The 56619-nt window shown below is 49.2% G+C and carries 61 protein-coding genes, 2 pseudogenes and 1 riboswitch (1 of these 64 only partly in view); of the genes and pseudogenes, 30 read left to right on the plus strand and 33 right to left on the minus strand.

The window, feature by feature from the left end; all coding sequences use genetic code 11:
• The 7 genes from EDM52_RS11660 to EDM52_RS11690 all read left to right on the plus strand — a co-directional run.
• Nucleotides 1-325: the 3' end of a glucose-6-phosphate isomerase gene (locus EDM52_RS11660; protein ID WP_122909149.1), read on the plus strand. Its footprint begins 1025 nt before the window's first position; the window shows 325 of its 1350 coding nt (coding positions 1026-1350); the start codon falls outside the window, past its left edge; the stop codon is at nt 323-325.
• A 58-nt stretch (nt 326-383) separates the two neighbouring features.
• Nucleotides 384-557 carry a DNA-binding protein gene (locus EDM52_RS11665; RefSeq protein ID WP_245996836.1) on the plus strand — a complete coding sequence of 58 codons (174 nt, stop codon included), beginning with the start codon at nt 384-386 and terminating at the stop codon, nt 555-557.
• Between the two features lie 63 nt (nt 558-620).
• Nucleotides 621-735: riboswitch (TPP riboswitch) on the plus strand.
• A gap of 180 nt (nt 736-915) precedes the next feature.
• Nucleotides 916-2049: a glycine oxidase ThiO gene (thiO, locus tag EDM52_RS11670; protein WP_122909151.1), complete on the plus strand. Its 1134-nt coding sequence runs from the start codon at nt 916-918 to the stop codon at nt 2047-2049.
• 90 nt (nt 2050-2139) lie between these two features.
• Entirely contained in the window at nt 2140-2967 is an 828-nt protein-coding gene (locus tag EDM52_RS11675; RefSeq protein ID WP_122909152.1) for a hypothetical protein, read from the plus strand.
• Nucleotides 2968-3067: 100 nt separating this feature from the next.
• Complete coding sequence (locus tag EDM52_RS11680; RefSeq protein WP_245996808.1) at nt 3068-3520, plus strand: YugN family protein; 453 nt, start codon at nt 3068-3070, stop codon at nt 3518-3520.
• A gap of 156 nt (nt 3521-3676) precedes the next feature.
• Nucleotides 3677-4477, plus strand: coding sequence for an NAD kinase (locus tag EDM52_RS11685; protein WP_122909153.1), 801 nt, complete (start codon nt 3677-3679; stop codon nt 4475-4477).
• A 23-nt stretch (nt 4478-4500) separates the two neighbouring features.
• Nucleotides 4501-5220 carry an MOSC domain-containing protein gene (locus EDM52_RS11690; protein WP_122909154.1) on the plus strand — a complete coding sequence of 240 codons (720 nt, stop codon included), beginning with the start codon at nt 4501-4503 and terminating at the stop codon, nt 5218-5220.
• Nucleotides 5221-5271: 51 nt separating this feature from the next.
• On the opposite strand, the gene EDM52_RS11695 is transcribed toward EDM52_RS11690, so the two are convergent.
• Entirely contained in the window at nt 5272-6231 is a 960-nt protein-coding gene (locus EDM52_RS11695; protein WP_183185004.1) for a GNAT family N-acetyltransferase, read from the minus strand.
• A gap of 185 nt (nt 6232-6416) precedes the next feature.
• Between EDM52_RS11695 and EDM52_RS11700 the strand changes: the two are divergent.
• A pseudogene (locus EDM52_RS11700) lies at nt 6417-6893 on the plus strand (YbaK/EbsC family protein).
• 77 nt (nt 6894-6970) lie between these two features.
• On the opposite strand, the gene EDM52_RS11705 reads toward EDM52_RS11700, so the two are convergent.
• The 5 genes from EDM52_RS11705 to EDM52_RS24650 form a co-directional block, all read right to left on the minus strand.
• On the minus strand, nt 6971-7702 hold the full coding sequence (locus EDM52_RS11705) for an exonuclease domain-containing protein (RefSeq protein WP_122909156.1): 732 nt from the start codon (nt 7700-7702) through the stop codon (nt 6971-6973).
• Nucleotides 7703-7727: 25 nt separating this feature from the next.
• Nucleotides 7728-8891, minus strand: coding sequence for a DUF294 nucleotidyltransferase-like domain-containing protein (locus EDM52_RS11710; protein WP_245996811.1), 1164 nt, complete (start codon nt 8889-8891; stop codon nt 7728-7730).
• Nucleotides 8785-10128 carry an ammonium transporter gene (locus EDM52_RS11715; protein ID WP_122909158.1) on the minus strand — a complete coding sequence of 448 codons (1344 nt, stop codon included), beginning with the start codon at nt 10126-10128 and terminating at the stop codon, nt 8785-8787. The genes EDM52_RS11710 and EDM52_RS11715 overlap by 107 nt, the downstream gene beginning before the upstream one ends.
• Before the next feature lie 120 nt (nt 10129-10248).
• Nucleotides 10249-11505, minus strand: coding sequence for an MFS transporter (locus EDM52_RS11720; RefSeq protein WP_245996812.1), 1257 nt, complete (start codon nt 11503-11505; stop codon nt 10249-10251).
• A 144-nt stretch (nt 11506-11649) separates the two neighbouring features.
• Entirely contained in the window at nt 11650-11802 is a 153-nt protein-coding gene (locus EDM52_RS24650; RefSeq protein WP_183185006.1) for a hypothetical protein, read from the minus strand.
• A 153-nt stretch (nt 11803-11955) separates the two neighbouring features.
• Here EDM52_RS24650 and EDM52_RS11725 point away from each other — a divergent pair, with 153 nt between their 5' ends.
• Together EDM52_RS11725 and EDM52_RS11730 are read left to right on the plus strand one after the other, a co-directional pair.
• Nucleotides 11956-12294, plus strand: a complete 339-nt coding sequence (locus EDM52_RS11725) for a toprim domain-containing protein (protein WP_122909159.1) — start codon at nt 11956-11958, stop codon at nt 12292-12294.
• Nucleotides 12295-12400: 106 nt separating this feature from the next.
• Nucleotides 12401-12577, plus strand: coding sequence for a hypothetical protein (locus EDM52_RS11730; RefSeq protein ID WP_245996813.1), 177 nt, complete (start codon nt 12401-12403; stop codon nt 12575-12577).
• Nucleotides 12578-12748: 171 nt separating this feature from the next.
• On the opposite strand, the gene EDM52_RS11735 is transcribed toward EDM52_RS11730, so the two are convergent.
• Nucleotides 12749-13528, minus strand: a complete 780-nt coding sequence (locus EDM52_RS11735) for an undecaprenyl-diphosphate phosphatase (RefSeq protein WP_122909161.1) — start codon at nt 13526-13528, stop codon at nt 12749-12751.
• A 181-nt stretch (nt 13529-13709) separates the two neighbouring features.
• Between EDM52_RS11735 and EDM52_RS11740 the strand changes: the two genes are divergently transcribed.
• Nucleotides 13710-14618: a CvfB family protein gene (locus tag EDM52_RS11740; RefSeq protein ID WP_122909162.1), complete on the plus strand. Its 909-nt coding sequence runs from the start codon at nt 13710-13712 to the stop codon at nt 14616-14618.
• A gap of 71 nt (nt 14619-14689) precedes the next feature.
• On the opposite strand, the gene EDM52_RS11745 is transcribed toward EDM52_RS11740, so the two are convergent.
• The 3 genes from EDM52_RS11745 to EDM52_RS11755 all read right to left on the minus strand — a co-directional run bounded on the left by EDM52_RS11745 (nt 14690) and on the right by EDM52_RS11755 (nt 18176).
• A complete protein-coding gene (locus EDM52_RS11745; protein ID WP_122909163.1) occupies nt 14690-16636 on the minus strand; it encodes a TRAP transporter permease in 1947 nt (648 codons plus the stop codon).
• Nucleotides 16637-17104 carry a DUF1850 domain-containing protein gene (locus tag EDM52_RS11750; RefSeq protein ID WP_338068307.1) on the minus strand — a complete coding sequence of 156 codons (468 nt, stop codon included), beginning with the start codon at nt 17102-17104 and terminating at the stop codon, nt 16637-16639.
• A 70-nt stretch (nt 17105-17174) separates the two neighbouring features.
• Nucleotides 17175-18176, minus strand: a complete 1002-nt coding sequence (locus EDM52_RS11755) for a TAXI family TRAP transporter solute-binding subunit (RefSeq protein WP_122909165.1) — start codon at nt 18174-18176, stop codon at nt 17175-17177.
• Nucleotides 18177-18316: 140 nt separating this feature from the next.
• Between EDM52_RS11755 and EDM52_RS11760 the strand changes: the two genes are divergently transcribed.
• The 3 genes from EDM52_RS11760 to EDM52_RS11770 all read left to right on the plus strand — a co-directional run bounded on the left by EDM52_RS11760 (nt 18317) and on the right by EDM52_RS11770 (nt 21763).
• Nucleotides 18317-19603, plus strand: coding sequence for a sensor histidine kinase (locus tag EDM52_RS11760; protein ID WP_122909166.1), 1287 nt, complete (start codon nt 18317-18319; stop codon nt 19601-19603).
• A 111-nt stretch (nt 19604-19714) separates the two neighbouring features.
• Nucleotides 19715-20638, plus strand: a complete 924-nt coding sequence (locus tag EDM52_RS11765) for a response regulator (protein WP_122909276.1) — start codon at nt 19715-19717, stop codon at nt 20636-20638.
• 69 nt (nt 20639-20707) lie between these two features.
• Complete coding sequence (locus tag EDM52_RS11770; protein ID WP_122909167.1) at nt 20708-21763, plus strand: tetraprenyl-beta-curcumene synthase family protein; 1056 nt, start codon at nt 20708-20710, stop codon at nt 21761-21763.
• Nucleotides 21764-21773: 10 nt separating this feature from the next.
• On the opposite strand, the gene EDM52_RS24655 is transcribed toward EDM52_RS11770, so the two are convergent.
• Nucleotides 21774-21947 carry a DUF5325 family protein gene (locus tag EDM52_RS24655; RefSeq protein ID WP_183185008.1) on the minus strand — a complete coding sequence of 58 codons (174 nt, stop codon included), beginning with the start codon at nt 21945-21947 and terminating at the stop codon, nt 21774-21776.
• Nucleotides 21948-22065: 118 nt separating this feature from the next.
• Between EDM52_RS24655 and EDM52_RS11775 the strand changes: the two genes are divergently transcribed.
• Nucleotides 22066-22686, plus strand: coding sequence for a PilZ domain-containing protein (locus EDM52_RS11775; RefSeq protein ID WP_122909168.1), 621 nt, complete (start codon nt 22066-22068; stop codon nt 22684-22686).
• Between the two features lie 130 nt (nt 22687-22816).
• A complete protein-coding gene (locus tag EDM52_RS11780) occupies nt 22817-23104 on the plus strand; it encodes a PQQ-dependent sugar dehydrogenase (protein ID WP_245996814.1) in 288 nt (95 codons plus the stop codon).
• Between the two features lie 17 nt (nt 23105-23121).
• Here the strand turns inward: EDM52_RS11780 and EDM52_RS11785 are convergent, their stop codons facing one another.
• Nucleotides 23122-24261: a winged helix-turn-helix domain-containing protein gene (locus tag EDM52_RS11785; protein ID WP_122909170.1), complete on the minus strand. Its 1140-nt coding sequence runs from the start codon at nt 24259-24261 to the stop codon at nt 23122-23124.
• A 3-nt stretch (nt 24262-24264) separates the two neighbouring features.
• Nucleotides 24265-25989, minus strand: a complete 1725-nt coding sequence (locus tag EDM52_RS11790; RefSeq protein ID WP_122909171.1) for a sigma 54-interacting transcriptional regulator — start codon at nt 25987-25989, stop codon at nt 24265-24267.
• Between the two features lie 217 nt (nt 25990-26206).
• On the opposite strand from EDM52_RS11790, the gene EDM52_RS11795 reads away from it, so the two are divergent.
• From EDM52_RS11795 to EDM52_RS24660, 5 genes are all read left to right on the plus strand, one after another.
• Nucleotides 26207-27127, plus strand: coding sequence for a proline dehydrogenase family protein (locus tag EDM52_RS11795; RefSeq protein ID WP_122909172.1), 921 nt, complete (start codon nt 26207-26209; stop codon nt 27125-27127).
• Nucleotides 27128-27302: 175 nt separating this feature from the next.
• A complete protein-coding gene (gene brnQ / locus EDM52_RS11800) occupies nt 27303-28634 on the plus strand; it encodes a branched-chain amino acid transport system II carrier protein (RefSeq protein ID WP_122909173.1) in 1332 nt (443 codons plus the stop codon).
• A gap of 276 nt (nt 28635-28910) precedes the next feature.
• Nucleotides 28911-29606 carry a response regulator transcription factor gene (locus EDM52_RS11805; RefSeq protein ID WP_122909174.1) on the plus strand — a complete coding sequence of 232 codons (696 nt, stop codon included), beginning with the start codon at nt 28911-28913 and terminating at the stop codon, nt 29604-29606.
• Nucleotides 29606-31051 carry a sensor histidine kinase gene (locus tag EDM52_RS11810; protein WP_122909175.1) on the plus strand — a complete coding sequence of 482 codons (1446 nt, stop codon included), beginning with the start codon at nt 29606-29608 and terminating at the stop codon, nt 31049-31051. Before EDM52_RS11805 ends, EDM52_RS11810 begins: the two co-directional genes overlap by 1 nt.
• Nucleotides 31052-31200: 149 nt before the next feature.
• Entirely contained in the window at nt 31201-31521 is a 321-nt protein-coding gene (locus EDM52_RS24660; RefSeq protein ID WP_183185012.1) for a hypothetical protein, read from the plus strand.
• 154 nt (nt 31522-31675) lie between these two features.
• Here EDM52_RS24660 and EDM52_RS11820 read toward each other — a convergent pair whose 3' ends face one another.
• The 3 genes from EDM52_RS11820 to EDM52_RS11830 form a co-directional block, all read right to left on the minus strand.
• Nucleotides 31676-32587 carry a DMT family transporter gene (locus EDM52_RS11820; RefSeq protein WP_122909177.1) on the minus strand — a complete coding sequence of 304 codons (912 nt, stop codon included), beginning with the start codon at nt 32585-32587 and terminating at the stop codon, nt 31676-31678.
• 127 nt (nt 32588-32714) lie between these two features.
• Nucleotides 32715-33245 (minus strand): GNAT family N-acetyltransferase, encoded by a 531-nt coding sequence (locus EDM52_RS11825; RefSeq protein ID WP_122909178.1) that lies wholly within the window; start codon nt 33243-33245, stop codon nt 32715-32717.
• Nucleotides 33242-33433, minus strand: a complete 192-nt coding sequence (locus EDM52_RS11830) for a DinB family protein (protein WP_245996815.1) — start codon at nt 33431-33433, stop codon at nt 33242-33244. The genes EDM52_RS11825 and EDM52_RS11830 overlap by 4 nt, the downstream gene beginning before the upstream one ends.
• 170 nt (nt 33434-33603) lie before the next feature.
• Between EDM52_RS11830 and EDM52_RS11835 the strand changes: the two genes are divergently transcribed.
• Together EDM52_RS11835 and EDM52_RS11840 are read left to right on the plus strand one after the other, a co-directional pair.
• A complete protein-coding gene (locus tag EDM52_RS11835) occupies nt 33604-34011 on the plus strand; it encodes an acyl-CoA thioesterase (RefSeq protein ID WP_122909180.1) in 408 nt (135 codons plus the stop codon).
• Nucleotides 34012-34079: 68 nt separating this feature from the next.
• Complete coding sequence (locus EDM52_RS11840) at nt 34080-34790, plus strand: HAD family hydrolase (RefSeq protein ID WP_122909181.1); 711 nt, start codon at nt 34080-34082, stop codon at nt 34788-34790.
• 134 nt (nt 34791-34924) lie between these two features.
• Here the strand turns inward: EDM52_RS11840 and EDM52_RS11845 are convergent, their stop codons facing one another.
• Entirely contained in the window at nt 34925-35806 is an 882-nt protein-coding gene (locus tag EDM52_RS11845) for a YitT family protein (protein ID WP_122909182.1), read from the minus strand.
• Between the two features lie 217 nt (nt 35807-36023).
• Between EDM52_RS11845 and EDM52_RS11850 the strand changes: the two genes are divergently transcribed.
• Nucleotides 36024-36491 carry an SRPBCC family protein gene (locus EDM52_RS11850; protein WP_122909183.1) on the plus strand — a complete coding sequence of 156 codons (468 nt, stop codon included), beginning with the start codon at nt 36024-36026 and terminating at the stop codon, nt 36489-36491.
• Between the two features lie 291 nt (nt 36492-36782).
• Here EDM52_RS11850 and eutH read toward each other — a convergent pair whose 3' ends face one another.
• The 3 genes from eutH to EDM52_RS11865 form a co-directional block, all read right to left on the minus strand.
• Complete coding sequence (gene eutH, locus EDM52_RS11855) at nt 36783-38060, minus strand: ethanolamine utilization protein EutH (RefSeq protein WP_122909184.1); 1278 nt, start codon at nt 38058-38060, stop codon at nt 36783-36785.
• Nucleotides 38061-38438: 378 nt separating this feature from the next.
• Nucleotides 38439-38639 carry a cold-shock protein gene (locus EDM52_RS11860; protein ID WP_048031362.1) on the minus strand — a complete coding sequence of 67 codons (201 nt, stop codon included), beginning with the start codon at nt 38637-38639 and terminating at the stop codon, nt 38439-38441.
• Nucleotides 38640-38950: 311 nt separating this feature from the next.
• Nucleotides 38951-39550: a nitroreductase family protein gene (locus tag EDM52_RS11865; RefSeq protein ID WP_122909185.1), complete on the minus strand. Its 600-nt coding sequence runs from the start codon at nt 39548-39550 to the stop codon at nt 38951-38953.
• A 214-nt stretch (nt 39551-39764) separates the two neighbouring features.
• On the opposite strand from EDM52_RS11865, the gene EDM52_RS11870 reads away from it, so the two are divergent.
• A complete protein-coding gene (locus EDM52_RS11870) occupies nt 39765-40427 on the plus strand; it encodes a futalosine hydrolase (RefSeq protein ID WP_122909186.1) in 663 nt (220 codons plus the stop codon).
• A complete protein-coding gene (locus tag EDM52_RS11875; protein WP_122909187.1) occupies nt 40424-41257 on the plus strand; it encodes a 1,4-dihydroxy-6-naphtoate synthase in 834 nt (277 codons plus the stop codon). Before EDM52_RS11870 ends, EDM52_RS11875 begins: the two co-directional genes overlap by 4 nt.
• Before the next feature lie 46 nt (nt 41258-41303).
• Here the strand turns inward: EDM52_RS11875 and EDM52_RS11880 are convergent, their stop codons facing one another.
• Together EDM52_RS11880 and EDM52_RS11885 are read right to left on the minus strand one after the other, a co-directional pair.
• Nucleotides 41304-42764 carry a copper amine oxidase N-terminal domain-containing protein gene (locus tag EDM52_RS11880; RefSeq protein ID WP_122909188.1) on the minus strand — a complete coding sequence of 487 codons (1461 nt, stop codon included), beginning with the start codon at nt 42762-42764 and terminating at the stop codon, nt 41304-41306.
• Nucleotides 42765-42901: 137 nt separating this feature from the next.
• Nucleotides 42902-43066, minus strand: a pseudogene (locus EDM52_RS11885) (superoxide dismutase family protein); the annotation flags it as partial.
• Between the two features lie 190 nt (nt 43067-43256).
• Between EDM52_RS11885 and EDM52_RS11890 the strand changes: the two are divergent.
• Together EDM52_RS11890 and EDM52_RS11895 are read left to right on the plus strand one after the other, a co-directional pair.
• Nucleotides 43257-43703: a GNAT family N-acetyltransferase gene (locus EDM52_RS11890; protein WP_122909277.1), complete on the plus strand. Its 447-nt coding sequence runs from the start codon at nt 43257-43259 to the stop codon at nt 43701-43703.
• Nucleotide 43704: 1 nt separating this feature from the next.
• Nucleotides 43705-44430, plus strand: coding sequence for a class I SAM-dependent methyltransferase (locus tag EDM52_RS11895; RefSeq protein ID WP_122909189.1), 726 nt, complete (start codon nt 43705-43707; stop codon nt 44428-44430).
• Between the two features lie 17 nt (nt 44431-44447).
• On the opposite strand, the gene EDM52_RS11900 is transcribed toward EDM52_RS11895, so the two are convergent.
• The 4 genes from EDM52_RS11900 to EDM52_RS11915 are packed head-to-tail and all read right to left on the minus strand — an operon-like array spanning nt 44448 to nt 48248.
• Complete coding sequence (locus EDM52_RS11900) at nt 44448-44987, minus strand: histidine phosphatase family protein (RefSeq protein WP_122909190.1); 540 nt, start codon at nt 44985-44987, stop codon at nt 44448-44450.
• A 29-nt stretch (nt 44988-45016) separates the two neighbouring features.
• Nucleotides 45017-45454 carry an NUDIX hydrolase gene (locus EDM52_RS11905; RefSeq protein ID WP_122909191.1) on the minus strand — a complete coding sequence of 146 codons (438 nt, stop codon included), beginning with the start codon at nt 45452-45454 and terminating at the stop codon, nt 45017-45019.
• A gap of 32 nt (nt 45455-45486) precedes the next feature.
• Nucleotides 45487-46566 carry a hypothetical protein gene (locus tag EDM52_RS11910; RefSeq protein WP_122909192.1) on the minus strand — a complete coding sequence of 360 codons (1080 nt, stop codon included), beginning with the start codon at nt 46564-46566 and terminating at the stop codon, nt 45487-45489.
• Between the two features lie 26 nt (nt 46567-46592).
• Nucleotides 46593-48248 (minus strand): peptide ABC transporter substrate-binding protein, encoded by a 1656-nt coding sequence (locus EDM52_RS11915; protein WP_245996816.1) that lies wholly within the window; start codon nt 48246-48248, stop codon nt 46593-46595.
• Between the two features lie 236 nt (nt 48249-48484).
• Here EDM52_RS11915 and EDM52_RS11920 point away from each other — a divergent pair, with 236 nt between their 5' ends.
• Nucleotides 48485-48937, plus strand: coding sequence for a GNAT family N-acetyltransferase (locus EDM52_RS11920; RefSeq protein WP_122909193.1), 453 nt, complete (start codon nt 48485-48487; stop codon nt 48935-48937).
• A 52-nt stretch (nt 48938-48989) separates the two neighbouring features.
• Here the strand turns inward: EDM52_RS11920 and EDM52_RS11925 are convergent, their stop codons facing one another.
• The 7 genes from EDM52_RS11925 to EDM52_RS11955 all read right to left on the minus strand — a co-directional run bounded on the left by EDM52_RS11925 (nt 48990) and on the right by EDM52_RS11955 (nt 55800).
• Complete coding sequence (locus tag EDM52_RS11925; protein WP_122909194.1) at nt 48990-50465, minus strand: GGDEF domain-containing protein; 1476 nt, start codon at nt 50463-50465, stop codon at nt 48990-48992.
• Nucleotides 50466-50666: 201 nt separating this feature from the next.
• Nucleotides 50667-51983, minus strand: a complete 1317-nt coding sequence (locus tag EDM52_RS11930) for a TRAP transporter large permease (RefSeq protein ID WP_122909195.1) — start codon at nt 51981-51983, stop codon at nt 50667-50669.
• Between the two features lie 2 nt (nt 51984-51985).
• A complete protein-coding gene (locus EDM52_RS11935; RefSeq protein ID WP_122909196.1) occupies nt 51986-52537 on the minus strand; it encodes a TRAP transporter small permease in 552 nt (183 codons plus the stop codon).
• A 70-nt stretch (nt 52538-52607) separates the two neighbouring features.
• Nucleotides 52608-53582 carry a TRAP transporter substrate-binding protein DctP gene (gene dctP, locus EDM52_RS11940; protein ID WP_183185014.1) on the minus strand — a complete coding sequence of 325 codons (975 nt, stop codon included), beginning with the start codon at nt 53580-53582 and terminating at the stop codon, nt 52608-52610.
• A 262-nt stretch (nt 53583-53844) separates the two neighbouring features.
• Nucleotides 53845-54819: a copper amine oxidase N-terminal domain-containing protein gene (locus EDM52_RS24665; RefSeq protein ID WP_183185016.1), complete on the minus strand. Its 975-nt coding sequence runs from the start codon at nt 54817-54819 to the stop codon at nt 53845-53847.
• A 494-nt stretch (nt 54820-55313) separates the two neighbouring features.
• The gene (locus EDM52_RS25670; RefSeq protein ID WP_415783032.1) at nt 55314-55487 is read right to left on the minus strand and encodes a hypothetical protein; all 174 of its coding nucleotides are present in this window, start codon (nt 55485-55487) and stop codon (nt 55314-55316) included.
• Nucleotides 55420-55800 carry a putative RNA methyltransferase gene (locus tag EDM52_RS11955; RefSeq protein WP_221175545.1) on the minus strand — a complete coding sequence of 127 codons (381 nt, stop codon included), beginning with the start codon at nt 55798-55800 and terminating at the stop codon, nt 55420-55422. The genes EDM52_RS25670 and EDM52_RS11955 overlap by 68 nt, the downstream gene beginning before the upstream one ends.
• Nucleotides 55801-56097: 297 nt before the next feature.
• On the opposite strand from EDM52_RS11955, the gene EDM52_RS11960 reads away from it, so the two are divergent.
• Nucleotides 56098-56613 (plus strand): hypothetical protein, encoded by a 516-nt coding sequence (locus tag EDM52_RS11960; RefSeq protein ID WP_122909201.1) that lies wholly within the window; start codon nt 56098-56100, stop codon nt 56611-56613.
• The last annotated feature ends 6 nt before the right edge of the window (nt 56614-56619 follow it).

Raw genomic sequence — 56619 nt, forward strand, 5'->3', positions numbered from 1 at the left:
GGCTGATTCCGACGGCCTTAACTTCCTGGCGGGAAAAAGCATGGATTACGTCAATAAAAAAGCGTACGAGGGCACCATGCTCGCACACGTAGATGGAGGAGTCCCCAACCTGATCGTCGAGATTCCAGAGGCCACGGCTTATCATCTGGGCAGTCTTTTCTACTTTTTCGAGAAGGCATGCGGCATCAGCGGTTATTTGCTCGGTGTGAATCCGTTTGACCAGCCGGGAGTGGAGGCGTATAAAGCAAACATGCTGGCCTTGCTCGGCAAACCGGGATACGAGCTTCAAAAAGCAGAACTGGAAGTGAGACTACGTGCAAAATAAGACGTACCTGTCGATTGCGGAGACAGCTGTTTATTTAGAACTGCCCGAGTCTTTCATCATGGAAAAGATCAGGGAAGGGCGAATTCGCGCCGTTCACAATGGACAGGAGTATCTGATCAACAAGGATCAATTTCAGCATCATCTGGATGAGATGAAGAAGCTGCGGGAGTGGGAAGAAATCCAGCGTCACGAGCCTATCCCGGAAAGCTACGATGTGAAGGATGAAGATTAACTCGCTGCATGTACTTGTCAGGCAGCCTTCTAGAGGACTATACTGTTGAAAACGACATAAGAAACAGGCAACTTGGGGAGTCCTACACGCTGGGCTGAGAGGACGGTAGCTAGACCGTCGACCCATAGCACCTGATCCGGATCATGCCGGCGAAGGGATATGGTTGCGAGCGAACAACGTGTAAGATTTCATATGTATGCGGTTGAGCCCACCTTTTCCTGTCCGGAAAGGGTGGGTTTTTATTTGTTACGAAAGAGCTGTAGCCCACTCTATAGCGCGTAAGGTCGAGGTTTTCTTAGGTCAGAACCGCCGGGAAACAAGATGGATAGGAACCGGGTGGGTAAAGGAGAGAAATAGGATGAGCAATTGTCTGGTAGTTGGTGGTGGAATCATCGGTCTAAGTCTGGCCTATGAATTGGCGCGGCGGGGATTGTCCGTCACGGTCGTGGAGCAGGGAGAATGGGGAGGGCAGGCGTCATCTGCCGCGGCAGGGATGCTGGCTCCCTTAAAGGAATTCAGCTCTACAGGACCGCTGCTTGATCTGGGGATGGACTCCTTGGCGCTGTATCCACAATGGGCCAAGGAGCTGGAGGCATACACGGCTGGAGACGTTCAGTTGAGCCTGGATGGTCTGCTCACGGTTGCACTGAATGAACGGGAAGAAGAAACACTGAAGGCCAAATACAAGTGGCAGCGCGAAGCCGGGTATGACGTCCAGTGGTTAATGGGAAAAGAATTGCAGGAAGTCGAACCGCTCCTGACAAACCTGGCGACTGCAGCCATCTATTCATCGAAAGAGGGACATATCAACAATCGCATGCTGCTGCGAGCACTGGTCACAGCGTGTCAACAGATGGGGGTAGTGCTGCACGCGGGGTGTGTCGTCAGCAGGCTTGCGCATACAGCTGGACGTGTTGTAGGAGTCGATACGACTTCAGGTCCGATTCGTGCAGATCATACGATTGTTTGCTCCGGAGCATGGGCAGGCATCATGCTGGAGATGGTGGGCGTGTCCATTCCGGTTCGGCCCGTGCGCGGACAGATCGCCGCGGTTTCCTCAGTCGGAATTCCACTGCGAACCGTTATTTTCGGTACATCCGGCTACCTGACTCCGAAGAAGGATGGAAGAATCGTGATCGGGGCGACAGAGGATGAGAGCGGCTTTCAGCGTGAAGTGACGCTCGCGGGATTGGCCAGCATCTTGCAAGGTGTGATGCCATACGTACCCGCCTTGCACGCAGCAACCTTCCTGGAAGCATGGGGTGGACTTCGTCCTGCAACGGCTGACGGCAAACCGCTCCTGGGAGAGGTTCCGGGCTGGGATGGCCTCTCGCTCGCAGGGGGACATTTCCGCAACGGTATTCTGCTTTCGCCTATTACGGCCAAACGGATGGCAGATTGGATTGAAAAAGGACAAAAAGAGCCGCTCTCGCCTTTCTTGCCAGAGCGATTCTTGAACGCAGACGAACCTAGCCGCTTGATCAATCGATAAAATGGGCTAGTATCACGGCCACAAAAAGTACACCTCCCCTTGGGCTCCTGTATATGGTAATAAAGAAACACCAGAAGGGGAGGAGTTTCCATGCAGTCTGATAAAAGCCTGTACCAGGCAGATGTGCAAATGGTCAGCCTGATAAAGGATATGCGTCAATCGGTGCACGATATTTGTCAGGAACATGCTGAGAAAAAAGTGCGCATCGAAGCGCTTGATGGTCAAGTATTCGAAGGCGTGATCGTCGATTACGACGAGAACAACGTATACATTGAAGTAGAAGACGAGGAAGTCGTGTATGAGTATGAGGACGATTATGAGGAGCAATTGCCTTACCAGCCGGTAGCGACTCATGTCTCCTATGGCGGGGATTGGGGCAGTCCTTTCCAGCCCTATGGAGGAGGATATAACCCTTATCAAGGCTTTGGACCTTATGGCGGATATTCTCCGTATTCAGGCTTTGGGCCTTACGGTGACGAGAATCCCTATGGCTACACGCCCAATCCGTATATGGGAGGCTATCCTCAGGGAAGCGCCAACAGGCCGAGCAAACTGAGTCCCTTCGGCGGAAAGAATGCTCCTTCCAGTCAGGTGAGTCCGTTCGCGGGCAAGAATGCTCCTTCTGGGCAGGTAAGTCCTTTCGCTGGAAAAGGTGCAGTCAGTCCAAGCTCGGAATCTCCTTATCAGGGGCTCAGTCCTTATTCCTTTCCACCCCCATTCCCAGGGCCATTCCCACCACCACCACCGCCTGGCTGCTTCTTCTGCCCGCCGCCACCACCACCGTTTCCGCCACCACCACCGCCGCCACCCATAGGGCCGGTTGTCATCCCTCCAAGGAAACGGCGCAGACGCCGCCGCTGTGGCCGCAAGATTATACCTCTCGCTTTATTTACTTTGCTCTCGATCGTGCTCATTTAACGAGCACGGCTCCAAAACAGCCTAAGCCCAATTTCGCATTGGTCTGGTGGCTGTTTTTTTGCGTAGGAGGAGAATTGTTCGAAACGAAGGAGTACTCCCTTTGCTTTTGGCACACACTACCACGAAGAATGGAGAAAGGCAGGGATGGCTGATGAAAGAGATCCAGAACAGCAGCTTGCCAGGGACTCGGGGAACGTTTGGCTACATTCGGGAAACGCTAGAACCCGATTTTACCTTGGCAAACTGGGATTATGAGCACGGTTATTTCGACTGCATGCTGGATGAGCAGGGAATGGTGTATCTGCGCTTGCCGGTCAAGGTTTTGCAAGGTGAGCTGGACAGCCCTGATGCATGGCTAGAGATGGGCACACCGTTCGTCCTCAAGCACGTATATCAAACAGGGGTGGAAGAAGATATCGGCTATTACGAGCCTGTCGTCTCAGCGGTGATGAACCAGTTTCAAGAGCCGGTAGATAAGGACGGCGAGGTCGAGGACAGATGGATCAGGCAGGCCGAGCAGAGGGTAAGGCAATTGGAAGCCATATTTGAATAGCATGACGAGCCTGGGAACGGCTCGTTTTTTCGTTTTTGGAGAAAAGGAAGGATTGGACACGGGAGTCTACCATGCATCCGTGATTTTCCTGTGGTATAGTGGTTAAAACGACAGAACGATTTCCAGCCTGATGGACAAAAGTGGGGGCAGATCAGCATGAAAATTGCAACTGTACTGCGAAATGATGACTATACGCGGGAAGTTGAACTCCAATTAAAAGATAAACTTAGAGTAGCAGGCGGTCCGTATACCTTCATCGACGGATCGGAGGATAAGCCGGATATGGTGCTTTCGATCGGTGGCGATGGAACGCTTCTGGAGGCAGTTCACCAGTACGGAATGGAGCCGACCTATGTAGGGATCCACACAGGCCACCTCGGATTTTATGCTGATTGGCGCCCCGATGAGCTGGATGATTTTGTGGACTTACTTTTGCAACAAAAAGAGCCGTATATCGCCATGTATCCTACCGTTCAATGCAGAATCCTGACACACGATGGACAAATGTACCACAAGTGGGCGCTGAATGAGATGGTCCTGCGAAATGCTTCGCTCTCCACACTGGTGACCTGCGTCTACATCAATGGCGATGAGCTGGAGACCTTCCGCGGGGACGGGTTGATCGTTTCTTCCCCTTCTGGAAGCACGGCTTACAACAAGGCAGTCAATGGGGCGATCGTCCATCCCTCGATTGAAGCGATTCAACTATCGGAGATCGCATCGATCAACAATCAGGCGTATCGGACGATCAACAGTTCGCTGGTTTTGCCCAAGCACCATGAAGTAGAGCTGATCGTGATGAATCCGGAAATTATGATCGGCCTGGATCGAGAGCATGGCGTTTGGAAAAATGTGCGTTCCATCACGTGCAGTGTGGGTACTGGCAAGGTGAAGTTTGCCCGTTACAAGCGATTGACGTTTTGGGGCCGGGTTCGCAATTCTTTCATTACGGGTTAGAGGAAAAAAGGGGAGAAGGAATCGTGAAGAGAGTAGGGAGTCTGGAAAGCATTTTTCGTCATCCGGTAAAAGCAATGCGAGGTGAACAGCTGATTGCGAGTCAGGTCGACAGCTTTGGATTGTACGGTGATCGCAGTTACTATTTTCTTGATGAGTCACGGAATGGCAAGTATTTGAGTGCAGATGTCGTTCCTGCTTTGCTCGGCTATGAAGCCACGATGTCTGAAGAAGGTAATGAGTCGGATTACCCGGAGGTTCATGTGCTGGCGCGTGATGGCAGCGCATTTACATGGGGAGAGGACTTGTTCTCTCATGTGGCGCAGACAGCAAAACGGCCAGTGTTGCCGATGAAAAGCACACCGCAGGAAGGCGGAAAGAACTGGGAGGATCACATCCTGCTCGTAACAGACGCTTCCTTGCGGGAAATTGCCCGATTGGCTGAAGTAGAAGAACTGGACCCTAGACGATTTCGCGGCAATCTCGTCATCGTCTTGGACGACGACGAGCCATTTGCAGAAGACAAGTGGCTGGGCAAGCAGATTCAGGTCAATGATGTGCTGCTGCAGGTCAACAAGCACTGTGAACGCTGCATGTATGTCAATATCGATCCGGATACCCTGCAAATGAACAAGGCCATCCTGAAAACCTGTGCAAAGCGCCATGATAACCACTTTGGCGTGTATGCGTCTGTCATCCGTACAGGAAGTGTGACCGTGGGTGATGAGGTATTCGTATCTGAGTAGGCGAGTAAGGAAAAGGCTGACCCGCCGTGATGGATCGGGCAGCCTTTTTCTTTAGTGGTGTCTTTCAGCGCTTTCACGCTGCAGCTTTTTGATGATGCGGTAATGTCCTTTTCCGGGTAGGTAGCCTAGCCTTTGATTCACCGCCTGCATCGGTCCGTTTTTGGCTTCCGTCTCCGTGGCCATCGTGTGGGCTCCCCGTTTTTTCGCTTCACGAAAAGAGAGCAGCTTGAGTACCCGAGCGATTCCTATTCCCCGATATCCTTGCAGTACACCCGTGTAATCCGTATAAAGGACACCGGGCTCGTCAGTCAGAAAAAGAGTGGTGACTCCGACGAAATGATCTCCGTCTGCCGCGATGAAAACGAGCTCAGGCGAAGTACGATCGTCAGGATAGGCTTCCTGCTGCCATTCAGAAAAGTCGGGTAGACCTCCAACATGGCCCGGATTGTCACGCAGTGTTTCCAGATATAGCTCATACAGTTTTTTCAAGGCTTCTTCCTGAGACAGCGATGCTTCAGCCAGTGTAAAAAAGGAAAAACCACGGTCACAAAGCGAGCTCAAAAAATCGTTGCTGTCAGCATGGATAGCGACCTCCAGATTCAGACGAAGCTCATAAACATGGGCATCGACCTGGAACCCGCGTTTGCTGGCAAAGGGAAGGGATTCGGTGATCCAGTCTTTGATTTCTGCCATCAAGAGATCTGCTTGATGCTCGGTTGCCCAGTCTATCACCCGGGTGAGAAGACCTGCTCCGATTCCCTTCTGACGATGTTCGGCATCGACATAGAATTCACTGGACAGAGCGCCAGGCGGGGTCCAAGGAGCTCTCCAAACAGCCGCATAACCGATAATTTCTCTTGTCCTGGCGCATTCTGCTACATATCGCTCACGTCCAAAGCCTGCAAGTGCCCCGGTCTCATCCTTGAACAGGCGGGAGCGAGCCGGAATTTGCCGGTCTTCCTGTTCCAGCTCTTCGGCAGAAGTGGCTCCTGGCTGCAGCTGATTCTTCAAGCGAGCGAGGGCAGGATAATCTTTTGGTAACTGTATCTGGCGAATGAAAAAGGACATGGAGCACCTCTTGGAAGATTATTTTTATCGTTTGATATTTTTATAAATATTACCAAAATTAGTGGATGAGGGAAATAGCTGCACCGCTTTTATCGATTATCCGCTTTGTAAAGGAAAGAGAACAATCTATGTATCAGCTCTCTCTGGAAAAAGTGCGCAGCTACGTGAAGAAGTACGATTCGACGCTGGAGCCGCTTCTGTTTGCTGAGCCCCTTCTTACATCGGAAGCCGCAGCACGAGCGGTAGGGGTGGAAGTTGGACAAATTGCCAAATCGATTTTGTTTCGTTCCGAAGACCGGTATGTACTCATCGTGGCGGCAGGTGATGTCCGCATCCATACGAAACGTGTGAAGGCGGCATTTGGCTCGGGCAAGCCGAAGATGGCAACACCGTAAGAAGTCGAGCGAGTAACGGGCTTTCAGGTAGGGGCAGTTTGTCCGTTTGCTCTGGAAATGGACACCCCTGTTCTGGTGGACAGCTCCCTGCAGCGCTTTGATCTAATCTATACGGCTGCAGGAATTGCGGAGTCACTATTGCCTGTTTCATTCGAACAACTGGTCAGAATGACGGATGCACAGGTGATCGATGCAGCATCCGCTGAATAATGATACGGATAAGGACAAAGCAAAACGAGCCTTCAGAATCGCTTCTAAGGCTCGTCTTTTTTGGTTTCCGTCACTTGTCAGCGCAGCTCCTGATACACCTCTCGCAGATTGCGGTATCCAGCCTCCTGAGCATTGATCAGATACTTTCCCCAAAGGGTTCCCGCAGCTACGGCATCACAGTAAGCGTGGTGTCGACGTGAAATCGGGATGTCATGTATAGCGCATAAGGCGTCCAGGGAGCCATTGCCAAGCGGATTGCTCAGCAGGCGAATCAGGAGCATCGTATCCAGCATCCGATGGGTAAAAGGGCGACGACTCGTTTTCCATAGCCCTGCACGGAAGAATTCCCGTTCGTGGCGAGAATGGTGAGCGACCAATGCACGATCACCGACGAACTGAAAGAAGCGGGACATCGCCGTGACCAGATCGGGAGCACTGATAACCATCTCATCCGTAATGCCGGTTAAGGAACGAATATGAGGAGGGATGGTGCGATTCGGATTGACCATGGTGTAAAACGAATCTCCCAAAAGCAAGCGATCCCCTTTCATGGCGACAGCACCGATGGAGATAATCGCATCGCCGTGGCTGGGTGAAAAGCCTGTCGTCTCCAGATCGACTACCACGACCTCCAGATTCTCCAATGGCAGGTCGATATCGGAGTCCACCTCTTTTCGTTCTTTGTGCAAGGAACGTAAATAGGCGAGGTGATGCTTTTCTCCGTTGTTAAACCCTTCCGTCCATTTTCCAGGACGAGATGCGGTTTCCTTACTGAGGCTCCATAATCGGCCGAAAAGCTCCTTTGCCATCCACGATACCTCCTACTCCTGGCTCTCAATAAACAGACGGCAGCTTTTCTGTCATTCGTTGCAGACGGATGGCCAGTCTCATGGCTGTCCGTGTCATGACAGTGCTGTCAGGTGAGAGTTCTGTCAATTTGATGTAGCTGTTGCTGGTGTATTGTCCATCCTGCCAGTGCAGAGGAGCGACCAGCCGCATCCCCAGCAATTGGCGGAAATGACTTTCAACCTCGTCACAAAAAGCTATGGGCCAGATTCCGTGTTCCCGGATGAGTGCGATCCGCTCCAGGGTTGAGCTGACAAAGATGCCATTGGCAAGAGCGAAATGGCGTACGCAATTGACGATCGGCAAGTAGACGCCGTACTTGAGGTTGATGGCTCCGCGATAACGTCCCTGTACCTCCGGGATGATGCGGCCAAATAAGCCGAGAGAGACCCGATAGTGCAAGGTATTGCTCACCAGGCGTCCAATCAGAAGCGGGTTGTTGGCCAACAAAGATCGAAAGCGTTCGAGTACAGGGGTAAACAGCTTGGAATCGCCCCAAAGCACGCGTGCATCACTGGCTAAGAGCAGGTAGCGGGCGTTTTCCCAGATCGGATGAGCGGCCCAGCCGTCCAGCCTCTCTAGCCATTGCTCGATACTGCCCCGCCAACGCAGGGAAACGCATGTCACATTTCCCTGACAGGGTGGGTAACCGACTTCCTCCAGCCCCTGAACAATGGTGGCTCCGAGCAGATGAAAATAGCCGTGCGCCTTTTCCAGTGTCGACGGATCAACGTCTGAGGGAACCTGATAGATCAGACCGTTGTCCTGATCGCTGATGAGTGCCTGCTCACAGCGCCCTCCACTGCCGAACTGGATAAAGGCAAAGGGGAAGGGAGGCTCTCCTACTCCCCTTTTTGCCAGTTCCATGACAGCAAGCGTAACGCCTTGCCGGATAATATGGTCTTGGATCAGATTGACGATGACTGCGAACGGAGCGAGCTCCCCTGCGCGCTTCAACGAGTGCAGGGGAGTCAGATCCAACAGCTCCTGCCGAATCTGCGACAGCTCGCGGAAGGTCGTGGCTTGATGGATTCTTTCCAGTTGATCAGGTGAGAGAGTGAGTCGTGCTGCTTTTGGCGTTGGAAGCGGGCTGCACGCGCTCTGATTGGAGTAGTTCGGGGTATCCATAAACTCCGTGTTCGCTGATGTCAAGACCAACCACCTCTTCTTCTTCGGTTACGCGAAGACCAATGATTGCTTTTAGAGCAGCCAATATCATGTAAGAGACGACGAAGACATAAGCCATCGAACCAACCAATCCAAGCGCTTGTACGCCCAATTGGGTGAATCCGCCTCCGTAGAACAAACCGGCTCCACCAACCCCCACTTTTTCTGCCAATTCCGGGGTCGCGAATAGACCAGTGGACAAGGTTCCCCAGATTCCAGCTACACCGTGGACGGAGAAGGCGAAGATCGGATCGTCAATTCCCATGCGATCAAACCAGATGGAAGTAAAGAATGTCAAAATACCTGACACTGCACCGATCACGACTGCAGCCCAAGGGTCGACGAAAGCGCAAGAAGCGGTGATGGCGACGAGAGCGGCAAGAACGCCGTTCAACATGCTGGGAATATCCGCTTTGCCCATTACGATCCAGGAAATGGCGAGTGCTGCGATCGCTCCGGCAGCTGTAGCGAGATTGGTCGTCATGGCCACATAGCCAAAAAAGCCATCTGTACTGCCCAAGGTAGAACCGCCGTTAAAGCCAAACCAGCCAATCCAGAGGAAAAGCACGCCAAGCACGGAATAAACCTGATTGTGCCCAGGGATGAGATTGGAGCTGCCGTCGCGATTGTATTTGCCAATACGAGGCTTCAGCAAGATCGTGGCGACCAATGCGACGATAGCGCCCTGCAAGTGGACAACCGTCGAACCGGCAAAGTCTTGCATCCCCAGCTCAGCCAGCCAACCGCCACCCCAAACCCAGTGTCCGACAACAGGATAAATAAGAACAGTAAACAAGATGCTGAAAATAAAGTAGACGGATAATTTCGCTCGCTCTGCAAATCCACCCCAGGCGATGGCGAGCGAAACAGCTGCGAATGCGAGTTGGAATAAAAAGAGGATCGTAATGGGGACAGACGCGCCGGAGAAGCCGGAGAAGGATGCCGCAGCCTGCTCGGCAGAACCATCGAAGAAGAAACCAGTGAGACCAATAAAGGAGTTGCCGTCTCCAAAGGTGAGACCGAAGCCCAGTGCCCAAAAGGCGATGGAGCAGATGCCGAAAGTAAGGACAGTCTTACCGGCGATGTGACCGGCGTTTTTCATCCGGGTTGACCCTGCCTCCAGCAAGGCAAAGCCGATCTGCATCATGATGACCAAAATCGCAGATACCATGACCCACGTGGAATCAATGGCAGATGAAAGTTGTTCTAATGTCGGTTCCATTCCAATCCACTCCTTTTTATGTTAGATAATCTAACATAATTATATTTATGTCAGATTATATGACACTAGTAGAGGGATTGCAATTCTTTTTTCGCAAAAAAAAAACAACCCTCATTCTATTCAGAAGGAATGGGGTTGCGGGCTGTACTGTTCTTGTTTTCGATTCATTTTTCGCTCCAGGATAAATCCGACAATACACGTTACTGCCAAGAAAAGTCCGCTGCCCAGGAATAACTGCTCGACAGGCCATTTTCCTAGCCATACAGCTCCCAGGATACTGGAGACCATACTGAAGAAGGTGAACATCAGCATATTGATGGAGAAGATTTTACCCATATTGTTGTCGGAAGCTTTCGTTTGAATGGCGGTAAGGGATGGAATGCCGTTCAAAGGTCCGCCTATGCCTGCGATAGCTGCCGCGAAGTATGCCAGCCAATGAATTTCCGTTCCCAGCGTGAGCAAAAGGAATCCAACTGCCTGAAAGGACCAGCCTAGAATGACGACGAACATGTGGCGCGTGTATACCGCTTGTGCCATATAGAGGCTGCCTAGCAGATTCCCGATCCCATAGCAGCCAATCAGGAGAGCGAGAATGCTGCCATCTCCCTGAGCCATGCCTTCAGCGAGGAATGGAAAGCCAACGTTCCAGCAGATCATCCAGACGATGAAGCCGATATTGCTGAAGAGCAGGATGAGTAATAATAAGTGGTTTCGTTTCAGTTCGCCAATCCCTGTCCCGATATCTCTGACGTACTGAGCAGGAGTCATTTTGATCCCGGAAAAGCTGCTTCGACTAGGTTGGAGAGAACCTTTGATTGCGTATAGAAAAAACACAGATACCATATTGCTTCCCGCATTGACGAAAAAAAGCGTGGAAAGCGGAACAGTAGCTGCAAGCAAGCCGATCGTCATGGGAGCCAGAATGCGAATCGTCCGAAACGTGGTGTCCAGTATCGCATTGGCCCGGCTTAATTGTTCCAACGGCACTACGGCTTTTAGTGCGACGGTACGGGCGGGCTGAAACAAACTGGAAAAAATGCCGAGTAAAAATTGCGCCAATAAAAAGTAGGAAAATTGCTCAATACCCATCGCTGCCATGAAACCGACCGATATGGCAACCACTATGCGGGCCATGTCTGATCCTACCATGAGCAGGTGAGGGCTGTAGCGGTCAGCCAGGACGCCGCCGACGAGAAGGAAGAGCAAGCCGGCCACCATTTCCGGAATGACCAGAAGGCTTAACGCGGTCCCTGATTTGGTCGCTTGCAACAAATACCAAAGCAAGGCAAAACCGTAAAATTGATCGCCAATATTGGCGGTCATTTGAGCGGACCAAAGCAACAAAAAAGAACGGTTTTTCCATAAGGATGCTTCCACGTTGATTCTCTCCATCTCTTGGGAAGGTTCAGAAAAATATTTTTGATTTCAGGGTACCAAGAACGGTTGGGGAAGTAAAGCGCTAACAACAGAAAAGGAAGCGCTGAGCTCCAGGCTTCCTTTTACTTGTGGAGATTGCTTTGGTTACGGTTGTTTTTGCTGATTGGCGTTTTGATGCTGCTTGGATGAGCCCTGGTTATCCTCAGTGTGCGTATCGTCCGCTACAGTACTGCTGGTCAAACCGGCAACAGCTAATCCTTTTTGATTCAGGTTTTTGGCACTCTTAAATTTTGACATGAGCTAGCACTCCTTCAAATAGAGGATGGGTGGTCTCATCCTTTACCATGCCTTACTGGGAAGCAGTGTACTCATCCACATGTTTCCCTGAGATGGAGCGGGCAGGTATACTAATCATGAAAAGAGTGCATTTGAGAAAAGGAGGACGTGAACATGGCGGACTCATGCATCATCATCGTGGAAGGGAAAACCGATAAGGAAAGATTGCAGAAAATCCTGGATGAGCCTGTCGCGATATATTGTACGTACGGTACCTATAGTACAGAAAAAGCCGAGCAGCTGGTCCTGCTGGCTGAAGAAGCGGACGAAGTCTACCTGTTTATGGATGAAGATGAAAGCGGCCAGAAATTGCGCAAACAGTTGAAAGAGGATTTTCCAGACGCGCTTCATTTATATACGCAAAAAATGTACGGCGAAGTGGCCCGTACACCGTTGGACGTGCTGGCGTCGATCCTGGAGCAGGCGGGATTTGCTGTCCAACACCCCGAATAGGATTCGGGCGTTGAAGGATAAAACCACCTCAACTCGGCTATAACAAGAGTATATGGATAGCGGAGGTGCAGGTCGAATGCGTGGTTTTGCATCCTTTTTCAATCGTATGAACATTTGGTGGTGGCTGGTAGGAATATTCATTGCCCATTCCGTCCTTTACCTGGCGCTTGGAACAGCTACCTGGCTAGCCACAGCTTTGCTTGCTACGGCGTTTTACGGTGTCATTCTGCTGGTCGGCAAATTGATTGCCAGCAGATACCCGGACAAGGAAGAAAGTAAATGATTGTACGAACACAGGAGATTCACCGCCCGACTCCGTGAAAAAAAACGAAACCGCGTCCAAAGCAGCCGCCTTCAAGGAATCTCTCAGGTTGGATGCTGAAAAGCGTGTTTCGTTTTTTTCACTCCTCATCAAAGCACGGTTGAATACCAAAGGCGGGTTTTTTTATATAGGTTAACCTCCCCAATATTGCAGGGAGAGGATGATGGCACCCAGTATCCAAACATAGATGGCAAAGCCTTTCATGGAGCCCGTGCTGATGATCTTCAGCATCCAGCGGATGGCGAAATAACCGGCTATAGCCGCAAACATCGTGCCGACAACCATTGGGATCAGGGTGGCTGTGTCGAGCGGATTTTGCGTTAGTTTGACGGTTTGCAGGGTACATGCTCCTAAAATAGCGGGAAGGGACAGCAGGAATGAAAAGCGTGCTGCATCGGAGCGATCGATGCCCCGCAAAAGAGAGCCTGCGATGGTCAAGCCGGAGCGGGATATCGCGGGAAGGATGGCAGCTCCTTGCAAGGTGCCGATAATCAAGGCGTCGGTGTAGTTGATCTGGTCAAATTTGCGATGCCCCTTGCGCATGGATTCGACGGTCCAAATAATGATGCCTGTCGCGAGAAATTCCCAGCCGATCGTGACTCCGGTGCGGGAGATCTCTTCGAAGTAATCTTCGAAGGCAAGCCCGATCACGGCAGTAGGAATCGTCCCCACGACCAGCAAACGCGCCAGCTTGCTAAATGGATTGGCTATCAACTGCTTGATCTGGGGCCAGAATACTACGATAACGGCAATCAACGTCCCAAAATGAAGCATCGTATCAAACAGCAGCCCGATTTCACTTAATCCGAACAATTGGCGAAACAGCACGAGATGACCTGTGCTGGAAATGGGCAAAAACTCGGTCAAGCCCTGTACGATGCCAAGAAAAATGTATTCGAGCAGTAGCAGCATGTAGCGTCGTCACTCCTATCGTCTGAAAGGGTTCGATATTGACATATGTATGTCCATTTGGGCCAGACTTGCCTACTTTGCAGGACATCCTTTGCCAAAGCTTAAAAAAAGTTGTGGTATTTTCCCTGCATGGATGGGTATATTTAGTGTGCATATAGGAAGAGAGTGAGGAAGCAAAGCGATGGATAGAGGGAAAAAGCAGGTGCGGACGAGCGTTGCCATGAGCAATCTGCAGGCAGGCATGATCTTGGAGCTGCGTGTAGCGCGCAAGAAGGAGATCGGTTATTTTCTGACCGATGGCAGGGAAGAGGTATTTCTTCACCGGAACGAAGCGAGGGGTCCTTTGGAGATCGGGGAAGAGGTCGAGGTGTTTTTGTATCACGACCATGAGAATCGTCTGGCGGCTACGATGGATATGCCTTATGTCGGACTGGATGAGTACGGATGGCTGGAAGTGGTAGACCTCTCCTCGAGCATGGGGATTTTCCTGGACAACGGGGTAAACAAGCACCTGCTTGTGTTCATAGATGACCTGCCCAAGCTGCGCGATGAATGGCCAAGGCCAGGTGACCGATTGCTGGTGACAATAAAAAGAGATCGGCTGGGGCGGATGCTGGCAAAGCCCGTCACGGAGACGGAAGTCAGTAAATTCGCAGTGGCTGCCGATGAGAGCATGAAGAACAAGCAGGTAGAGGGAACCGTCTACAAAGTGATTCAGGCAGGGGCCTTTTTGCTGACAGACGAGGATTACATTCTGTTTATACACCGCGACGAGATGACGGAAAGACTCCGCTTGGGCCAGTCGGTTCGCTGCCGCGTCAGCTACGTTCGTGAAGACGGCCGCTTGAATGGCGCGATGCGTGAACGAAAGGAAGTTCAGTACGGGGAAGACGCCGACAAGCTGCTTCGCTATTTGCTCAATCGGGACGGGGCAATGCCGTATACGGACGATACTCCGGCAGATGTGGTCAGAGAGAAGTTTGAGATGAGCAAGTCCAGCTTCAAAAGAGCATTGGGGAAGCTGATGAAGGAAAGAAGAGTGGAACAGGTAGACGGCTGGACCAAATTGATCAGGGATCAAGCCGAATAATGTAGAAAACCTCCCTTGAACGTCAGTGTAAAGTGACGGGTTCATAAGGGAGGTTTTGTTTTTTAGCCGGCTTATACAGAAAGCTGTCCTGATTGATTTTCTTTCCGGTTTTTGTAGTACGACAGACCGAAGATGAGCGCAAGCAGTGTAAGGCCTGCAGCGTCTGTCAGGGTTCCAGGAATGACTGCGAGCAATCCGCCTGCGACGGCCACGATTCGCTCCAGTGGATTGAGTTTGGTCATCCAGAAGCCAATCAGTCCTGCACCCACGCCGATCATGCCCATGATCGAGGTGAACATGACCCACATCGCGCCGAAGAAGGTGGTATCAATCAGCAATAATGCCGGGGATACGACGAAAATATACGGAGCCATGAAGGCGGCAATGGCTAGTCGGGTCGATTCTACGCCTGTTCGCATCGGTTTTGATTTGGCTATACCTGAAGCGGCAAAGGCGGCAAGCGCCACTGGAGGTGTAATGTCTGCTACAATACCGAAGTAGAAGGTAAACATATGCGCTGCAACGACTGGTACGCCCAGTTGTACCAATGCGGGTGCTGCAATAGTAGAAGTAATGATGTAGTTTGCGGTGGTCGGTGTGCCCATACCCAGGATTAAGGAGGCAATCATGGTAAAGAACAGGGTGAGGAGCAGTTGTCCACCTGCCAGATCGATCAGACCGTTCGCAAGCTTCAGACCGATACCTGTTAATGTTACGGTACCCACGATGATACCGGCACAAGCTGTTGCTGCCACGACACCAAGCGCGATTTTAGCACCAGAAGCGAACGCTTCCAAAATATCCGCAATGGACATCCGCGTTTCTTTTCGGAAAGCACCCACGATGACGCATGAAACAATCCCAATGATAGCCGAGCGCTCTGGGGAGAATCCCATCATGAGAGCGCCGATAATGACAAGAATGGGGAGGAGCAAATAGCTCTTCTTCAAGACTTCCATTTTATTCGGCAGCTCTTCTTTCTTCAGACCGCGCAAGCCAAGGCGCTTGGCTTCAAAGTGCGTCATGATCCAGATTCCCACGAAGTAGAGAAGCGCCGGCAGAGCTGCTGCCTTGACGATTTCCAAGTACGGAACCCCAACGAACTCTGCCATCAGGAAAGCGGCTGCACCCATAATAGGAGGCATAATTTGTCCACCTGTAGAGGATGCAGCTTCTACAGCACCTGCGAATTCAGGACGGTATCCCAATCTTTTCATCATCGGGATGGTAAAAGAACCTGAGGTTACGACGTTGGCAACCGAGCTACCGCTGATGGTTCCTTGCAATGCGCTGGAGAACACGGCTACCTTGGCTGGACCACCAATGCGACGGCCGGCAATGACAAGCGAGAGATCATTAAAGTATTGCCCTACACCAGTTTTCTCCAAAAAGGCTCCGAACAGTACGAATAGAAAGATAAATGTGGAAGAAACGGCTAGAGGAGTGCCGAGAATTCCTTCCAGAGTGAAATAGCTGTGGCCGACGATCCGTTGGACGCCGCTTCCGCGATGTTCCAAAAATCCCGGCATGTAGGGTCCAAAATAAGTGTACAAGAGAAAAATCGAAGCGATGATCGTGATCGGAAGACCGACAACCCGACGTGCTGCTTCCAGGACAAGTAGGATTGCGATAAAGCCTACGGTCATGTCCATCGTGGTGTAATTTCCTGTTCTCACGACGAGACCTTCGTAATCAAATACCCAGTAGAGAGTGACAAAGACGCTCAGAAGAGCAAGGATGATATTGACGATGCCGACCTTTTGCGAGTTGTTTTTGCTTCGTCCCGCATAAAGCAAGTAGATCAGTCCCAAGCCAAAAGCCAAGTGAATCGGGCGGTGAATTTGTGGAGGCAAGGTTAAAAATAGTGAATAGGACAGCTGGTAAACAGAGAAGAGAACCAGTAGGCAAAACGTAATCCACTTCATCGGCCCCACGTATTGGCGTATCGCAGATTCTTTGTCGTATTTGGCAATGAGATTATCCATTTCTTGCTGGCTCATGTTGTTGGTTGTGCTCATCTAGTATCCTCCAATCTCACTTAAAATAGATCGCTTTTCAGCCTGGATCGTGATGGCGCTTCCAGGTTCGATCAGGGAGCGAAGCGGAATCTGCGTCCCTGCAAAAAGCAAGGTATGGTCAGCCCGAACCTGTCCAGTAATCAGGTGCAAGGCGGGAAAGACACGATTCATATGGAGGACGCGAAACTGACCGTCTTGAAAGATCAGTTCTTCTCCAGGAGCCAAGTCATTTTCCATGCCGATGCCATAGTCATGGAAAGTCATTTCAGATAAAATAATTTGTCCTTGTTCGATGCGATACAGCTCTTCAATAGAAGAACGATGGATGGAATGAGTCCAACGCATGCCAAACGTTGCGTCATTCTTGATCCTGCTGCTCCATACCAGTTGTTCAGACCTCGAATCACGAATGACCAGAGAGGGGAATAAAGGAAGATTCAACAGGACGATACACGTCGCGAGCAGCATGAAGGTGAAAAGGCGGAGCCGTGTCCGCCTTTTCTGCCTTCCTTCTTGCTTGTTGGCAATCATGAAGGTTTTATTTCACGCCTTTTTCATCAAAGTATTTCTTCGCACCAGGGTGAACAGGAACGCTTACACCAGCAAGTGCATTTTCCAGCTTGATTTCTTTTGCTTTTGCATGACCGAGCTTATCTGTATTTTCAAAAATGGCTTTGGTTACTTTATAGACGAGATCTTCACTCAGGTCAGTACGGATAACCAGCATGGATTTGACGGATACAGTAGCAATCTCATCCGGAACGGTTTGGTACGTATTGCCTGGGATCACGGTTTTTACATAGAATGGATATTTTGCGATGATGGCATCAATTTTGTCAGCATCGATTGGGATGATTTTTACGCCTTTGGTCGCAGCCAGTTCTGTGATCGCAGCAGTTGGTGTTCCAGCGGTTTGGAAAGCAGCGTCCAGCTGACCATCTTGAATGGCTTTTGCAGAGTCAGCAAAAGAGAGGCGCTGCAGTTGCGTATCTTCAAATTTCAGGCCGTATGCTTCCAGGATTTGTTGAGCATTCATTTCGGTACCGCTTCCAGGAGCACCTACAGAGACGCGCTTGCCTTTCAGGTCAGCTACGCTGTTGATGTTGCTGTCCGCAGAGACAACGATTTGAATGGTTTCATCATAGAGAGCACCCAATGCCTGGAATGCGTCGATTTTTCCATCTTGCTCAAACATTGCGGTACCATTTACGGCGTATTCCGCGATATCGTTTTGAATAAAGGCAATATCTGCTTGCTTGTCGCGCAGAAGGCGTACGTTTTCGGCAGAAGCACCGGTTGATTGGGCCGTTGCAGTCACGCCTGCATTTTTCGTGATGTGGTCAGCCATACCGCCACCCAATGGGTAGTAGGTTCCGCCAGTACCGCCGGTAGCGATGACGAGTTGGCTAGGATCATTGCTGCCGCCAGCACTTCCGCCACCTGTGTTTCCACCACCAGCATTGCCGCCGCCGCCACAGGCAGTGACGAGAGAAACAGTAAGGAGTAACGTTAATGAGAGAAGCAAACTACGTTTTTTCAAGTGAATTCCCCCTGTCTTTTTTTCGCTGAACAATCGTTCATTAGCCATTGTATGGTCCGGCCTATAAAAAACTACAAAAATCTATAAAAAAATATAGTAAAATAGATTAGATACTAGTAGAAAGAGCGGTTGAAGCACGTATGCGTTTTCGAGAAAGCATCTCCATCTTGTTCATCATGCTGATAGCGGTTCCGGTTGCAGGTGAGCTCAAATTTCACCCGTTTCAGGATGATTTCCGCGTCAGCTTTGGCACGACAGCCTTTTTCTTTTTTCTGCTTTGGCTACGCCCATCCTTGCTGGCTGGGATGCTGACCGGAGCAGTGGTCGTTCTGTTTCGGTGTATGCTGGACTGGATCAACATGGACGAGTTTGTGTGGAATTACTCTCTCCAAATGCATATGCCTGCCTTCTTTTTTTACGCTACATTTGCCTCCCTGTTCTCTCTCTTTCGCGTAAATGATTTGCATCATCGTCCGTTGTGGGTTGGATTGCTTGGGACCATTGCCGAAATCGGGGCGAACATGGTCGAGCTCTCCTTTCGTGCCCCCAATTGGGCTCATGTCATCCAGCTCTCCTTCATCGGCCCGATTGCCGTCATTGCTCTGATTCGCAGTTTTTTTGTATTAAGCTTCTTTAATATGATCAAATTGCGGCAAGCAATCTGGAAAAAAGAGGAGGAGCGTCATCGCAATGAACGCGTGCTCATGCTCGTCTCCAATCTGTACGAAGAATCCATACATCTTCAGAAAACGTTGTCGCAGGTGGAGGATATCACACGTGATTGCTACGAGCTGTACAGGGAAATGAAGGATCAGCCGCAGCAGGGCGATAGTGAACGCTATGCCCGCCAGATGCTGATGATTGCCGGTCAGGTGCATGAGGTGAAAAAGGACAACCAGCGAATCTATGCAGGTCTGTCCAAGCTGATCTCGGATGAAAACGTGCGCGATTACATGCCGCTTGGCGAGTTGATTTCCATTATCGTGCGCGCACAAGAGAAGTACGCAAAAATGCTGGACAAGGACATTCGTTTTGAAGTCAACGTCGATGCTCCCTACCTGGCTTGTCACATCTATACTACCTTGTCCCTGGTGAACAATCTCGTAGCGAACGCGGTTGAAGCGATTGAGGATAGGGGAATGGTGTCCATTGTAGCGACGATCGACGAATCGAAAGAATGGGTTCAATTTTCGGTTGCCGATGACGGGCCAGGTATTTCGGTCAAAGACAAGGAGCTCTTGTTCATGCCGGGCTATACGACGAAGTACGATGTTTCAGGCAAACCCTCCACAGGAATCGGGCTTTGCTATGTAAAGGAAGTCATGGACAATCTGCACGGACACATTGAGATTTCCGAGCAGGCAGAAAAATTCGCCACCGTGTTTACGATCCGTCTGCCCAATGCAAGCATCGTGCAAAAAAGGTAATGAGCTACAAGCTACAGGTTCCTCTCGTAATGGGCAATGGAGTTGTCCGAGATGTATATGGATCTCCCGCATAGCGGGGACGCTTTTCACAGAAAAAAGGGTGAAGAATACATGCGTTTTTTCATTGTTGACGACGATCCGGCCATCCGATCCATGTTGGCACAGATCATTGAGGATGCAGACCTCGGAGTCATTTGCGGGGAAGCGGAAGATGGCATGAACATTGATCTTGATTTTTTGGAATGGAAACGAGTCGATATCCTGCTCATCGATTTGCTGATGCCCAAGCGGGACGGCATCGAGACGGTCCGCGAGCTGCGTGGCTTTAACGGCAAGATGGTCATGATCTCGCAGATTGAAACCAAGGAAATGATCGCTGAAGCGTATTCGTACGGCATCGAATACTATGTGACCAAGCCGATCAATCGGCTGGAGGTCATCAGTGTTTTGAAAAAAGTGAAGGAACGCCTGCTTCTGGAACAGTCTATTGAGGGAATCCAGCGCTCGCTTCAGGTATTATCCGGACACACTCCTGCACAAGCGAGCAAAAAAGACGCGGAATCAGAATCCAATCTCTTGTCTTCGACCAAGTTTTTGCTGACGGAGCTGGGCATGATCAGTGAGAACGGAAGCAAGGATTTGTTGGCGATCATGGATTCCTTGCATCAGTGGGAAAAAGAGAACGCGGGAGACAACCGATTTCCATCCATGAAGGAGATTTTTATCCGTGTTGCTACATTAAAGCTGAATACGACGGATGAATCCCAGATCAACAAAGAGGTCAAGGCAGCGGAGCAGCGTGTGCGCAGAGCCATCTATCAGGCACTGACGCATCTGGCTTCACTGGGACTTACCGATTACAACAACCCCAAATTCGAAACCTACGCGGCTACCTTCTTTGATTTTGTTGAAGTGCGAAAGCGCATGATGGAGCTGGAGAGCAAAACCGATTCAACCATTTCTACAGCCCGTATCAATACAAAAAAGTTCCTCTTCGTGCTGTATTTCGAATCCAAAAGTCGCATCGGATTATAGGGGATGTATTTTGGAGCTGGGCAACAAATGTGGTAAGATAACACTATTGTTGTGAAGGGAGGGATGTTCGTGAGCGAACTACGTAATCCGTGGCAGCTGCTATACCGGGTTTATCGTTATGTACAGCCTGTATTGGAACGGGAGTTTGCCGCCTGGTATAAGCGGGCCGAGTCGATTCCCAACCCTGAATTGAGAAAACAGGCATTGGACAGCATGAACACGAAAAAATTCCACTGCCAAGGTGGCTGTGTATATGCGGCACAAGTGATTTCTCACGTCGAGACGATCGTACCGCTGATCGTGGCTTATCAAACCATCAGTGATTATCTGGACAACCTGTGTGATCGCAGCACCTCGCTGGACCCGGTAGACTTCCGGCAGCTGCATGTGTCCATGCAGGATGCACTGACACCAGGAGCGCCATTGCGCAATTACTATCAATACCGGGAAGAGCAGGATGACGGCGGATATTTGGCAAGTCTGGTCCAGACCTGTCAACATTACGCGGCGCAAATTCCTGCCTATGACAAGATTCAGCCTCGCGTACTGGAATTTTCGGTCCTTTACAGCGACCTTCAGGTGTACAAGCATATTCATCCAGCATTGCGGGAGAACGAACTGCTGGCCTGGTGGGACACACATAAGGAACAGCATGCGAATCTGCATTGGCAGGAGTTTGCGGCTGTAACGGGTTCGACGATCGGCATCTTTGCTTTGTTTTGTCTGGCTACAGATGCGGACCTCGGACAGGAGCAGGTCGATGAGGTCAGCAAGGCATACTTTCCATGGCTCTGCGGCTTGCACATCCTCCTTGACTACTTGATCGATTTGGAAGAAGATCGACTAGGTGGGGATCTCAATTTCGTCTCTTACTATGAATCGGAGGAAGAGGCGACTGATCGCTTGCAGTACTTTATCAAACAAGCAAAGGCAAGCGTCAGACGCTTGCCGAATCCTGCATTTCACCGTATGATCGTAGACGGATTAGTTGCCTTTTATCTCGCTGATCGCAAAGTGAATCGTACACAGCCGCGCATTTACACGATTGCTAGACAACTTTTGAAGCAGGCGAAGGGGCTGCCCGCTGTGCTTTTTTATGTGAACAGCCTTTTGGTCCGTCGTTAGGCAGCCATGGCTAGCGCATGTGCTTGCGCTTGTACGAAAAGCCGAATCCCATCAGCGCGAAGGCAACGACAAAGCAGCCGATAATACCAAGGATGCTTTTTTCTCCAATGGATATGCCAACTCCGATGAGACAGGCGGTTACGCTTAGGGCTAAAGCGAGTGTAACCAGTTGATAACGATTCATCGGTCAGTAACCTCCTATCTGTCAATGCTATCATTATACCTTATTTTCCGTGAAAAACATCCCAGTAAGATTCCGGAAAACCCCGGTACATTATAGAGTGAATTGGTGGAGACCTTAGATGGAAAGCATGATACAAATTAAAAGAGGAAATCACACGATAGAAGGTATCGTTACTTATGAAGAAGGTGACTTGGTAGAGGCCCTTTTTTCCTGTGAGGTGGAAGTAACGGTAGGTGATCAGCTAAGATGCTTGCTTACTGCTGACTATGAGACGATCTCAACCTTTGATGCCGTGGTAGTAGCCAAGGACAAGCGCAAGCTCTTTTTGTTTCACTCCCCTACGGCTACGGAGTTTCGGGAGCAGCGTCGCCGCTATCCGAGATTTGAAATGAAGCTAAAAGGTTGGCTCCAGTATCGGACACAGGAGCCGATCTCCTTGTTATCGCTGAATAACCAGATGGTGGATCTGGTGAACCTGAGTCTGGGGGGACTGGCTTTGCGCACAGACCGAGAAATACCGGATGATCAACCGATTTACTTTTCGGCAGAACTGTACGGCCGCAACCGCCCGGATGGCCTAATCAAGGCGGAGCTGAGCATCATCCATGAGCGTTTCGTCGCACCTTACCGGCTATACGGCTGTACGATAAAAGGGATCAATGCCCGTCATTTTCACAACTTGCGCAAATACATCCTGCACCGGCAATTAGAAGAACGTCGGGGGATTCAGATGGAATAAACTCGCGGTCACTCCCATTCTCTTGGCATGGGGGTGTTTTTGTAACTATACAAGGAAAGGGAGTCGTCTATGAAAGCAAAGTGGTTTACATTGGCGCTCGTACTGGTAGTCAGTCTGTTTGTCATGGCCTGTGAAGAGAGGAGTGTTGGTCCGGTACAAACAGCAAGGTCCCTGGGCGGGGCAGCTATTGATTGCCAATCTGCGCGGGGATCAAATGCTGCGCATCCAGCTTGACCCGCAGCAGCCAGATCGGGTGCTGCAGACATCAACTTTATTCCATGAAGAATACGGACGAATTCGCGATGTGCTGGAAGCGGAAGATGGATCGATTTACTTCATGACGAACAATCGGGATGGTCGGGGGAGGCCGCGTGCTTCGGACGATCAAATCATCCGACTCATCCCCCGTTTCCTTTAGAATTGCAAAGGTGTCCCTCAGACCGAGTTGGAGAACAGCTCGGTTATTTCTTTGCGCAGAGCCTCGAATTGATATTCCTGTGCCAGCTCGCGCCATTTGACTTCATATTTGCGCTGCCATTCGAGGTCATGGATGAGATTCTGATAAAAGAAGAGAATATTTCGCACGGCATAGATGAGATGAGGGACAAAACGTGTGGCTAAAATCACCTCTATGGCTTCGTCCACGACTTGACGGGCTTCGCTTTGTCTGTTCCGCAGATACAGGCAAAACCCTCGCAATAGTGTAAAGGTCCCCAATTCCCGTTGCATGGGTACTTCCTGAAGGCGCTCCATTGCTTGCTCTACGATTGCTTCCACGGAATCCAGCCGACCTGTCAGAAGATCAAGCGAACATTGCTGGGATTGGAAAAAGAGGATAAAGCTTTTCGAATTGATGGTCTCCAGGAGCGGATAGGATGCTTCCAGCTGATTTTTCGCACGCTCGTATTCCCCATTCTGGGCAAGGAGACCAATCGATGCAATCTGCAGCTCGAGCCGAAAAGAATCTGGCATTTTCGGCAGGTAGGGCTGGATTTTTTCCAGGATTTCCATACTTGGTTGTGGATCAGCCTGGACCATGTAGTATACGTGGAAGAGATAAAACAGTTTTTCAGGCAAAGGAAAGGGATGTCGAACAAACCAGGAAAAATCACCGCGTACAAATGGAAGATAGACCTCATAGTACGGATCCAGCTGAAAACCAAGGACATCCTGATGGGAGGCAAGGGTATGCATGGCGGCTCCCATCCCCATCCCGTGATACGTTTCAAGCATACTGCGCACATTTTTCGAGAAATCCTGGTTGAAGGTAGCCGGCTTTGGCAAGTGATTGATCTTCCAATGCAAGCGATAACCGACACCTCGAACCGTCTCAATGGTGAACAAGTGCGACCATTTGGTCAGCTTTCGGCGCAGCCTATAGATGTGATCATCTACGGTCCGGTCTGTCGGCTCCTCCATTGCCCACACGCGATCAAGCAGTTCATCCCGGGAAAACGTGCGGTTCTTCCAATTGTACAAGTAGTGCAGCAGGGCGTATTCCTTGGGCAGCAGTGATATGGTCTGGTCAGCGTAGCGGACTTGAAAGGTATCGTCGAACCACTCGATCAACTCCATTGGCTACGCCTCCCCATCCAGCTGGTATTTCCTCAATTTGTTGTATAAGGTGCCTCGCGAAATTCCCAACAGGTCAGCAGCCGCTTTTTTGTTTCCATAGGTTCTTTCCAGCGCAGCCTGGATCCGCTCTCTTTCACTGTCAGGAGATGTGTAGCCATAGGCGGATCGGGACGTGTATGGCTGTACTGCTCCACCTGTAGATCCACCAGCATTCCCAGCAAAAGCAGGCAGCTTGCGTTGGCCAAGAGCATGATCCGATTGAAAACGGACGACGGTCGGAAGGTGATCCGGCAGAATGACTCCATTTTCCTGTAAAATAGAAAGGCGCTCGATCACATTGCGCAGCTGACGAATGTTGCCAGGCCACTGGTAATCGATCAAGGCTTGCATCACATCCGAGGTGATGCGAGGGACAGGCTGTTCCTGGGCGATGGAGTACTCCTGCAAAAAGAGCTGCACCAGCTCGGGCAGATCTTCCCGACGCTCGCGTAGTGGCGGGATTTCCAGCGAAAAGACATTCAGGCGATAGTACAGATCTTCACGGAATTGGCCCTCAGCCATCATTTGCTCCAGCTGTCTGTTGGTGGCGGCAATGATCCGGGTATTGACGGTAATCGGCTCGGTACCACCCACGCGATAAAACTGCTTTTCCTGAAGCGCGCGCAACAGCTTCACTTGCAGCTCTAACGGCAGCTCCCCAATCTCATCGAGAAACAGTGTTCCTCCATGTGCCAGCTCCAATTTTCCTGGCTTTCCTTTCTTCTCTGCTCCTGTAAATGCTCCGCTGTGATAACCGAACAGCTCGCTCTCAAACAAAGCACCAGGGATCGCCCCGCAGTTGATAGCAATAAAAGGCTTTTCCCGACGTCGGCTCGCTTGATGAATGGCCTTGGCGAACAGCTCCTTGCCTACACCGCTTTCACCGTAAATCAGTACGGTAGCGTCAGTCTGAGCGACTTTTTGAGCAGAGTGAATGGCAGACTGGATAGAAGCCGAATGCCCCTTGATCGAATAAAAAGGATCGTCTGACCCGTGAACGCGATTCATCTCCTGCTGCAGGTTGTGCAGGTGTGCGGTCGTGTGAGCCAGCTCTTCGTTCAATCGCACGAGCTCGGTAATGTCCTGCTCAATGGAAATCGCACCGATGATGGCTCCGTTCCGTACAATCGGTGCGGCGTTGATCAGGACATGGCTGTCCGGACGCGGGATGTGGTAGACCCGGTGGACAGAGGTTCCGTGGCGCAGGGCGTCGAGAAGGCGAATCGACTCGCTGGAGAAATGCTCAGCTAACGAAATGCCGACTACCTTTTCCCGATCAATCTCATAAATCGCTTCAGCAGAGCGGTTCCAGTACTGTACGATGTTTTCCGTATCCACGACGGTAATGGCCTCACTCATGGTGTCCAGCAAGGTGCCAAGGAGCGCAGATTGGTGCTGCGTTACGTTAAAAAAGCAGGTGATCAGATCATGCGGATGGATGATGCCTGTTGGCTGGTACTGGTCATCGACAGTGACAAATGGCATCCAGGTCTGCGTATGCGCAGACTGACAAAGCTCTTGCATGATTTGTCCCAGAGTGGAGGACTCCTGTATGACCGATACTTCAACCTGCTCCGACCCTTGATTCCATACACCTGTTTTTTCTTGAGGGCGTATGCTGACATCAGTGGGGGCGATTGGCGATGCAAGCGTTTTGACAACACTATCCAGAGAGAATAACGGTTTCAAATCATCACTTCCTATCCACACTATAAAGAAGAAATCCGTCTTGCTGAAAATCTTATTACTAATCAAAAGTGTACAGGAATGGACACGTAATGTACACATGTGTATATAGCGATTGTCAAAAAAGACAGGAAACGGCCTATATTTTCCGTGTCAAGTTTTGGCACGCTTCATGCTAATCCTAATGGCATAGAGTACCGTTGAAGGGGAGACATCCGCGATGGAGCAAGCAATGAAGAACTTTTTTCTGTATTTATCCAATAATAAAACCTTAAATGCTGCCGCAAAGAAATGGGGACTTCGTTTTGGAGCAAGTCGCTTCGTATCCGGGGAAACCATCAGCGAAGCCATTCAAGCTGTCCGTCAGTTGAACGAACAAGGCTTGGTTTGCACGCTGGATCATTTGGGTGAATTTGTTTTTAGCGTGGAAGAGGCGAATGAGTCCGCGGACTACTGCATCAAGACGCTCGAAGCGATCCATCAGTCCGGGGTCGATTGCAACCTGTCGCTCAAGATGACTTCTTTAGGACTGGATATCAGTCGGGACCTGTGCATGAACAACATGCGCCGCATTTTAGATGTAGCCAAGAAGAACGGAAACATTTTTGTGCGGATCGACATGGAGGATTATGCACATAACCAGGTGACCATGGATATTTTGGATGAGCTCCTGCAGGACTATGATAATGTAGGAACGGTTATTCAAGCCTATTTGTATAAGGCAGCGGACGATATCGAAAAGCTGAAGGACAAGAAAGTGAACTTCCGCTTGGTAAAAGGGGCGTACAAGGAATCTCCGGAGGTGGCCTATCCAAACAAGCCGGATGTAGACGAGAACTATAAGAAAATCATCAAGCAGCATCTGCTCAATGGCGGATATGCTGCGGTGGCGACACATGATGATGCGATTATCGATTACGTGAAAAAGCTGGTTCAGGAACATAATATCCCGCGAACACAGTTCGAATTTCAGATGCTGTACGGAATCCGTACCCAATCACAAATTGATTTGGCGAAGGAAGGCTACAAAATGCGGGTCTATGTCCCGTACGGCAACGACTGGTATGGATACTTCATGCGTCGTCTGGCGGAAAGTCCTGCGAACGTGAAATTTGTTCTGAAGGGCATGTTCACGAAATAAAAAATGAGGAAAATAAGCAGCACCCTCGGACGTGTTTCTGAGGGTGCTTTGAGTTTTTTGGGGGAAAACGAGAGATACTAACAAAAGTCCTTCCAAGAATCAAAGGTTGATTATTGTTATTAATTTTAGTTATACTATTAAAAATTTTAATAATTACAAACATAGAGGAGACATCATGAGAGAACTATCAAAGAGAGAGACGCTTACTGTGGGGTTAATGCTGTTCGCCCTGTTCTTTGGAGCGGGGAATATGATCTTTCCGCCTGCACTGGGTCAAGCAGCTGGAACGAGTTATTGGTTCGCCATTTTGGGATTTATTATAACCGGGGTGGGCTTGCCGCTGTTAGGGGTTATCGCTGTCGGTTTGGGTGGCGGTAATTTGCAGACGCTTGCTGGCAGGGTACATCCGGTGTTTGCTATTATTTTTACTTTTGTCGTGTATCTGGCGATCGGTCCATTAATGGCTATTCCGCGGACGGGAACCGTAACGTATGAGATGGGGGTTCTGCCTTTCTTGTCTGATGGATGGAAGGCGAGCTGGGTACCCTTGTTTGTCACCACCATTGTCTTCTTTGCCATCACCTATTGGCTATCACTGAATCCGTCCAAGCTCGTGGATCGGATCGGTAAAATATTGACACCTGCTTTGCTGATCATTATCGCAATCATGTTTATCGGAGCAATGGTCAATCCTATGGGAGAAATGGGAACGCCAACCGGGGCATACCTTGAATCTTCTCCGTTTGTCAAAGGATTTTTGGAAGGCTACCTGACGCTTGATGCATTGGCCGCTTTGGTATTCGGGATTGTCGTTACAGCTTCCGTAGAAGCTCGTGGCATCACGGACAAGAAAAGTCTTACAGTCTCTACGATCAAGGCAGCGGTGATCGCAGCGATCGGTTTGGGACTCGTCTACCTGGCTCTCGGCTACATGGGAGCGACAAGCTTTTCACTTGGCCAATCCGACAATGGCGGGCAGATTCTGACTGCCGTCGTACAGCAGCTATTTGGCTCGTTAGGAAATATAGTACTTGGCTTAGCCGTTACATTGGCTTGTCTCACGACCTCAGTCGGCCTGGTTACGGCCTGTGGACGATTTTTCTCCGAACAAATACCGGGGATTTCTTACAGCACCATGATTTTGATCCTCAGTGTGTTTAGTACTGCGGTAGCCAATGTCGGACTGACCCAGCTGATTGCCATCTCTGTTCCGGTATTGATGGCCATCTACCCGATCGCGATCGTGCTGATGCTGCTTTCCTTCCTGCATAACTTCTTCCGTGGCTACAGCTCGGTATATGTGGGAGCCATTCTATTTACGGCGGCAGTCAGTCTGGTCGATGGCGCTTCGATGATGGGGGTGCCTGTCGACAGCATCACGTTGTTTTTCGGGAAGTATCTTCCTTTGTACGGTCAGGGTGTGGGCTGGATTGTACCAGCACTGGCAGGAGGCTTGCTCGGTTTTGTATGGGGCCTTCTTCGCGGACCGCGCAGTCAAGTGGCATAAGAAAATACGATTCTATAGAAAGCAAAGGCTTGAGTGATCAGCCTTTGCTTTTTTATTTTCCAGCTAGTACCATACCTCTAGGACTTCAAACCGTCCACAAGGATGACCATCTATGATAACATAGAAAAGTTAGAAACATGGTTTTCTGGCAAGTGACCATGTACAATGAACAATCGCTGTCTAAAATCTTCACGAACGAAAAGCTGCGAAAAACGCATTGCTTTCGCTAACGAAGCGGCGAAGAGCCTTGTTTTTCGAAAAAGGAGGTTGTGGACTGTGAGTCAAACCAAAGTATTAGTCATAGATGACGATCCCAATGTATGTGAAATCATACGTTTGTACTTTATCAAGCAACAAATCGACCTGGTCGTTGCCCACAACGGCATGCAAGGAATCGAGATGGTGGAATTGGAAAATCCGGATGTGATCGTCCTTGATGTGATGATGCCGGAGATGGACGGTTTTGAGACCTGTCGGGAAATTCGCAAAAAGTGGGATACGCCCATCATTATGCTGACGGCAAAGGACGAAGAGTTCGATCGCGTACTCGGCCTGGAGCTGGGTGCAGACGACTATGTTACAAAGCCGTTCAGCCCCCGCGAGCTGGTAGCGCGCATACGTGCCATATTGCGGCGTTTGCAGCCGAAAGCAAAAGTAGAGGAAGACACGACTTCCGTTCTGACCTTTGATCAATTAACCATCGATCTAGACAAGCGAGAAGTGGTGGCAGCCGGAGAGAAGATCAGCTTCCGCCCCAAAGAGTTTGATCTGCTCGTTCAGATGGCCAAATCACCCGGCAATGTCCTCTCACGGGAGCAATTGCTCGAACAGGTATGGGGTTTTGACTATTTTGGCGATGTTCGCACGATTGATGTGCATATTAAAAAAATCCGACAGCGGTTGGAAAAGCTCCCTTATGAATGCATTCACACCGTTTGGGGAATCGGCTATAAATTCGGGGTGGAAGACTGATGCTAGGGATGTCAAAAAGCATCTTCCGTCGCCTGTTGTACAGCTTTCTGGCAACTGTATTACTTGGATTGGGCATCTCGGGCATTCTGATTTCCATGTCGGCAAGAGAATATTTTTACGATGCAAAAAAAGAAGAATTGCTGCGCATGGCCAAAAATGTGAATGCGGCGATTCTGGAGCGGCCTCGTGTGGACAAGAAGCTGCTGGACATTTTGGCGGAAAAGGACCAGACGTATGATACGCGCATCTGGCTGTTCAATCAGGAAGGAAAAATTGTAGCCACCTCGATGAAGGATGAGGTGTTCACAGGGAAATCCGTAGCTGTCTCGATTGCCGATAATGTGCTGCAAGGGAAAAATGCCGTCACGGAGCTGCAAATCGAAGGATTGGACGATCCGATGCTCTCTGTATCGATTCCTTGGGGTGAGGGAGAAAAGGTGTACGGGGGCATTATCCTGCACGCTCCGATCGAAGGAATTGAACGCACCATTGCGCAAATGCGTGAGACGATCTTGTGGGCAACCCTCTTTGGCGTATTGTTGTCGACTGCGATGGTTTCCTATTTGTCCTGGTCGATATCGAGGCCACTTCGAACTATTGAGCGCACTGCAACCGAGATCGGAAGAGGCAATTATGCGGAGCGGGTACAAGTCAATACCTCAGATGAGATCAACGATTTGGCGCAGACGATCAATACGATGGCAGAGAAGCTGGAGAAGGTCGAGCAGGAGCGTCATCATTTGGAGCAGGTGAGAAATGATTTTCTCGCCAATGTATCCCATGAATTGCGCACGCCTTTGACAGCGATTCAAGGCTTTTTGGAAGCCTTGCAGGACGGGTTGGTCGAGGAAGAAGAAGCGCGGCAGAAGTACTATGCGGTGATGTATTCAGAGACGATGCAAGTCAATCGTCTGGTCGATGATCTGATGGATCTGATGAAGCTGGAAAACAATGAGGTCACACTCGCCAAGTTCCCGGTAGATGTCAGTGATTTGTTGAACAAAATTGCGTTCTCCTTTCATCCAGAGGCCGAAGAAAAGGGCATTTCTCTGGAGGTCGATGTACAGGGGGAATTGCCGAAAATCTACGCTGACCGCGATCGAGTGGCACAAATACTGAAGAACCTGGTGAAGAACGCCCTGAAGTTCACTGAAGAAGGCGAGATTCGCTTGTCTGCGGTAGCAGAGGAGCAGTGGGTCCGGATTCAGGTGACGGACACAGGGGTGGGAATCTCCTCCGATGATTTGCACCGGATCTGGGAGCGATTTTTTAAAGTAGATCGTGGACGCTCCAAGAAAAACAAGGGAACGGGATTGGGACTGGCAATCGTCAAGGAACTGGTGGAGCTGCATGACGGAAAGTGCAGTGTTCACAGTGTGCCAGGGGAAGGAAGCACGTTTACCGTATGGCTGCCTAACGTAGCCGTCTATCGGCAAGCGACCTAGACATTGTCAGTCGGGATGGTCATACTTTTTTCATATTTTGATCATGCTTTTTTCCAATTTCGCTCACAGAATGGTTAACTTTACCCTTTAATCTATAGATGTGACGGTGAGACGGTCACTATGCTAAAGAATGAAAGGGGTAAATAAAGATGAATAAAAAATGGTTTTCACTCGCAGCTGTTGCGTTGTTGTTGTCTGGTAGCTTGGTAGCTTGCTCTAGCGGAGAAACTCCAGAACCAGCTACTCAAGATGGTGTAAATTCCGAAGCTCCAGCTTCTACTGATGCTTCTACTGAAGCTCCTGCTGATGCTTCTACTGAGGCTCCTGCTGACGCTTCTACTGAAGCTCCTGCTGATGCTTCTACCGAAGCACCTGCTGATGCTTCTACTGAGGCTCCTGCCGATGCAGCTACTGAAGCACCTGCTGACGCTTCCACTGAAACACCAGCAGCTGAAACAACTAATCCGTAACTAGTCCATTACGGCGTAGTCAAGATTGTTCGTTTGTACTCCTCTACTTCCCTCCCGGGTTCACATATATCTGAGCTGTCCCATTGTAAGCGTGGGACAGCTTTTTTTTAATAAATGGGAAAAGCTGCCCGAACAAGCCGAGGCAGCTGCTGAATTAAGAATGCTTTTCTTGCTTTGGTTTTGCCTGCTGCAGATTAGAGAGCATTACTCCTAAAAAGATAAAGCAGGCACCGATAAAAAATCCAACTCCAAGATGCTCACTGAGTAATAGCCAGCCAAGAAATGCTCCGACGATTGGCTGGACAAAGAAAAACCCAGCTCCACTTCCAGCATGCATCATTTCAAAGCCTTTGTTCCACAGATAAAAAGCACCTGCTGTGGAAATGATCCCGATGTAGAGAACGCCCATCCAGGTCTGCCAGCTCCACGTCCAGGAAACGGGAGTGACGGAGAGCTCCCAGAGCATGAGCGGGCTGGAAAAGATCAATCCGAACAATGCAGCGTAGGTGGTGACGGCCAGAGATGAGTAGCGCTGTGTCGCCTTTTTGCTGAGCACTGTATACAGCCCCCAGCTGAGAGCCGCAACGAGCAGGATGACGTTCCCGATCATCGAGGTTTCCGTATCAGCTTCACTCGGTACGCCAATGACGATCAGCACCCCGAGCGTTGCGAGCAGAATACCCGCTGTCTGCTGCCAATGTATCCGTTCCTTTAAGAGCCAGACAGCAAAAATGGCGATAAAGGCAGGGGAAGCCGAGGTGATCAACGCACCCATATGGGCAGTAGAAAGCTTGGTCCCCAGAAACTGTGCAGCAATCGAGATGGTCACCCCCACAAAAGCAATGGCCATAAGCAGCGGATATTCTTTTTTTGGGATGTATTCCTTGCGTGCGACCACGAATGCACCTAACACAACGAGGGCAATCCCGAAGCGTAGAATTAACAAGGTGAAAGGCGGAATGACTTCAAGCACCACTTTGCTTACCACGTACACGCCACCCCAAATAGCGGCAGCCAAAGTAAGGCAAATGGCTCCAAACAATTGGTTCTTCCATTGGTTATTCATCTGATAAGGCCCCTCCCGGAATAGTGATACAAGCTTATTCCGTTAGCCGGGGGGACAGTCGTCGTAACCTTCCCTCGCCGGCTAGGAGAGGTTGGGTACATCACATTCGAATCGTGGAGCACGCATGTTATTCACCCCCTGGAATAGACTTCTGGAGCCATTTGGCCACCAAGATTACCGGCTTCACGAGAAGACCTACCGGGCCGCTCACTTGCCGATACTGTTCGTAGCCCAACCTGCCCCAAAAAAGGAGCGCTGGTTCATTTTCGGCGATGGCGCCATGATGAATCTGGGTGCAGCCGTTATCCCGACAGTAGGCTTCCACAATATTGACGGTTTCTCTGCCCAAGCCTTGGCGCTGATAGTCAGAATGAAGCAGAAGCAGACTGATCCAGCTCTTGGGGTCTGTCGGAGTCGAAAGCACCAAGTGCATGACGCCAATCCGTTTGTTCTCCCCTATGATTTGGAGCCAGACGCCGCTGGGAATCGATACGATCGAATCGAATTCACGCTCCAGGTCTGCCAGTGAATAGGCAGCAGTTCCGTTTCTCAACGTATTGTAGGCGGTGTTGCTGGTGAAAACGTCCAAGGCATGAGGCAGATCGGCGCGAGTCAACTCCTGGATCACAAGCCGTTTTCCTGATAGACACAAGCTCACAGATTTCCTCCGTATTTGCGAATCAACCCAATCTGGCCACTGTGGTAGCCCATATGAAAGGTCAGCCTGCCCAATGCCTGACGAGGGGTCAGCTTGCCGATTGGCGCTTCACAGGGAATATCCCAATCCGCCTCAGGCAGGGAAGATAGCGTTTGCAGCAGATGCTCATAGGATTGGTCCTTAAACACGCCAGGTGCCAATTTCCAGGAAAGCTGGTGTTCTTTGCAGGTACAGGTTTATTCTCATTATAAGGGAAAGCAACCAGATAAGAAGTCGTAGATGTGCGAAAATTGCGAATGAACATTCACTCAGTTCGGGTTAAGCAGTATACTAGGGAGAAAGACAAGGAGTGATGGAGATGGAGCATCGGTTTAATCTTACTGTGCGTTCAACCGACATTGACGTGATCGGACATGTAAACAACGCCAAGTACCTGGAGTATATGGAATGGGCCAGGTTTGACTGGATCTGGAAGCAGGGGTTTACACTGGATGAACTGAGACGGCTGGGAATCATGCCGGTGGTAGTCAACATCTCGATCAACTACAGAAAAGAGCTGCGGATGCTGGAAGAAGTGCAGGTCAGAACCACCGTTGTCAAAATAGGCACCAAAAGCTTTGTGATCCGGCATGAGCTGTATAATCAACAAGAAGAGCTGGTAGCGGATGGAGATGTCACGATGGTGATGATCGATGCAAAGACGCGTCGTTCGATTGCCTTGCCTGACGAGCTAACGGTCTCGCTTCAGGAGAATTTGATAAAATAGGATAAAGAAAGAAAAGGGTCCGGGATTGGGCCCTTTATCCATTCTGCACGATAAAAGGAGAGAGGACATTGCAGACATTCAGCACGATTCTATTTGACTTGGATGATACGTTGTTTCACTTTGGAGCTTGCTGGGAAAAAGGCATGCAGTACACGATCAGAACCCATTCGCTAACAGCTGATCTGGATGAGAATGCGGTGCTGGAAGCTTTGCGACGTCACGGGGACCAGCTTTGGATCGATGTCATTGCCAGAAAGTACGACTTCACCCAATATCGCCAGCTTCGACTGCAGCGAGCGTTGGCGGATTTCCAGCGATCCATCGAGCTCGAGGAGGCCGATGATTTTCAACACATGTATGCACAGGCATGTATGGATGCAGTAGAGCCTCATGCAGTGGTGCAGCAGGCGGTGGATCAGCTGGCCAGTCGATTCAGACTGGGGATTGTCACCAACGGACCGGCCGATATGGCGTTCATCAAGCTGAGTCGTTTGGGCTTGTCTGCGTACTTCCCCGATGAGCGGGTTTTCCTCTCCGAGCGAATCGGTTATCACAAGCCTGATTTACGCATCTTTCAAACGGTTTTGAAGCATTTGGACCTAAAGCCAGAAGAGGTGCTTTTCGTCGGAGACAACTGGGAAGCCGATGTTGCCGGGCCGATCGAAGCCGGCATGTCTGCGGTATGGATCAATCCGAATGGTTTGACGGCTGAGACTCATCATCGACCGTTGGCGGTTATCAAGCGTGTGGAGGAGTTGCTGGATGTAGTAGCGGAGTAGAGGGGGCTAAAAAAGAAAAAAGCCTCCCGCGCAAGCGATGCTATTTACGACTGTATCGGAAAACGATTGAAAAATGACTTTCCGATACAGCAGTAATAACCTTCGCTAAACGGGTCAGCTTCTTGGATCCCCTATTAGTGGATGGCACTCTTTTTAAACTGTCCACCTCTGACATCGTGAATGTTGCCGACAGCCAAAAAGGCAGATGGGTCGAGTTCCTCCACGATCAATTTCAGCTTGGCTTCCTCCAAGCGAGTAATGATGCAAAAGACAACTTTTTTATCCTCGCCCGAGTACCCGCCTTCCCCCTTCAGATAGGTGATGCCTCGGCCCAGACGAGCTACGATCGCGTCGCCAACCTCTTTGTAATTGTCGCTAATGATCCAGACAGACTTGGATTCCTGAAAGCCCTCGATGGTCAAATCAATCATTTTGAAGGCGATATAGTAGGCGATGAGCGAGTACATAGCATGGTTCCAGCCGAACACAAATCCGGCGCTGCTCAGGATGAAGACATTCATGAACATGACGATTTCGCCGACAGAGAATGGTGATTTTTTGTTCATAAGCACAGCGACGATTTCTGTGCCGTCGAGCGAACCTCCGTAACGCAGAACAAGACCGACACCGATACCCAGAATAATTCCGCCAAAGACCGCAGCAAGAAGTGGATCGTCCGTTAAGCTAGAGACAGGGTGGAGAAGCGAGGTGCCAATCGACATGACGGTTACACCAAACAAAGTGGAAATAGCAAAGGTTTTGCCCATATGCTTATAGCCGATGAAGAGGAAAGGGAGGTTTAAAATGAATAAGAAGATTCCTAATTTTACTCCGGTTAAATGCGAAGCAATAATCGAGATGCCGACAATTCCACCATCAATAATCTGATTTGGAACCAAAAAAATTTCCAATGCGACCGAAACCAACACAGCTCCGATAAAGATGAAAAATGCACGTCTTAACAGCTTTGATATCGATAATTTTTGATGATTGGCTTTACTGGCTGATTGATCCATCGGTATCCTCCCAATATCTGAATTGCTTGAATTACTTCTATTATATCACCTCAATTGAAAAAATTTGTGCAGGCAGCTGCTTATTGGATAAAAAAGTATTTTTCAACTTTAATGAAATAAAGACATTTGGTATCAAATTCAGAATAAAGCTGGTTGACTGGAAATTACAGGATTGATATGTTCGTACTGATGGACAAACTGGAGGAGGAAGAATGGCATGAGTTCTTTTCAAACAGAGATCGAAATCGCAGCATCAAAGGAGCTCGTCTGGTTGGCTTGGACACAAAGTGAACGAATTACCAAATGGTTCGCCCCGGAGGCGTACTTGGAGCCTAGATTGGGCGGAGCTTATGAGCTGTATTTTACTCCCGGCAATCACGATACGATGGGGACCAAGGGGTGCATCGTCACTCTGTGGGAGCCACAGGAACGTTTGGGCTTTACCTGGAAGGGACCGGATGATTTCGCAGCTGTAATGAATCATGAAGGTGCGTTGACCTACGTACTCGTCTCTTTGTCCGAGCAGGAGGGAGCAACCAAGGTATTGGTGGAACACTTTGGCTGGGGCGATACAGAAGAGTGGGAGAAGGCACGTGCCTGGCATCAGATGGCCTGGTCGCAAGTATTGGGCAGTCTGAAAAAAGCATTGGAAGCAGGAGTAGGGGAATTGTGCTGCACGCCCTAGCCAACTATTAGCAACGCTCTATCCGATGATATGGAAGATTAGAAAACTTGGCTACGCCAAGCTTTTGGCGGAGCCTTAGTTGCACTTATACTATCTTCCGCTAATCTTTTTAGCGCTTTAGTGCACTTAAACTTTCCGATAGTATAAAAAAAGCAGCAGGCATGGACGCGTGTAAGGGTCCTCGCCTGCTGCTTCATCTATTTTTCGGCATGTATTTAGGAAGAGCGGCTTTCCAGACTGGATGAAAAGAGCCATCCACATTTGTGTGGACAGCTCTTTCGTGTGTATGACTTACTCTTTGGTTGCAGCGACTTCGGTGTCACTGGTTGCTTGCTTCTCATCCAGGTATTCGTGGGGACCGATAATGCCCGCTGCCCGATCCTGCTTTTCCAGCTCCAGTGCCTTTGGAACAGAGAGCCAGTAAGCGAGACCGATCGCGATGACACCGGCACTCAGCTTCCCGACAATAACAGGCAAAATGATATTGGGCTGAAAATTGGCCGAGAAGGAAAGGTGATCACCAAGCAGGAAGGCCGCACACACACCAAAGGAGATATTAATGACTTTGTCCTTGGGGGGCATAAAGCGTACCAGGCGGAACATAGCCAGGATATTGGCGATGGTAGCCAGCAAGCCTGCGCTGCCTGTGGGGCTCAATCCGAGACGCATGCCCAATGCTTCCAATGGTTTCGACGCATATTTGCGCAGCAGATAGACCATGGGGAAAGCACCTGCCAGCATAATTCCGATATAACCGGCTGTTTCCAATGCTCGGAACTGGTCCTTCTCATCTGCAATGATCGGGTCAAATCCCCAGGAGCCGCCTATCATAGAGAAAAAGCCGGTAAAGTATTCCACAATGGAGAAGACGAGAACGAGCTTGATTCCAGCATCCATCGTTCTACCGAATATCATAAAGCCTTTGATCATCATGTCCGGCAGGAAGCGCAGCCCCAAGGCAATCGCGACTACAAAGACGAGGATGGGAGACAAGTTCAGCAATACCTGCCCCATTCCGATAGCAAAAGCGTAGGTCGACTCGCCGCTAGCCGCAATCTCGGGACGTACTTGCATGTTGGTCAAAACGAGAATGGCACTGGAAATGAAAGCACCAATCGGAACAGTCAGGATCCCGGACATGATACCGAGCGCCATATACTTATGATCACGTTTGTCGAGCATCGCCAATCCCATTGGAATTGAGAAAACAATGGTAGCTCCAGCCATGAAACCGACGATCAAAGCCATGACCCAGCCTTCGAGGGAGCTTTTCAGCATATTGGCTAGCTGATAGCCTCCCATGTCGGAAGCGAGAATGGCTGTAGCAGCGATCGCTGGATCAGCTCCGATCTGATGGAAAAGCGGGGAGACTGCTTTTTCAACAAACCAGGAAATATACGGGAGGGAAGCCATAATACCCGCGGCAGGTACAAAGATGTAGCCTGTCGAGTGCAAGCCTTCCATGAATTCCTTTCCAAGCCCTGTATCACTGTTGCGAATGGCAGCGATGGCGCCGATGACGGCACAAATCATAATAATGTAAATGATAACGCTTCCAATATGCTCCACGATTGAATCCCACCTTTTTTGCAAGATTTCTCCTGTACTCCTTGTCCGGTACAGGTGCTGTCAGGAAAGGTTGCTTGTTTGTGTCTCGTCCCCCTTTATGCCAGGTAAACAAGGAAGGCGCTTAGGATATCTCGCGAGCGAGAGGTACCTAAGCGCCATTGCTTACTTGTATGAACTTGTGATTGAGATTCTTGGTGGAATCACAGACAGACGATGAACAAAAGAGTGCTGGTATGTAGCCTTAAGCGCCATTGCTTAAGATTAATTATAAAGTGATTATATGGGCTGGCATCCATAGATGTCAACCATTTCTGAATCTTCTTACAAGCGAAGGTATGAAAAAACCCTGCCGAAGCAGGGTTTGTGTTTGTATGCCAATTACAGTTTTACAACGTTCTCAGCTTGTGGTCCGCGGTTGCCTTCTACCACGTTGAATTCAACGCGTTGGCCTTCTTCGAGGGTTTTGAAACCGTCGCCTTGGATAGCGCTGAAGTGAACGAATACATCGTTTCCGCCTTCAACTGCGATGAAGCCATAACCTTTTTCAGCGTTGAACCATTTTACTGTACCTGTTTGCATGGGTGTTACCTCCAAAAAGATAAAATGAATATGCAACTTTTATTTGTTGAAAATAAAAATTCACACATTGGAAAAGGTTCGAACATACATGTAAACCCTTTACAATATGTGAACGCTTGAAAATTTCTTTAATTATCATCATCATATCACAGGCAAAATACAAATGCAAATGGATAAATTGGAAAAAAGCCCACGCCAACTCCGCGAGATGTTGTTGTTCATATGGAATGAAAACGGCACTCCGCGGAGCGTTTGCGTATCGAGCTACAGGCTCCCTAAAAGGAGAGAAGAGAACAGTCCCTTCAAGTCAATCAGGAATAAAATTTGACTCGTTCTTCCAAAGGCTGGAAGGTTTTTTCTCCTGGCTCTGCTGTCGGTTTGCCAAAGGGCATCTGCGCAATCAGCTTCCATGTGGAAGGAAGGTTCCAGGTGCTTGCCACTTCTTCGTCAATCAATGGATTGTAATGTTGCAGAGAGGCACCGAAGCCAGCGTCCTCCAGAGCTGTCCAAACCACGAACTGCAGCATCCCGGATGATTGATTGGACCAGATCGGGAAGTTATCCTTGTAGAGGGCAAATTGATTTTGCATATTTTCTACAACGCTTTGATCTTCAAAGAACAGCACGGTTCCGTAACCGCTTTTGAACGCATTCATCTTTTCTTCGGTGGGTGCAAATTTATCTGCTGGAACGATCTTGCGCAATGTTTCCTTTGTCAGATCCCACAGCTGATCATGCTTCTGGCCGAGCAATACGACCACGCGGGCACTTTGCGAGTTGAAAGCCGACGGCGTGTACTTGACAGCTTCATTGATCAGCTCGTGTAAGGTTTCATCTGAAACAGGACTGTCTTTGCTGATAGCGTAATAGCTTCGTCTGTTTTTTACGGCTGACATAAAATCGCTTCCCATGCTGGATGCCTCCTGTACCTTTTTTTTACCTGCCTGTTTCAGGCGGACTTTCCTTATCATGATGCATGATTGTAAAGGAATTATTCGCTAAATACCGTGTAAGGCAGATAAACTTTGCAAACCGCTTTACATGGCAAGAAAGTAGCGATAACGTGGAGAGTGGAAAGCAGGACAGGCAGGTTGCAGAAATCAAGAAGACAGGGAGTTTGGGCAAATGGAGGCTCAGTGGAAAGAAAGACGCGTGCTGGTCGTCACTTCTGTCGAAGCAGAACGTGAAGCCGTGTGGCGAGGACTTCAGGCGGATAGCCGATTCGAGGTGATTATCGGGGGAGTGGGCCCGATGTCGGCAGCAGCACGGACAGCCAGAGAGTTGGCCAGCCAACCGTATGATCTGGTTGTGTGTGCAGGGATCTGCGGTGGTTTTGTCGGTCGGGCAGATGTCGGTTCGATCGTCGTAGCAAGTGAAATCATCTGTGCCGATCTCGGAGCAGAAACACCGAACGGCTACATGAGTGTGGACGAGCTGGGGTTTGGCTCGGCTCGCATCAGTGTTGACTCTGATCTGTCCGGTAGCTTGACGGCAGCCGTGAAAAAAGCCGGAATTCCAGCCGTTTGTGCTCCTGTTCTCACCTTATCGACGGTTACGGGGACAGCACAGACCACAGCAGAATTGTTGGCTCGTGTGCCAACAGCAGCGGCAGAGGCGATGGAAGGATTTGGGGTGGCTACAGCGGCTCTGGATTTTGGCTTGCCAATTGTGGAATTGCGTGCGGTATCCAATGCAATCGGACCGCGAGATAAATCAGCCTGGCGGATCAAGGAAGCATTAAGTGCGCTGGAGCAAGCAAGTTCAGCATTACGGGAGGTACTACGATGAAAATTGCTTTTTCACCTTGTCCCAATGATACTTTCGTTTTTCACGCATGGGCGCATGGCTTGGTTCCTGGTGCACCTGAACTGGAGATCCAATATGCGGACATCGACATTACGAATACTTTGGCTACCCGTGTAGAAGGGCCAGAGGTAATGAAAATTTCCTACGCGGCATTGCCTTGGGTCTTGAAAGACTATGCCTTGATTCCTTGCGGTGGTGCGCTTGGACGGGGCTGCGGTCCTCTGGTTCTGACCCATGCGGATGGCACAGATCCGTCTGTAATTTCTGGAAAACGCGTAGCTGTACCTAGTGAGCGATCGACTGCCTATCTCCTGTTCCGTTTGTGGGCAGCGCAAAATGTACCGGGTGGTGTAGGAGAAATCGTCGTCATGCCATTCCATGAAATTATGCCTGCCGTGAGAGACGGTCGGATTGATGCTGGTCTGGTCATCCATGAAGCGCGCTTCACCTATCAGAACTACGGTCTATCTTTGCTGCAGGACTTGGGGAGCTGGTGGGAGACAGATACCAATCTGCCGATCCCGCTTGGGGCGATCATTGCCCGCAGACATATGGATCTGGAGGCGCTGACCAAATGGACGCGCGCTTCCGTCGAGTACGCCTGGGCACATCCGGAAGCCTCGCTGGATTACGTGATGCGCCATGCACAGGAGCTGTCTGTCGAAGTGGCAAAAGCGCACATTGACTTATACGTGAATGAGTTCACGCGAGACTTGGGTGAGGATGGTTTCGCAGCCATTACAGCTTTGCTTGGGCGTGCAGCGGAAGAAGGGCTCGTACCGAAAATAGACCTTTCTGCCTTACGCTGGTAGTGAAAGAAAAAAGGGGCGATACAGATCGCCCCTTTGCTGTGTTCAGTTATTCATTGCTGATGATGACGGAATTGGAGTACCCATCCCAGCTGACTGTAGCTCCCAATGCTTCACTGACAAAGCGGATCGGGACCATGGTGGTTTCGTTGTTATACAGGATAGCGGGAACGTCCATCACGATACGTTGGCCGTTTTTGTAAGCGATTTTGGAACCGATCGTCAGATGAATAACATCATTTCCTCTCGTTGCCGTGACGCTCTGCGTCGCTTCGTCCCAGTCTACTTTTGCGCCAAATGCTTCAAAAACAGCGCGCATGGGGACCAGCACACGTGCATTCATCTTGACAGGTGGTTTGCTGTAGCTTTGCAATTGACCATCGATGAAGACGATGATCTGTCCAGTCTGGTTCACGGTATAAAACGTCGAGAGGGATTGAGCGTACTCTTGGCTTTCAGGATCGATCACTTCGATGAACACTGTGTAACCTCCTGTGGTCAGGTTCAGATTTTGAATGATCGTATTCACGTTTGCCGGATTGACCAAAATCCGTCGCACTTCATTGCCCCATGCATCGACGATGACGAGATAGTATTCGTAAACATGGTAGGTGCTGGATACCTGAAGGTTTACTTTGATGGTACCATTGCTATTGACGGTTACACTTCCTGGAAAGCTGGCGCCGCTAGGAATGGAAAACTCGATTTCAGGCGGGGAAATCACCCAGACGACGCTCTTGGAGACGGTTTTGACCCCATTGTGCGACATTTCGAGCTGGACAGTATAGGTGCCAGCTGAGAGTGACAGGTTTTTGGAAGAAATCGTTGGATTCTTGGTTTGTACGGGAATACGCTTGATCAGCTTTCCGTTTTCGCCCAAGATCAGCAGGTTAAATTTCGCCTTTTCGTATTCCGGTGTCAGGTTGATAACGATTTGGATGGAACCTTCATGGATGTTCACATATCCTGGGAAATCGATTTCTTTGATTGTGTTGAAGTAGATGGATTCGGCTTCGGATTGCAGCGTCGATTTGCCGCAGCCTTCTTCTGACACGACCAGACCGATCTGCAAGCCTTCTTCATTCGCTGGCTTGGCTGGCTTATAATTCTTCACTTCGAGTTTCACCAGCATGTCGTCCTTAAGCTCGTCCAGCTCTTTTTTGGGAACGCGAATTTCACCGGTTTTCACCTTGACCTCGATATCATTCCCTTGCAAGTCCTTTGCTCGAACTGTGTCGTTTCGCTGTTTGGCTACGGTTGTCACAGGAACACGAAACAGTTCCTTCCCCTTTTTGCTGGTAAAAATCAGCTCCATTTGTTCGAGGTATTCCGGCTCAACGCGCACATATGCGGAGAGACTGCCATCCTCTTGAACAATGACTTCCTTCAAAAGAGGGGCCACGGGATTGCGGATTGCAAAACAGGCTGCGTCGGCGATGCTGGTCCCCAACGTAGAAAATAAGAACATAAACAGAAGGGCAATGCTGAAAAGTTTTTTGTTCCAAATCATGTTGTAGATCTCCTTTACCAGATGAACTAGATATAATATCGGAATTTATACCTATGCATTTTAGGGAAATGTGCCTATTTTTTTGAAAATGATTAGAAAAAAACACAGAGTCTGTTACTCTGTGTCATGGCTTTCACTTATCCAGCTTGAATGACGCCACATGCCAATCGTTTTCCTGCATTTCCCGAAGGCTGCGAGCGATAGTCATCCGGATTTTGATGGATGATCACGGCCTTGCCGATCACATCTGCTGCGCGGAATCTGTTCGTAAAGAAACTCATTCGTGCGTACCCGTCACTGGAGACGACCCTGGATTTCCGCAAAGCTTTGGCTTGGTACATAATCATGCTGCGAAGATACATAGTATGGCTCAAAGTACCAATTCATCGTATGTTTTGGGCGGGCAGTGCGTGCCTGACTCTTCTTGGCGATCGTGGACAAGAAGAGGATGACATGAAAAAGAAATCACACGAAATGAGAAAGGAAATGGATATGGAAATAAGAAGAACAAATCACGACGAGCTGGAAGAGATCATACAGCGATCCCCACAAGCCATGTTCGATGGGACAATGGGCAGAGTCAGCCCGACGGAAGAAAGAATCAAACAGATGGTAGAGCCGCTTTTGCAAAAAGGCGCGTATTATCTCCTAGCAACCGAGAAGGGGCAGATTGCAGGCTGGATTTTGATTGGACCGAGCAAAGACTCGTTTACAGATCAGGAAATTGGCTTTATTTACGAGCTGTACGTTGCGGATGCTTACCGGGGGAAGGGAATCGCCAAAGCCTTGATGAAGAGCGGAATTGACCAGCTGAGACAAGGTGGGTATCCCGAGGTGCGACTCAGTGTTTTTGCAGATAATCACGCGGTGCAGCTCTATGAGCAGATGGGATTCAAGGTCAGGACAATGACGATGCGCTTGCCTTTGGAGATGGATTAAAATGGAATATCGCGGATCAGATTTTTACGACAACCCCGATCATTTTGAGCGATACATGGAGCGCAGAAAGGCAGAGGAGAATGCCAATGACACCCTGGAAAAGCCTGTCTTCCAAGAGCTTCTCGGCTGCGTCAAAGGCTTGCGTATTCTGGATATCGGATGCGGCGACGCAAACTTTGGAAGAGAATGTCTGGCAAATGGCTGTGCTGCCTACGTAGGATTGGAAGGCTCCATCAATATGGTTCATGCAGGCAGAAAGACGCTGGAAGGCTGGGATGGACAAATCGTTCACGCTCGGATGGAAGACTGGGACTACCCGCAAGCGGAATATGATCTGGTGCTTTCCCGACTGGCCATTCACTACGTACAGGATCTGAACAGCCTGTTGCAAAACATCTATCAGACACTAAAGCCGAACGGAAGACTCTTGTTTTCCATCGAGCACCCTGTCATTACGTCTACTTTACAGCCGTCTGGTACGAGAACGCACTGGGTGGTGGACAACTATTTTACAGAGGGCTACCGCGAGCAGCAATGGATGGGCGGCATCGTATACAAGTATCATCGCTCCATCGAAACGTATTTTATTGCCTTGCAGAAAGCGGGTTTTGTGGTGGAGCAGCTGAGAGAATCCAAACCTGTACGCGCCCATTTTCTCACAGACGAAACCTACGAACGCCGACTGAGAATTCCCCTGTTTTTATTTTACTCGGCTAAAAAGAAATAAAGAGGGGTGAGTCACGCTCACCCCATCCAAATCCGTTGTAGCTTCGTTCGTTTCCCATCGACAGACAGCAGGTAAACATCAGGATTGGTAAGCCCCTGCCATTGCGCAAAGCCCATGCTGTCATCGTAGTGCTTGAGCAGCAAGGAGAGCAGATTTCCATGAGTCGCGAGTACGGTGTTTGCCGAACTGGAAGCAATGACCTCCTGTATGACGGAGTGCGCTCGATGCATCGCTTCTCTGCTGGACTCTCCACCCGGATAACACAAGTCTAGATCGTCAAATGTCTTTTCCAGCATATCGCGCCAATCCGGGTGATTCTCAGCGCACAGGATACGCTCTCCCAGCCGTTCGTCTACAGCGACGGAAAGGCCCAACTGCTCAGCCAAGGGCTGGACGGATTGACGAGCTCGAAGGAACGGGCTGGAAATGATCAATCCGATTTCTTTTTTTTGCAAAAATTCGGCCAAGTGATAGGCCTGTTCACGTCCTGTTTCGGTCAAAGGAGCATCTGTCTCTTGTCCATGTGCCTGACAATGTCTGACTAGAAAAATATCCATCCTCGCACCTCTATTCTAATTTCGCTATTTTACTCCAGCTCTTGCCCACGCAAGAGTGCAGCGGCTCTACTCACGCTTTCTTTTGTCCAAGAGGGTGCTTTCGGGTGTTCCATGATTTCCTCTTCCCGCAGCCAATACGTAGCTTCGACTTCATCGGGGCTTTTGGCATAAGCGATCCCAGAGCTGTACGTACAAAGAAACACGATATTGATGACCGGGACGCCAGCTTCGGTCACGAAAGAAGAATTGTACACGTATCTCAAGGGTTCAGCTAGTTCGATTCCTACCTCCTCGAATACTTCTCTTCGCACCGTCCGCTCTAATACATCAAGCGATTGGCCTTCCATGTCAGCTTTTCCACCGACGAGAGAGAGCGTTCCTCCGGCATGCTCTTCTTTCAAACTGCGTTCAATCATCAGCCACTTGCCTTGATGGAAGATGGCTGCTTCTACATTCACAATGAACAAGCTGATCTCTCCTCTGCGAAAGTTCTCTTAGGCTAGTTCCGCTTCTCGCCTGCTTCTTCTTCAAGACGTTGAAAAACTTTTTCGTAACTGCGTCTCGTCAGGGCTGCTTGTGGTATGTATTTGCCAGTGAGGACAATTCTTTCGAGAGCAGACGCGATTGCTGGGGGAAACGTTGTTAGGATTTCGCGCACATCTTTTTCTCTTTCTTTGTCACGCACCCATTTCCGATCGATGACAGCCGTGGAGGGATCCAGCTTCACCATCTCATGGAAAAGGGGTTGAAACGGAAGGATGTCGTAGCTGGGATACATTTTTTGCAATTTCCTGATAAAATGAAACGTCTCGTAGCTTACATCTCCGAAGTAGTAGAACTGATTCTGTTTGGATCGAAGGGGAGTAATCTCTTCAAAAAAGTTCAGTGAGCTAGCGATCTTGTCTCCATCACCAAATATAAGCAAATCTACGCGCTTTTGCAAAAAGTGGTCTTTGCCTTCTATCAGAAGCTTGCGTATCGTATGAAAGCTGTCCTGCCCGCCAGCTATGAGAATATGACGGGTCGGACTCTCATTTTCTGATATGTTTACCGAATACACAAAGGGCAGAACGGGTTGATGGCAATGCAAGTCGGCATAGCTCAGCCGCAGTCTTTGCAGTAGCGCCTGTCCCTTCCGTCTGCCTAAAAAGCCTTCATCTTTAAACAGGGAGAACGACCGCTGCTGAATCGTCAGCTGCTCGATGTCGCCTCCGTTCTTTAAAAATCTGTCGATGCTCAAAATATATTTCATGTCCGCGGTCATTTGGTTCGGATTCTCCAAATAATAAGCTGTCGAAATCAGCGGATGCAAATCGTTCAGCAACGGGCCCCAACGATCATTTTGATTGGGGACAGGCTTCGCTTTCCGATATCCATTGTACAGACCATGTGGGCCGTATTTTTGCCGGCTCGTAACGGGCAATAAATAGTCTTCGTGCACGAGCCGATGGATTTCCTCGGAAAATGCTTCTTCACAGTAGCCATCCTTTAACTCCTGTATCACGTACTGCTCCAAGTCAAAGGTATTCACGATCTTTCTAGGGCTCGATGCAAGGAATTTCTCTAGATGCTCTCTCATCCTTCACCACTCCCAATCATGTGTATTTAATTGTACTCCTGAATCTGTGGCACGATATCTGCCCACTTCAGCTCGAGGTTACCCAGTCCATCTATGAAAACATCCTTCACTCTCTCGTTTTTGACCCAAGAGTTGGTATAGAAGAAGATCGGAGCGATCGGCATTTCGTCCATGAGTATGTGTTCTGCCTGGCCGAGCAGCTGCATTCGTTTTTGCGGGTCTCGCTCTTTTGCGGATTGCCTTAGCAGTGCTTCATAGCGGGCATTTTCCCATCCGGTATCGTTGTTTCCTACTTCCTTGTCTCGGAAAATTTCCAGAAATGTGATCGGGTCGTTGAAGTCTGCCATCCAGCCAGATCTGGAGATTTGATAGTTGCCGAGATGCTGATCCTCCAAAAAGACTTTCCAATCCTTGTTTTCCAGCTTCACTTCGATGCCAAAGGCTTTATTCCACTGATCCTGTATGGCTTCAGCCACGACTCTGTGTGAGGGGGAGCTGTTGAAGGACAAGGTGACAGAAGGCAGCTTGGACAGCCCTAATTCGGCGATTCCTTCTTTCAGCAGCTGTCTGGCAACTTCCACATTGTTGTCTTGAAAATAAGGTCCCGTATTGACAGACATCGACGGTGGCAGGAATCCCAGGGCAGGCTCCTGATTCCCTTGCTTGATATGATCGATGATAAGCTGACGATTGATCGCATAGGAAAAAGCCTTGCGTATTTTCACATTGTTGAAAGGAACCTGTTCGGTATTGAATTTGTACAGGTAGGTGGCTGCAATGGTCTGGGTTGTCATCTTCCCTGACTTGTTCAGGGAAGGCATGGCTTCGATCGGCAGCGTACTTAATGGGGAACCTGCCCAATCCAGCTCATCTTTTTCAAACAAGAACAGCTCTGTGTTCTCATCTTCGATAATGGAGAAGTCCACACGATCCAGATTGACGGCATTTTTGTCCCAGTACGTGTCATTTTTTGCGAGAACCAGTTTGATTTTATGGTCCCATTTTTCTATTTTGAATGGCCCGTTGCCCACGTGGGTATTTGCCTCTGTGGACCATTTGGCGTTGGCTTCGATCACTTTTGGGTTCACCGGATAGTAGGTAAAATAGGCAGTCAACTCCAAAAAATAGGGAGTAGGATTTTCTAGCTTCACGACCAAGGTCTTGTCGTCGAGTGCCTTTACGCCGACTTCATCTGCAGTTGCCTCGCCGTTATTGAACTTCTCACCGTTTTTCAGGTAGAACATCTGGTACGCATTAATGGATGTGGTCTGGGGATTTAGGACACGCTTCCAAGCATATTCGAAGTCATGCGCCGTCACGGGATCTCCGTTGCTCCATGTGCTATCGCGCAAGTGGAACGTATACGTGAGCTGATCTTTTGATACGTCCACTTTTTCGGCAACTGACAGCTGGGGCTTTCCATCCTTGCCCATCCGTGTCAAGCCATCGAAGGTTGCTCGTATGACTGCAACAGAGGTAGAATCCTCCGCGAAAGCAGGGTCTGCGGTCGGCAGCTCCAATCGCAGGTTCATACGCAGGACTTTCTCGTCTGGACGCTGGTCTGATTTTTCTTCTGTTTTCGTATCGACCTGCGTATGACTGGAGGCCTGCTCTCCACAACCCGCAAACAGCACGCAAGCGCAGAGCAAGAAACAGAAGCCTAAGAAAGTGCCTTTGTACACAGAATGTCCCTCCTTTTAGAACCTGACCTGGTATTTACTATACCTAGGTAAAAGGAGGGTGAAAATGAGTATAGTGAAGATTTAATTATTGTTGATAAACATTCCGGTAAGTTTATGTTTTGATAAAGTTTCATAAAACTTTTTTCAGACCGATTTCGTTGTGAGAATAGCAGAGGTTTTTACTCTTTCATGACGAAAAAGTCTGATAAACGATGTGTGATGAAGGAGTCTAGAGCATGAACATACGAAAACTGGATCATACCGAACACCCTCCGATGAGCTTGCTCCTATTGGCAGATCCATCTGAAAAGCTGGTGGAAGAGTATCTGAAAAGAGGGCAGTGCTACGTGGCTGAGCTGGATCAGCGCATCGTAGGCACCTATGTGCTATTGCCAACCCGGCCCGAGACGGTAGAGCTGGTGAACCTGGCTGTGGACGAAGAGAGTCAGGGGAAAGGGATCGGGAAAAGCCTGGTGCATCACGCCATTCAGTTGGCCCGGGAAATCGGTTATAAAACAATAGAAATAGGAACAGGCAATTCGAGCGTAGGTCAGCTCGCACTCTATCAAAAATGCGGTTTTCGCATCACGGGGGTCGACAGGGATTTTTTTCTCAGGCATTACGAGGAGGAAATCTATGAAAATGGCATTCAAGTCGTGGATATGATACGTCTCTCGCAGGATTTGTAGGGGAAGAAAAAGAACAGACAGCCTCGCAAAAGGCTGTCTGCAGGAGAAGTGATCAAGCATAGAACTGGTACTGATTCTTTCCTTTTTCTTTGGAAGCGTACAACGCGATGTCCGCCCGTTTGCAAAGCATGTCGGTGTCTTCCCCGTGCTCGGGAGCGAGTGCAATCCCGATGCTGACCGTTACTTTTTCTCCGTCCAAATCAATTTCCTGCGCAGTCGTATTCAGGATCGAAGTGATCAGCTCTTTAGCTGCATGTTCAGCATCTTCCTTACTCGCGGATGGCATGATCAAAACAAACTCGTCCCCGCCCAGCCTGATCGGGGTATCTTCATTGCGGGATACCTTTCGAAGACATTGCGCCACGCATTTTAGCAAATGGTCCCCTGTATCATGTCCCAGATGATCGTTGACGAGCTTGAAGTTGTCCAGATCGATCATCAGCAGAGCTGTGCTTCCCTTGTTTTTGGAGATCGCAGACTCTAGCCGCTCGTCCAGCGCTGCACGGTTATTCAATCCTGTGAGGCTGTCGTGAAAAGCGAGGTACATCGGTCTGGATACCCAGCTAGAGATGAGAATGGAAAGAATGATGGTACAGATCAATATAATCATCAGCTGAATAATGAATTTGTGCTTATGGTCAGTCAGAATCGCTTGTAAATCCTTGTCGTTATAGACGATTTCCAGGACTTTGCGGTTTGTCGCTCCCTTGTCATACTCCGATAAGTAGTACACATAGCGGTAAATCGCAGGCTCGTTGTTCCACTCGCCGATGTACTCAGTGGTTTTCCCTGTTTTTAATGTTTCTTCAAATGCGCTTCTTCGCTCCGATGTGAGCTTGTGGGCGTGGTCATTGGCTGGATCTCCGAGTGCATAGCCACCGGTGTTCAGTATATGAATCTCATTGATCGAGGAAGATCGTTGTACCAGCTCTTCGATGGTGCTGAGAAAATTGAACTTGTGAAAAATATCTCCCTCTTGCAGGGACAGGCCTAACTGAATGATGTATTTTTTGTCTCGTGTCGGCATGTAGCTGTATTTTTTGATATGTCCCGTCTTTTGCTCGATATCAATCCCGTCATGAAAAAATTCGCCGGATGCTCTTCTTTCATCGAGGACTTTGGATAGCTTTTTGCAGCATTTTGAAAAGTTGAGGCCAATATCTTGCTTGAAGCTGCTGTGGGTGATTGTGTTCTGGTCATTGATGATATAGATGTCCAAAGAGAGGAACTGCTTGAGGGAGGCGAAATCCCATGTATCAAAGGAAGGGTTGGCTTCATACATGTCCAAAAGCTGAACGGAAGTATCCTTCATTTTGAGCGCGATATTGTCGCCAAATACAGAATAGGCTTTTTCAATGGTTTCCAAAGCGTATTTGGCCAGTTGCTCGTCCCGTTGGACTTGATCCAGTTTATTTTGGATCGCTTGGTCCCTGAGACGCAGGTAATCATTCGTGGCTATGGTAAAGGAAATCGCGATAGCAAATACGATCATGGTCATCGTTAACTTGATTCCAAAACGGAAATTCACCTGCTGCACCTCGCTGCTAGTCCAAAAACGTATGGGAAATAATAGTTAGATAGGACTATTCCACAAACAGACAAATATTCCTTTCATTCGACAAAACATTTAAAAAATATGTCTTATTTTATTCGGAAAAGATGGGAGATGTAAAAAAGCCAATCAACGCATGAATGCAGTCGATCAGCTTTTTACGTGGATGGGATCCCATTAATTCATCATTAAAGTAGGGAGCCAGGTTGCGATCGGAGGATAAGCCATGATGATTCCGACCAGCAACAAATCGAGCAGGATAAACGGGAATGCTGCCGTGTAGACCTGCCCCATTCGGATTCCTTTGGGAGCGACGGCTTTCATCACAAAGAGTCCGGTACCAAATGGAGGCGAGATCGTGCCGATTTCGATCGTGATGAGCAGCATCGCCGCAAACCACAAGAGATCAATGCCCATCATGTTGGCAATGGGAATGAAGATCGGCAGGCAAACCATAAGAATGGACAGGGATTCCATGAAGGAGCCTAACACCAGAACGATCAATAGCATTCCGATGATCAGCAATGTTGGCGAAAGATCCATGCTCGCGATCAGGCTGACCAGCTCACTGGTGGCTCCTGAGAAAGAGAGGATTTGACTGAATCCGGTGGAGCCGGCAATAATCATCAGCATCATGGCAGAAATCTTCAAGGTGCCGACCAGCGCTTTGCGCAGCGTATGGAAATTCAATTGCTTGTAGTAGGCGGCCAGAAGCAAGCTGCCGATTGCTCCCATCGCTGCCGCTTCTGTAGGAGTGGCCACGCCCAAAAACATGAGGCCTACCACAAGAAAAATGATCAGGGACAATGGAAAGATATAGATTACAGTCGCTTTGATTTTTTCAGATAGCGAAATCGCGTCTACGGCGTAGTTCGGAGCCAGATCCGGCTGAAGCTTCGCCCGGATGATGATGTAGAGACCAAACAGGATGGCCATCAAGACACCTGGTAAAATGATCGCGATCATAAAGGCGCCGATTGAAATTTGGCCCATCGAAGCCAAGAGTACGCCCAATGCGCTCGGAGGGATCAAGGCTGCTAGCGTGCCACTGCCCAATATCGGGCCGATCGACATCTGGTTTTTATAGTTCCGGCGCTCCATTTCTGGTACGAGCGTCGAGCCCAGCATCGAGGTGCTGGCCATCGTCGAGCCAGTCAGTGTCGAGATCAGGGTTCCCCCCGTTACAGCCAAGAGACTCAGGCGTCCCGGCACTTTCCCGAACCACTTGTCCAGCGTATCTATCATTTTGGGAGCAATGCCCGTGTGGAACATAATCTCGCCCATCAGGATAAACAAGGGGATCGGTGCCAGGGCAAAGGTTGCGAGTGAGCTTTCAATGCTCCCCATGAGCTGCTTCAAGCCGACTTCGCCACCCCACAGAAAGATGGCGGCTACGATATTGACAGCGAGGAATGAAAAGGCTACGGGCACTCGGATCAGCATCAGTGCCAGCAAGCTGAAAAAAATCAGGAAGAGAATTTGCCACCAATCCACGATTATCCCTCCTTGGCAAACATCGCCTTTGTTTCTGGCAAGGCAGACTCATCGTCCGTACTCGCTTCCGTGCGATGGAGGAAAGCCAGGTACAGCTTTCGTGTAAATTCCAAGAGCAAAACGAACGAACCGATCGGGATGATGCAGACGACATACAATTTGGGAAAAGCCAGGACAGACATGCTGCGAATATCCCGGACGAAATGATCGATGGTCACAAGAGTGCCGTACCAGACCAGGACGATGCTCACTCCGATGCCGATCAACGCGACAAGTATGTCGTTATAGGCGCGCATACGCGGTGACAAGGTGCTATCGATAATATCGACCGTGATATGGTCGCTGCTGCGCGCCAGCCAGGCACCTGCCAAAAACGGCAGGTAGACCAGGATGTAGGCGTTGATTTCGTCGACCCACATGAGTGGATAGTTGAAAAAGTAGCGACTAATGACTTGAGCGCCGATGGAAAAAGTAGCGAACAGAAGCAGGAGACAGGCAAGAACGGCCAAGACGTTTTCTATGCGGTCGAGCCATCTGAACAGGATGTCTTTCATTCAGTGTCACTCCTCTAGCCTATATGCAAAAGCCGGTTGCAAAGCGCAGCCTCAAGAAGAACTCAAGGGGTTATTGGAGCAGCTTTTTTAAATCCGCGATTTGATCTGGAACGGCCTTCTCGATCACAGCCCACTTTTCTTTTTTCACGATGTCCTGGAAGGAACGGCTTTCATCAGGGCTTAGTTTGATCAGCTCTACGCCTTTTTCCTGTAGGGCTTTCTTTTCTGCTTCGTTTTCTTTTTTGAAATACGCCACCATTTCTTGTTCGAATTCTTTGGTTACATCGCGAAACTTTTGCTGATTCTCAGGTGACAGGGATTGGAAAGCTTTTACGTTCATGATGATCGTTGCATTTTGATTAAAGAACGGTTCGTCAATCAAATACTTGGTCACTTCTGTCCACCCGTTCAAGCGAGGACCGAGGAGCGGGAAGCCAAATCCATCCACCATTTTGCGTTCGAGCGAGGTATAGACATCACCGGGGTTGACTTCCATCGGAACCATGTTCAAAGCAAGCATGACCTCGTGATAGGTGGAATTGGAACGGAACTTTGTACCTTGAAGCTCTGACAGGGAGCTGATTTTTTTGTTCGTCCAGAAATAGTAGGGAGACTCGCTGAGCCATCTGCCCAGATAGACGAGGTTGTTTTTCTCGAAGCGATCCGCCATGTAGTCAAAATACCCGTTTTCTCTCTCCTCAGCAGGTGTAAAAGGAGACATGTTCAGGGAGTGAGCTTCTGGCATCAGGTGACCGTAGTAGGAGCTGACATTGAAGCCGATGTCTACGACACCATTGCGAACAGCATCAAACTGGTCGCCTACCGGCAAGGATTCTGGTCCACCAACGACCCGGATTTTCACGGCGCCGTTTAATGCTTTCTCTACTTTCTCTTTCCACAGGGGAACCATGTCTTTGGGGAATGGGTGGTCTAGCGCTAAAAAGCTGACCAGCTTCAACTCGACAGCTCCAGCGGAGGCTTCACCGGAGCTTGCAGGCTGGCTTGCGGGGCTGCTGCCATTTCCACACCCAGCGAGGATCAGCATACAGGAAATGAATGATAGAATAAAAATGCGTGTTCTGTCAAATTTGAACATTCTGTAAATTCCTCCTTTAGAGTAGCTGCAAAATTAATCATATTATCTATCAGCTTAGGATGATTAACTATTAACGAATTAACGTTTCTACGGTCCTGACTTTCTGGGAATCGGGAACCAGCCTGTGAGGGAAAAAAATAGGATCACTCCCGTCCGTCTTGTTCAGACGAAGGGAGCGATCCCGAAATATTGATGTGCTGGTGGCAAGTGGTTACACAGATTTAATGATTACGATTTTACTGGTGGAATCCCACTCTACCTCTTGTCCCAAAAATTCAGAGATGAAACGGACTGGAACCATAATTCGCCCGTTCTTCAGCTCGGCAGTCGAATCGATGCTGCGCTCTTCCCCGTTAACCTTTACTTTGGTGCTGCCCAATGGCAATTCAACGACGGTGCCATTTTTCTTGATAACGACGGTTTGACTGTCCGCGTTCCAGCTTACATCAGAGCCGAGTGCCTCTGAGATAGCACGGACGGGAACCAGATTGCGTCCATCTTTCAGATAAGGCTCCACATCAAAAGCTGGCTTTTTACCTTCTACGAAGACTTTGATTTTCTGCGTATCTCCCTGTTCAGCGTAAAGCTTGCTCAACAGCTTGTACAGCTCTTGGGATTTCGGATGGTGCTGGAGTCCATCTTCCAGATTTTTCAGTGCTTCCTTGGCCTTTTTGTTCTTCATTTTCATCTCGACCAGGATCACGATTTTCTCGGAAGAGGCCGTTCCGTCTTCAATATCAGTCTCCAGCTTCTCGATGAGTGATTCTATGGCTTCGGCATCCGTTTTGACCGTTCCCTCTTCTTGGAGCATGGTAACCATTTTTTGAATCACGTTATCGAGAGCTTCTTTCTGGTGTTCATTATTACTTTGTTCGCGTACTTTCAGGAGATGTTCAAGTTTCTTTTCAATGCCTTCGTATTTGTCTTTGTGTTTTTTCTCTTTTTTGTTTTCTTCCTTATCGTCGTCATCATCGTCGTCATCGTCATCATCGTCATCATCGTCGTCATCATCGTCGTCATCATCGTCGTCATCGTCGTCATCATCGTCGTCGTCATCAGCCTTGCTGCCTTTTCCTTGACCGACTGCCTTTGATTCTTTTTGATCCACCGTATTCATTGCAGCTGCGACTGACGTGCTCGTCACCATAAGCGACAAAGCCAAGATTGAGGGCATGAATTTTTTCATTATTTTGGCATCCTTTCTCAAACAGACAGGTTTTTTTCATATTCGTATAGATCATGCATAAGGTCTATAGGTCTTATTTCATTTTTATTAAAAAGAAATATTGTTTGGTGAAGAAATTGGTTCCAAAAAGCCTATTCCTTATGCGTTTATACCCTATACCCTATCTGCAAAGCCTTCAAACTGGGAAGAAAAAGTTGAAAAAGCCACCCAACTGATCAGTCAGAGGGTGGCGGGATAGGTCCCTTCTATCACGGACCTATTATTTTTTGCTGAAGGGTGAGCAGAACGTCCTCCCAATGAAGCTTCTAGCTGTACGGAGGGGGAATTGCCGAGCCATAATGTCAGCCCTTCTGACGAGGTTAGCATCTCCCAAGCCTGCTCTTGCGGGATGGGGAAGGTTCTACGCACGCCAACCTGAAATCCTACAGAAGCGGTTTTGCCAATCTGCTTGCTTGTGTCGGAAAAGGATGTGCGGTTCATGACGGCACCTCATTTCAGTAGATGGATAGATTATATCTTCTGTAATCGGAATAGTTGGAAGGAGACAAGAGATTCAAGATCACGTGAAAGGATTGGTCCTTAAATGGACAATGGGCGAGATCACCCACGCACCAGATGTCGGACGTGCTTCTCGCAGCGATCCGGATTCCTTCTTTGGATATGTCCACCCCGACTCCAAAGATATTCAGGTTGGTTTCGTGCAAGGATTCGATTCTGGATGGCGGTCAAATGTGAACCTTCTCCGCATCCCGCATCCAACATCCTGATCATGTCGCAGCTCGGTTTCATCATGTGGGGGATGCGCTCGCTTATGTGGGAAATCAATGGTTCAAAAAATCCGCTGATGCTCACTTTTTGCCGAGCTTCAAACAGCTGTGAGTCATATTTGGTTTTGTTTGGGCAGGTCAGCAAGTTCACATAGCCTTGCTTGGCAAGATCAAAGCAATGGCCACTTGAACAAAGCAAGCTCTTGGCGTACATGACCTTCATTCGTTTTTTCGTGAATGAAAAAGGCACAGTTAAATAAACCCAAGCCATCTGTAAAAAAATGACGTGAGCCTACTTCTCTGTACCTTCCATGAACGGTAACGAATGAACTGGATGATCATGGCGTAAAACCCTCCTCTAAAGGGCGATCAGAGAGAAGACTCTCTCTGCGAATCAGTATAGCATAGGGTCCACCCACTCGCATTTGTAACATTTTTTCGCTAAAATTAGGATTTCACGAAGGTTACGAACAAACATCCAAATCCAGCAGCAAGGAGAAAGGAAAAGCGGATGCAAAATAAAGTACGGAAAAAGCTGTTCAGTTTATTCACAGGCGAGTGGTTTGCAACTCTATTATTTGCCGTGCTGTGGTTCCTATATACACAACTCGACGAAGGGTTCGAAGCATATCTGACTCCAGTTTCATCTATCTACGCTTTTGTTTTGCTAGAATGGATTCTGCTTCAAGGAGGGTATTACTGGTTTTTGAAGTGGAGACAGGTGAAAAGGGGTGTCTTTTCCCAGCTTGCGGATAAACAGCTGCGGTTGTTTGTGTTCTTGAAAAGGAGCAATCTGGTGTTAATCGTCATCGGATTTCTGTTTCTGGCTTACCAGTGTATGGTCTTTCCGAAAGAGTTTTACTGGTTTGTCTTCTTGTTTGCGTTTGCGATTATTGAGCACGTCAATTACTACCATATTCGTCTGTCGTATATGAGTGTAGAAGAGATCAGGGAGTTTATTCAGCAAAAAGGCTTTCGAAGCTCGTTATTGGCCAAGGAATTGAAAAAGCGAAACAAACAACGTTGAACGAAA

Origin of the sequence: Brevibacillus invocatus, assembly GCF_003710915.1 — a bacterium.
GTDB classification, from domain to species: domain Bacteria; phylum Bacillota; class Bacilli; order Brevibacillales; family Brevibacillaceae; genus Brevibacillus; species Brevibacillus invocatus.

Bases quoted from the DNA above. Each gene is read 5' to 3' on its own strand.
- EDM52_RS11665 (WP_245996836.1), top strand. From the start codon at position 384: ATGGAAAAGATCAGGGAAGGGCGAATTCGCGCCGTTCACAATGGACAG.
- thiO (WP_122909151.1), top strand. From the start codon at position 916: ATGAGCAATTGTCTGGTAGTTGGTGGTGGAATCATCGGTCTAAGTCTG.
- EDM52_RS11675 (WP_122909152.1), top strand. From the start codon at position 2,140: ATGCAGTCTGATAAAAGCCTGTACCAGGCAGATGTGCAAATGGTCAGC.
- EDM52_RS11685 (WP_122909153.1), top strand. From the start codon at position 3,677: ATGAAAATTGCAACTGTACTGCGAAATGATGACTATACGCGGGAAGTT.
- EDM52_RS11705 (WP_122909156.1), bottom strand. From the start codon at position 7,702: ATGGCAAAGGAGCTTTTCGGCCGATTATGGAGCCTCAGTAAGGAAACC.
- EDM52_RS11715 (WP_122909158.1), bottom strand. From the start codon at position 10,128: ATGGAACCGACATTAGAACAACTTTCATCTGCCATTGATTCCACGTGG.
- EDM52_RS24650 (WP_183185006.1), bottom strand. From the start codon at position 11,802: ATGTCAAAATTTAAGAGTGCCAAAAACCTGAATCAAAAAGGATTAGCT.
- EDM52_RS11725 (WP_122909159.1), top strand. From the start codon at position 11,956: ATGGCGGACTCATGCATCATCATCGTGGAAGGGAAAACCGATAAGGAA.
- EDM52_RS11730 (WP_245996813.1), top strand. From the start codon at position 12,401: ATGAACATTTGGTGGTGGCTGGTAGGAATATTCATTGCCCATTCCGTC.
- EDM52_RS11735 (WP_122909161.1), bottom strand. From the start codon at position 13,528: ATGCTGCTACTGCTCGAATACATTTTTCTTGGCATCGTACAGGGCTTG.
- EDM52_RS11740 (WP_122909162.1), top strand. From the start codon at position 13,710: ATGGATAGAGGGAAAAAGCAGGTGCGGACGAGCGTTGCCATGAGCAAT.
- EDM52_RS11745 (WP_122909163.1), bottom strand. From the start codon at position 16,636: ATGAGCACAACCAACAACATGAGCCAGCAAGAAATGGATAATCTCATT.
- EDM52_RS11750 (WP_338068307.1), bottom strand. From the start codon at position 17,104: ATGCTGCTCGCGACGTGTATCGTCCTGTTGAATCTTCCTTTATTCCCC.
- EDM52_RS11760 (WP_122909166.1), top strand. From the start codon at position 18,317: ATGCGTTTTCGAGAAAGCATCTCCATCTTGTTCATCATGCTGATAGCG.
- EDM52_RS11765 (WP_122909276.1), top strand. From the start codon at position 19,715: ATGCGTTTTTTCATTGTTGACGACGATCCGGCCATCCGATCCATGTTG.
- EDM52_RS24655 (WP_183185008.1), bottom strand. From the start codon at position 21,947: ATGAATCGTTATCAACTGGTTACACTCGCTTTAGCCCTAAGCGTAACC.
- EDM52_RS11775 (WP_122909168.1), top strand. From the start codon at position 22,066: ATGGAAAGCATGATACAAATTAAAAGAGGAAATCACACGATAGAAGGT.
- EDM52_RS11785 (WP_122909170.1), bottom strand. From the start codon at position 24,261: ATGGAGTTGATCGAGTGGTTCGACGATACCTTTCAAGTCCGCTACGCT.
- EDM52_RS11795 (WP_122909172.1), top strand. From the start codon at position 26,207: ATGGAGCAAGCAATGAAGAACTTTTTTCTGTATTTATCCAATAATAAA.
- brnQ (WP_122909173.1), top strand. From the start codon at position 27,303: ATGAGAGAACTATCAAAGAGAGAGACGCTTACTGTGGGGTTAATGCTG.
- EDM52_RS11810 (WP_122909175.1), top strand. From the start codon at position 29,606: ATGCTAGGGATGTCAAAAAGCATCTTCCGTCGCCTGTTGTACAGCTTT.
- EDM52_RS24660 (WP_183185012.1), top strand. From the start codon at position 31,201: ATGAATAAAAAATGGTTTTCACTCGCAGCTGTTGCGTTGTTGTTGTCT.
- EDM52_RS11820 (WP_122909177.1), bottom strand. From the start codon at position 32,587: ATGAATAACCAATGGAAGAACCAATTGTTTGGAGCCATTTGCCTTACT.
- EDM52_RS11835 (WP_122909180.1), top strand. From the start codon at position 33,604: ATGGAGCATCGGTTTAATCTTACTGTGCGTTCAACCGACATTGACGTG.
- EDM52_RS11845 (WP_122909182.1), bottom strand. From the start codon at position 35,806: ATGGATCAATCAGCCAGTAAAGCCAATCATCAAAAATTATCGATATCA.
- EDM52_RS11850 (WP_122909183.1), top strand. From the start codon at position 36,024: ATGAGTTCTTTTCAAACAGAGATCGAAATCGCAGCATCAAAGGAGCTC.
- EDM52_RS11860 (WP_048031362.1), bottom strand. From the start codon at position 38,639: ATGCAAACAGGTACAGTAAAATGGTTCAACGCTGAAAAAGGTTATGGC.
- EDM52_RS11865 (WP_122909185.1), bottom strand. From the start codon at position 39,550: ATGGGAAGCGATTTTATGTCAGCCGTAAAAAACAGACGAAGCTATTAC.
- EDM52_RS11870 (WP_122909186.1), top strand. From the start codon at position 39,765: ATGGAGGCTCAGTGGAAAGAAAGACGCGTGCTGGTCGTCACTTCTGTC.
- EDM52_RS11875 (WP_122909187.1), top strand. From the start codon at position 40,424: ATGAAAATTGCTTTTTCACCTTGTCCCAATGATACTTTCGTTTTTCAC.
- EDM52_RS11880 (WP_122909188.1), bottom strand. From the start codon at position 42,764: ATGATTTGGAACAAAAAACTTTTCAGCATTGCCCTTCTGTTTATGTTC.
- EDM52_RS11890 (WP_122909277.1), top strand. From the start codon at position 43,257: ATGGAAATAAGAAGAACAAATCACGACGAGCTGGAAGAGATCATACAG.
- EDM52_RS11895 (WP_122909189.1), top strand. From the start codon at position 43,705: ATGGAATATCGCGGATCAGATTTTTACGACAACCCCGATCATTTTGAG.
- EDM52_RS11900 (WP_122909190.1), bottom strand. From the start codon at position 44,987: ATGGATATTTTTCTAGTCAGACATTGTCAGGCACATGGACAAGAGACA.
- EDM52_RS11910 (WP_122909192.1), bottom strand. From the start codon at position 46,566: ATGAGAGAGCATCTAGAGAAATTCCTTGCATCGAGCCCTAGAAAGATC.
- EDM52_RS11920 (WP_122909193.1), top strand. From the start codon at position 48,485: ATGAACATACGAAAACTGGATCATACCGAACACCCTCCGATGAGCTTG.
- EDM52_RS11935 (WP_122909196.1), bottom strand. From the start codon at position 52,537: ATGAAAGACATCCTGTTCAGATGGCTCGACCGCATAGAAAACGTCTTG.
- dctP (WP_183185014.1), bottom strand. From the start codon at position 53,582: ATGCTGATCCTCGCTGGGTGTGGAAATGGCAGCAGCCCCGCAAGCCAG.
- EDM52_RS24665 (WP_183185016.1), bottom strand. From the start codon at position 54,819: ATGAAAAAATTCATGCCCTCAATCTTGGCTTTGTCGCTTATGGTGACG.
- EDM52_RS11955 (WP_221175545.1), bottom strand. From the start codon at position 55,800: ATGTACGCCAAGAGCTTGCTTTGTTCAAGTGGCCATTGCTTTGATCTT.
- EDM52_RS11960 (WP_122909201.1), top strand. From the start codon at position 56,098: ATGCAAAATAAAGTACGGAAAAAGCTGTTCAGTTTATTCACAGGCGAG.